The sequence below is a fragment of the Pseudomonas sp. PSB18 genome (genome assembly GCF_014596565.1).
Taxonomy (GTDB): Bacteria; Pseudomonadota; Gammaproteobacteria; order Pseudomonadales; family Pseudomonadaceae; genus Aquipseudomonas.
The window spans coordinates 55,354-113,024 of the sequence record NZ_NOIN01000013.1 but is presented as its reverse complement, the minus strand read 5'-3'; the positions used below and the strand labels follow the sequence as shown (position 1 = coordinate 113,024).

Sequence of the window (57,671 nt, the reverse complement as noted above, 5' to 3'; positions counted from 1 at the left end):
GTCACTTGGAAGCCAAACCGTGGATAAATACGACCGCATGCTGCTCAGCGCCCTGTTGGAAAACGGTCGTGCGTCCTACGCCGAACTGGCCCGCAAAGTGAACCTCTCGGCCCCGGCCGTGGCCGAGCGGGTCAGCAAGCTGGAGGCCAGCGGGATCATTACCGGCTACCAGGCCAAGGTCGACATGGCCAAGATCGGCCTGCCGGTGCAGTGCGTGATCGAATTGCGGATGAACCAGCACGGCAACCAGAAGGTCTACGACGACTTGTGCAGAATCCCCCAATTGACCGAATGCCACCGGGTGACAGGCGATCCCTGCGTGATCATGCAAGCGGCGGTGGGCTCGATGCCGGAACTGGAAGAACTGATCAACCGGATCGCCAAGTTCGGCTTCAGCAAGACCTCGATCGTGCTGTCCAGCGCCATTGAAAAGCGGGTGCCGTTGGGGCAGTTGGAAGGCAACGGGAAGTAGCCGCCCCACACAGGGTTACCGGGTGTACGCAGCTTTTTCATACGCCATCAGACCCTGTGGGAGCGAGCCTGCTCGCGATAGCGTCAGGTCAGTCAATATCTGCACTGACTGACACACCGCCATCGCGAGCAGGCTCGCTCCCACATATGGATGGCTGTGGTCCTAGAATCCGCGATGACGCTTGAGATGCTCATTGATCTTCGCCGCCGGGACCTTCTGCAGACTGCACAACAGATCATGGGACAGCTCCCGAAGCCCATGCTTGTGTCGCAGTTCCGACGCCAGGTGCGCGGTGAGGTTGGCGGCCATTTCGGCGTCGGCCATGGCCCGGTGGGCCTGGCCGGTATGGGGCAGGCCGGCGAAGGCATTGAGCGTGCCGAGCTTGTGGTTCGGCGCGGCCGGCATCAGGCGTCGGGCGAGCAGCAGTGAACAGGCAAAATTCTGCAGGCGGGTGCGCTTGATCCGCCCCAGTTCGAAGTCCCAGAACTTCTGGTCGAACGCGGCGTTATGCGCCAGCAACGGCGTGATGCCGACGAACTCGTTGACCTCGTTCATCACCCGCTCGGCCGACGGCGCGCTGCGCAGCATGGCATTGCTGATGCCGGTCAGTTGCTCGATGAACGCCGGCACCCGCACGCCGGCATTCATCAGGCTCTGGTAGCGGTCGACGATCCGGCCTTGCTCGAGAATCACTACGGCGATTTCCGTGGCTCGACAACTGCTGCTCGGGGTGATCCCGGTGGTTTCAAAGTCGATGACTGCGATGCGTTCCAAACCTGTCTGAACTCCGTAACGATCAATTCTTGAGCAGCAGCGCGCCTTCGATAGGCACATAGCGACTGGCGGCGCGGATCAGCGAGTTGGCCGTCAACCCCGGTACGCCATACGCCACCGCCTGCACACCGTGCTTGCTGATGATGCGTTCGAGCAGCATGTCGAAGTCGCCGTCACCCGAGGCCAGCACCACCTCGTCGACATGGTCGGCGGCGTCCATGATGTCGAGCGTGATGCCCACGTCCCAATCGCCCTTGGCCGAGCCGTCGCTGCGCTGGATGTAGGGCTTGAGCTTCACGATGAAACCCAGGTTGCGCAGGATCTGCTGGAATTGCTGCTGCTTGCTGTCACCGCGATCGATCGCATAGGCGTAGGCCTCGACGATCTGCCCTTGTTTGCTGACATCGGCCCACAGGGCGGCGTAGTTGAAGTGACAACCATAGGCCTGGCGCACGGTGTAATAGAGGTTCTGAACATCGGCGAACACTGCGATTTTCTTCACCGCGGTTCCTCTTGAATGCACAAGCGCGCAGGCTCTGGGTCAGGCATTGGTGGCCGATGTGGCCACCAGGCCCGAAAAGGCGCCCAGTATGCCAGCCCGGAGGAGGATTCCGCGAATAATCGGTCCGAGGCGCGCGGGCACCCCGGACGAATGGCAGGTCAGACGAAGGAATCGTCGTCGCCAAAGAAGGAAGCGTCGTCGCTGTAGTCCGCGTCGCTGAAGCCGCCCTGGTCGTTGCCGTAGCTATCGTTGTCGGCCATGCGCTGGTCGTCGCCCCAACCGTTGTCGCCGCTGTTACCGACGTCGTTGACCGGTTGGGCCGGCTCTTCCTTGATGATCTCGACGATCTCCTGGGGCTGCTGGCCGCTGTGGAACAGACTGCTGATACCTTGCGCCAGCATCACGCCACCGGCCACGCCGGCTGCGGTTTTCAGGGCACCACCCAGGAAGCTGCTCGCCGCCGGGGCTTGTTGTTGCGGGGCGCCGTAGCCCGCTGGCGGCGCACCGAAGCCCTGCTGAGGCGGGGCATTGTTGAAGGAAGGCCGTGCCGGTTCGCGCCAGCCGCCTCCGCCGGTTGCCGGAGCGCTTGGGGCTGGGGCCGGTCGCGAATCGCGACTGCTGCCACCAAAAATACTCGAGAGGAAACCACCGCCGCCGCTGGGTGCCGAAGCCTGGCTGCGGGCGTCCTGCAGGTCCGCCTGCAGTTGCTGGACTTGCTCGGCCAGTTGCCTGTTCTGCTCGTCGAGGCGCTTGATTGCCGCCTCTTGCACCAGAATCGCCTGGGCCATGAAATAGCCAGCCGCGGGCTGGCTCGCCAGGTGCTCCTTGATCCGCGCCTCGGCTTGGGCGTCGCGCGGGGCTGAATCCTTTTCGGCCTGTTGCAGCCGTGAAAACAGTCCATCGATCAGGGTTTGTTCTTCGCTGTTCATGGCGACCTCATCAGATTGCCGGGTAGAAAACCAAGCCGATTCAATAGAACCGGCGTCCACCAGTAATGGGGCTTGCCACGAAGGTTTCAATGGTCTTTACCTGATGTTTACGTTTGCTTGTGCGGGTGCCTGATCGGTTAAAGTGTCGGACCGCTTCTGGACCTGCGATCCCGACTCATGAATCCGTTTGACGTGTTGCGCGACTCTTTGTATTTCTTCAAGCGCCATCTGGGCCGGATCGCCCAGCTGTGCCTACCGCTGGTGATACTCGAGGCCGTGCTGCAACAAGCCGTCGACAGCGCCGTCGGCCCGGATGGCTTTCCCGGCTATAGCGTGATCGTCGGGCTGCTGGTGTATCCGGTGTACACCGCTGCGCTGATCCTGTTTCTCGACGCCCGCAGCCGAGGCGAATCGCCGCATATTCGTGACCTCCTTGCCGCGGCCCTGACCCTCTGGCCGCGCTTCGCGTTGCTGACCGCCCTCAACACGCTGCTGATCCTGCTGGGTATATCGTTGTACATCCTGCCGGGTCTGTGGCTGATGGTGACCCTGGCGTTCAGCGAATACCTGCTGGTGCTCCGAGGCCTGGCGCCGTTGGCGGCGATGAAGGAAAGCCTGCGCATGAGTCGCGGCCAGTTCTGGCGGATCCTGTTGTGCATCATGGGCGTGATGGCCCCGCTGTGGCTGCTCAAGGGCGCCAGCGTCTCGGTGTATCCGCCGCCCCAGAACCCCTGGCTCGGCCTGTTGATCGACAGCGTCCACAGCTTCCTGCAACTGTTCACCAGCGTGGTGCTGTTTCGGATATTCATGCTGATGGGGGAAAAAACCGAGCCATGACCCGTCTACTGCGCTACACCCTGCTGGGTCTGTTGTCGGTCCTTTGCCTGACCGCCTTGGCGATCTATAGCCTGACCTGGCGCCCACATGCCCGGGAAACACTGCCGGTCAGTTGTAGCGCCAGCGCCGCACCGCTGATGCCCGGCCAGGCGGTCAAGGTGATGACCTGGAACGTCCAGTTCCTGGCCGGCAAGCGCTACGTGTTCTGGCACGACCTGGCCCAGGGCGACGATGAAAGCCCGACCCTGGAAGACATGGCCTTCAGCCTCGACGAAGTGGCACGGGTCATCCGAGACGAACAACCCGGCATCGTCCTGCTGCAGGAACTGGACAACGGCGCCAAGGCCAGCGACTACCAGGACCAGCTCAAGTTGTTGCAGGAGCGGCTCGCCGACCTTTACCCCTGCAGCACCAGCGCCTTCGACTGGAAGGCCGATTTCATACCCAGCCCCCATATCTTCGGCAGCGTCGGCCGACAATTGGCAACGCTGAGCCGCTACCGCATCGATCACGCCGAACGGGTGCAACTGCCGGTGGCCGAGGCCAACGTCATCAGCCGCCAGTTCCAACCGAAGAATGCCTTGCTGGTGAGCTACATTCCGCTGAGCGATGGCAACCAACTGGCCGTGCTCAACACGCACCTGGAGCGGGCCACGCAGCCGGACGAAACCCTGCCCAGGCAGGTCACTGCCGTGGCCAAGGCCCTGGACAAGTTCGAATCCCGAGGCATGCCCTGGCTGATCGGCGGCGACTTCAACCTGCTGCCCCTGGGACAGTACCTGCGCCTGCCGCCCGAACAGCGCACCCCCTACTCCGCCGACAGCCCGCTGCACCTGCTGTGGGACAAGTACCCGATGATTCCCACCAACAACGAGGCCAGCGGCATCGACCGTGCGCACTGGCTGACCCACTACCCTAACGACCCCGGCCTCAACGGCCCGGACCGCACCGTCGATTACCTGTTCTACAGCCCGCGCATCAAACGGGTCGAGGCCCAGGTGCGGCAGGACGACACGTTGCGCATCTCCGATCACTTGCCGGTGATTGCGCGGTTCCTGCTGCCGGTAACGCCTTGATCTGAAGCTCACCACAAACAAATGTGGGAGCGAGCCTGCTCGCGATGACGGGGTGTCAGTCAATCGTACGATTGCTGACAGATCGCTATCGCGAGCAGGCTCGCTCCCACAGGTGTGTTGTTGATTCGGAATCTGTCGCTCAGAACCCTATCGCTGCCTGCGCCCACAGCCTGGCCCCGTGCTGATCGGCACTGTCCTTGCCTTCGGTGGCCCAGGCCGAGGTGAGCGAGAACGCCAGTTTTTCCGTGCCCCAGCCCAGACCCAGGCCTGCGCCGCCCAGATGCGTGCGGTTGTCGTCGGAAGTCCAACGGCGATGGTTGATCGCCACCGTGCCCGCGTCATAGAACGTCTGCAATTGCCAGCCCGGCACCGGCTGCCAGCGCAGCGCCAGGTTGGCCAGCCAGCCTTCGTCACCAATGGCCTCGCCCTGGGCGAACGCCCGAACACCATCGCTGCCGCCGAGGCTGAATTTTTCCGCCGAGCTGAGGTTTTCGTCGGCCTTCTGCCCCCTGAAGTTGAAGGCCAGCGACCAGTTCGGCAGCAGCGCCTGGACCCGTTGCATCTGGTAGGCAAGCTTGTTGAAGTGCCCGGCGCTCCTGGCGCTGGCGGCGTCTTGTGCCTGGCTGTCGTCATCCAGTTGCAAATGCCCCGTCGTCAGGTTCACGCCCAGGCTGTTGCTGCCCAGCAACCGGTCCTGCCAGTCGCCGTTGATGCCCAGCACGGCATTGCGCAGGCGTTGCTCAGTGACGGTAGAGGTGATGCCCACGGTGTCACGCAGGTTCTTGGCATCCAGCTGGAGCTGGCCATACCAGTTGCTCGTCGGACTGCGCAGCAAGGGCTGGCGCAGATACAGGCTCGCGGTGTTGGTAGTGCCATCGGCGTCCAGCGATTCGAAGTTTTTGCCCAACCGATAGTCGATGTGGGAGACCGCTACACCGACGCGGGTGCCATAGTTGCCCATGGGCAACTGGTAGCCCAGGCGCTCGTAGTGCATGTCGGCGTCGCTGGTTTGCAGCCGCAAGCTGAGCTGGTCGCCGCGATCCAGTGGGTTGTTCCAGTAGAGGCTGGTGCCTGCACGGTATTCGCCGGTGTAGGTGCTGCCGAAGTTGTCGACGTCGGCGCTGCCTTGAACGCTGCGGGTCTTCTGGACCTCGACCAGAAGGTCCGAAGCCCCCAGCGTGCTACCGGGACGCAAGGTCGACTGAACGCGGGTGCCGGGCAGGTCCGACAGGGTGAGCAGCGCCCGATCCAGGCTGCTTTCCTGCACCGGGGCATTGAGCGGCAACGCTTGCACGGGTGCCAGTGCCGAGTCCTTCAAACCTGCGGTATTGGTGACCGTTACCTGACCCAGGTTGCCCTCCAGCAGGGCAATTTCCAGCTCGCCGTTCTTGACCTCCTGGGCCGGCAGATAGGCACGGGCCACCAGGTAACCCGCATCCCGGTAATACCGGCTGACGCGATCGGTCAAACGGCTCAGGTCAGCAAAGGTCAGCTCCTTGCCCACGGCATCGGTCACCACGCCTTGCAGCACTTCAGCGCTGAACGCTGTGTTGCCGCTGAAGCGAACGGCCGTCAGCCGCAGCCGGGCGCCGCCTTCGGGCACACTGCCGAAACGGGGCTTGTCGATGGTCAGCGCGGGGGCTTCGCTGGTGGGCGCTACCATGGGTTCACGCGGCTCTTGCAGGATCTGCCCGGCATCTGGGGTAGCGGCGACGGCCTGGGCGGTCGCCAGGGTCAGGGCCACGGATAACGAGCTCAGTAGAAAGCGGAATGTCCAACACATCGAGACGTATGCTCTGGGAAAGTAGGAAATCAGTTGCAGGTCTGGCCAGCGTCCAGGCGCAGGCCACAGTCGCGGATGCGCACGATCCCGTCGCCATCGTCGAGCGGGGCCAGGCCTCTCGAAGCGACGACGGGGACTTTGGCGATTGACGCGGAAGGCTCCAGTTGCGACCCCGGCGGACTGGCTTGCAGGCCTTGCTGGACCTGGACCAGCGCCGGATTGACGGTCGGTACCGCGTTGATCAGCAACGTGCCGTCCACATACGTCAGGTTGTAGTTGCCCGAACTCAGGCCGCTCGCGCTGATGTTGTAGCGACCCGCCTGGCTGGCGCCCTGGGCGCTGCCGCCGTAGACCAGGCTGCCGCCCAGCACGCTGCTGCTCTCGCCGTTCACCAAACCGTTGTAACGCACGCCGTTGCCACCGCTGTAGGCACCACCGCCAACGCGACGGCTATCATTGTTGGCCGTCACGGTCAGCGCGGCGGGGGTGATATCGGCCGTGCTGGTGCCGCTGTTCGAAGCCAACAAGTAGTTGCCGGCGTCGCCGCCACTGAGGCCGTTGGTGTAGGTGACGGTCTTGCCGGTACCGGCATTCTTGTCGCTGAAGCGGCCACTTTGGCTGAGGGCGACACGGTCGCCAGCAATCACACCGCCCAGCACGCCGCCACCGAGGGCGGCGACGCTGGTACCGTCGTAGGTCTTGTTGACTGCCGTGGTCCCGCTGACGCTGAGCGTGGCGGCGGTGATGTCGGCGGTGGTGCTGCCGGCGGCCACGACGTAGTTGCCGGCATCGCTGCCGCTCAGGTTGTTGGCGACGATCACGGTCTTGCCGAGGGCGGCATTCTTGTCGCTGAAGCGACCGCTCTGGCCGAGCGCCACGCTGTCACCGCTGATGACGCCGCTCAGTGCCCCGCCGCTGACGAGGGCGGTCGTCGTGCCGTCATAGGTCTTGCTGGCAGCGCTCGTACCGCTGACAATCAATGTCGCCGCCGCGATGTCGGCCGTGGTCGTGCCGCTGCCGGTCGCCAGCAGATAGTTGCTGGCACCGCTGCCCGAGAGGCTGTTGGTATAGCTGACCAACTTGCCAGTCCCGGCATTCTTGTTGTTGAAGCTACCGCTCTGGCTCAGCGTCACGCTGTCGCCGCCGACCACCCCGCCCAAGCTGCCACCGCTGAGGATGACTGCGGTGCTGCCGTCATAGGTCTTGTTCGCGGCGCTTGTACCATTGACCGTCAGCGTGGCAGCCGTGATGTCGGCGACGGTGGTGCCACTGCCCGATGCCAGGACGTAATTGTTCGCGTCCAGTCCGGACAAACTGCTCGTGTAGCTCACCGTCTTGCCGGTCGCGGCATTCTTGTCGCTGAACGTACCACTTTGGCTCAACGTGACGGTGTCGCCGCTGACCACCCCGCCCAAGCCAGCACTGCTGACGGTGGCGGTCGTCGTGCCGTCGTACGTCTTATTCGCCGCGCTTGTGCCGCTGACGATCAGAGTGGCCGCGCTGATGTCCGCCGTGGTCGTCCCGCTGCCCGAGGCGAGCAGGTAGTTGCCAGCACCGCTGCCGCTCAGGCTGTTGGTATAAGTAACCGTCTTGCCGGTGGCTACGTTCTTGTCGCTGAAGTTGCCGCTTTGACTGAGGCCGACGGTGTCACCCGCGATCACGCCACTCAACACGCCGCCACTGACGCTGGCGCTGGTCATGCCGTCATAGGTTTTGCTGGCAGCGCTCGTGCCGCTGACGGTCAAGGTCGCGGCGCTGATGTTGGCCGTGGTGCTGCCTGCGGCGACGATGTAGTTGCTGGCGTCGCTGCCGCCCAGGCTGTTGGCGAGGGCCACCGTCTTGCCAGTGCCGACGTTCTTGTCGCTGAACATGCCGCTCTGGCTCAGCGTCACGCTGTCGCCGCCGATCACGCCGATCAGGCTGCCGCTGTTGAGGACGGCAGCAGTGGTGCCGTCGTAGGTCTTGTTAGCGGCGGTGGTGCCGCTGACCGTCAAGGTCGCGGCGTTGATGTCGGCCGTGGTGGAGCCTGCAGCGACGACGTAGTTACTCGCATCGCTGCCACCCAGGGTGTTAGCGATGGACACGGTCTTGCCGGTCGCCACGTTCTTGTCGCTGAACGTACCGCTCTGGCCGAGCGTCACGCTGTCGCCGCTGATGACGCCACTCAGCCCGCCGCCACTGAGGGTAGCGACCGTCGTGCCGTCATAGGTCTTGTTGGCCGCCGTGGTGCCGGCGACCGTCAGCGTCGCCGCCGTGATATCGGCCGTGGTTGTGCCGCTGCCGGACGCCAGCACATAGTTGCTGGCATCACCGCCGGAAAGGCTGTTGATGTAGCTGACAGTCTTGCCGGTTGCCACGTTCTTGTCGCTGAACGTGCCGCTCTGGCCGAGCATGACACTGTCGCCGCTGACGATACCGCTCAGCGCACCGCCGCTGAGGGTAGCGGCCGTCGTGGCGTCATAGGTCTTGTTGGCCGCCGTGGTGCCGGTGACCGTCAGCATCGCCGCCGTGATATCCGCCGTGGTCGTGCCGCTGCCGGACGCCAGCACATAGTTGCTGGCACCGGAGCCGCCGAGGCTGCTGGTGTAGTTGACGGCTTTCCCGCTCGCCGCCTTCTTGTCGCTGAACGTGCCGCTCTGGGCGAGCGTGACCGTGTCGCCGCTGATAATGCCGGTCAACGCACCACCGCTGAGGGTGGCCGCCGTCGTGCCGTCATAGGTTTTGTTGGCCGCCGTGGTGCCATTGACCGTCAGCGTCGCCGCCGTGATATCCGCCGTGGTCGTGCCGCTGCCGGACGCCAGCACATAGTTGCTGGCACCGGAACCGCCGAGGCTGCTGGTGTAGTTGACGGTTTTCCCGCTCGCCGCGTTCTTGTCGCTAAACGTACCGCTCTGAGCGAGCGTGACCGTGTCGCCGCTGATGATCCCGCTCAACGCGCCACCGCTGAGGGTAGCGGCCGTCGTGCCGTCATAAGTCTTGTTGGCCGCCGTGGTGCCGTTGACCGTCAGCGTCGCTGCGGCGATATCGGCCGAGGTCGTACCGCTGCTGGAGGCGAGCACGTAGTTGCCGACATCGCTGCCCGAGATGCTGCTGGTGTAGTTGACTGTCTTGCCGGTCGCCGCGTTCTTGTCGCTGAACGTACCGCTCTGACTCAGGCTGACCGTATCGCCGCCGAACAGACCGCTCAAGCTGCCGCCACTGAGGGAGGCGCCGGTCGTGCCATCATAGGTTTTGCTGGCGGCGCTCGTACCGCTGACGTTCAGCGTGGCGGCAGTGATCCTGGCGGCGGAGGTGTACGTGCCCAAGGTGTAGTTACCGGCGTCGCTGCCGGAGAGGCCCAGGGTCACGGCTTTGTTGCTGCCCACATTCTTGTCGGCAAAGGCGACGCTGCCGCTCAGGCCCACGCTATCGCCGTTGACCACCCCACCCAATGTCCGGTCAATAAGAAAGAAGGTGCCGCCGGTCGTGCTGTCGTAGACCTTGTTTAACACAAAGAGGGTACCGTTGAACGTCAACGTGGCCGCCGTGATGTCGGCGGTGGTGCCACTCGCGGCCACCACGTAGTTGCCGGCGTCGGCACCGGAAAGTCCTGCGATCACACTTTTGCCACTGCCCACATTCTTGTTGTTGAAGACGCCGCTGCCGCTCAGGCCCACGGTATCGCCACTGATCACCCCGCTCAGGGTGCCGCCGGTGACGGTGGTCGCCGTCGTGCCGTCGTAGGTCTTGCTCGCCGCCGTGGCGCCACTGAGGGTCAACGTGGCCGCTGTAATGTTGCCGGTGGTGCTGACAAGGTAGTTGCCGGCGTCGGCGCCGGTGACGCCGACGCTCACCGTCTTGCCGCTGCCCGCGTTCTTGTTGTCGAAGACGCCGCTGCCGCTCAGGCTCACCGTATCCCCGCTGATAACGCCGTTCAGGGCGCCGCCGGTAACCGTAGCCGTTGTCGTGCCATCGTAGGTCTTGGTGGTGGCAGTGGCACCGGTGTTTGTCAGTGCAAGAGGGGTGATCGTGGCGGTACCGTTAACGATGTCCAGGTCATAGCCACGCTGGCTGGAGTACAACCCGCTGATGTCGATGCTGTGGCTACCGACGTTCTTGTTGCTGGTGCTGCCGTAGGCCGCCGTACCGAAGACGAGGCCAAGGTCTGCGCTGTTGTCGCCGATGGTGTAACTGCCGCCGCTGAAGGCGGTGCTACCGTCGTAGGTCTTGCTGACGTCATCGGTGGTAACCGCCAACCCGGTCATGAAGCTGCGCAGCAGCGGCGCGGTATGACCTTCGTAGATGCGCCAGACGGCGGAGCTGCCGCCACTGCTGGCCAGGTCCCAGCCGTTGAAACCGCCGGCCTGCATCATCTGCGTCGTGGTGAACCCGGTGCCGCCGGCGCTGCTGGCCTGGCCGGTGGTTTCGACGTTCCAGAGACTGCTGGTGACGCTGGTGCTGCCGTTTTTAACACCCACCAGACCGCCGACATCGGTGCTGCCGATGACACTGCCGGTAGCGTAGGTCTTGCTGATCGTAGTGCCCACGTTGGTGGCCTGGCCTACCAGGCCGCCGACAGCGTCCGAACCGCTCACGCTGCCGGAAGCATAGGCGTTGCTGATCATGCTCCCGTCGGCGCTACCCACCAGGCCACCAACGTTGTCAGCGTTGTAGGAAGTGCCGAAGGACGGACTGTCAGGATCATTATCGGCGTAGTTGCCAGTCACGCTGCCGGAGGCGTAGGCGTTGCTGATCGTGCTGAAGAGGTCATGGCCCATCAGGCCGCCGAAATTGTTACCGGCGACACTCATATTGGTGACATTGCCGGTGGCGTAGCCCCTGGTCAGTTTGCTGCCTGCGCCAAGCCCCACCAGCCCGCCGACAGAGTTTTCACCACTCACGCTGCCCGTGGCGTGAACATCGCTGATCGTGTCGCCTTGACTCCAGCCCAGTAGCCCACCGACATAGAGGTTGCCGCTCACGCCGCTGGTGGCGTAGGCATTGCTGATGACGCTGTTCTGGCTCTGTCCTGCCAATGCGCCGACATGCGTGTCGCCCGCCACGCTGCCACCTTGCAATCCGACGTCACGTATCACGCTGTTATTGGCCAGACCGAACAGGCCGACGTTACTCGCGCCACTGGCGTCGATCGTCAGGTTGCCGAGGGTATGCCCTAACCCGGCAAACGTACCCGTAAACGCATTGTTGCTGTCGCCCACCAGGGCACTGGTATAGGAGGTGCCGCTGGCATCCAGGTTCTGCGCCAACGCGTACTTGCCGCCCAGCCCGGTGCTGTCGATGGCATCAAGTTCGGCCATGCTGTGCAGCAGCGTGTAACTGGTGCCATTGATCGCCAACGTGGCGTTGCTGCCACTGAGGGTAATGGGGGCTTTGACGTTGTAATCGGTGCCGGCTCTGGCAGTGCCCGTCGCGGCAGAGTCGCCATGATTCAACGCCAGTCCCGCGCTGGCGCCGGTGGCGGTGATGGCCGCATTGATGTTGATGTTGTTGTACGCGTTCAGCGTCAACGTGGTGTTGGCGGCCCAGTTCACCGCAGCGTTCACGTTGATGTCGCCGCTGTCGCTGCCGCTGCTGTTGTCGGTAGTCAGCGTGACGTTGGTGGTTGCCAGGTTGTTCGCCAGCGTGGTCGCGCCGATGCCACTGCTGGTCTGGGCGGTGTTGCCGGCGGCAATCGTGAAGTCGGTCGGGTCGACCAGCCAGGTGCCGGTCTTGCCCTTGGCGGACTGGGTGTTGAGCTTCGCGCCATCGGCCACTTGCACATGGGCACCACTGGTTTCGATGAAGCCGCCCCCCTGATTGCCGCTGGCCGAGGCGTCCAGGGTGCCGGCGACCTTGACCGTGCCGCCGTTGGAGCCACCGAGCAAAACGATGGTGCCGCCCGAGGCGTCGATGCCCTTGGCTTCGATCACGCCTTCGTTGTTGACCACGGTATCGAGCAATGCGTCCTTGGCGCTGGCGGTGAGGATCACAATGCCGTTGTCGGCGCGAACCAGGCCTTTGTTTTCGGCCAGGGCGTTCAAGGTGCCGGCGTCGACCTGGACCGACAACAGCTTGTTGCCGCTGAAATCCAGGGTGACGCTGTCGCCGGCGGCCAGCGCGGCGGTACCGTTGGCCGAAGTGATCGTGCCCTGGTTGCTGACCTGTTTACCCAACAGGGCGACATAGCCACCGGTCAGGCTGCCCTGGTTGACGACGTTGCCTTGCTTGCCATCGCCGGTAAAACGGGCCTTGCCGGCCATGAACTCCGCGTCGCCCAAGGAGAGTGTCGACGCCACCAGCCCGCCGACGTTGACGCTGGCGCCGTTGCCGAACAGCACCCCGTTGGGGTTGAGGATCCACACCTGGCCGTTGGCACTGAGGCTGCCATTGATATAACTGGCGTCAGAACCGAGCACGCGGTTCAGGGCGATGGCACTGGCATTGGGCTGGATGAAGCTCACGCTCTCGCCGGCGGCGATGCCGAAGCTGGCCCAGTTGATGGCCAGGTTCTGGCTGCCCTGGGTGATGGTCGTGTTGCTACCGTTCTGGACAATGTTGCCGACGCCGGCACTGACCGTGCCCCCCACCGGACTGGCCCAGGCACCGCTGCCCAGCAGGGCCGCCGTGAATCCCACGACCAGGGCGCTACGACCGGCGGCCTTGCCGCGGCCCCTGGCCGTTTCGGGAGCAGGGACATAGCGCTGGACGGCGTCATTCCAGACAAGGCGGTAGGTATGGTTCACAGCGAGGCCTTTCTTGGGAAGAAGGTGAGAAAGTGGGAAAACTCATTCCTTTAATCCCTGGCTGCGCCTCTCCTGTGCCGCCGCGCGAAGCATGGTATTAACAGTGGGTAAAACCTGTCTGTAGAACGAATGCGCTACAGCGTCCGGTAAAATTCGCCCGACTTTTCATGCCTGCCCAGCGCATAATGGCCCTATGCTACCCACCCGTACCGACTCTGAACAGCCCCACATCCACGTTGCCATCGTGGAGGACGACCCCTGCTTCAGTACGGCCTTGATCCAGATCGTGCACCTCGCCCCGGACATGCGCCTGGCAGGCGTCGCCGGCACCCGGGCCGAAGGGCTCGCCATGCTTGAAGGCCCGCCGGCTGACGTGCTGCTGGTTGACCTGGGGTTGCCGGACGGTTCCGGGATCGATGTGATCGGAACCGCTTCGCGGCTGTGGCCGAGCTGCAGCATCATGGTCAGTACCAATTTCGGCGACGAAACCCATGTCATGCGCTCGATTGAGGCCGGTGCGGCGGGCTACCTGCTCAAGGACAGCTCGCCGGCCAAAATGCTCGATGAAATCCGCAGCCTTGCGAGCGGTGGCAGCCCTATCAGCCCGATCATCGCGCGGCAGATATTAGCCCGCTTCCGGCAAGTCACTGTGCCCCGCGTCGCGGACCAGGAATCCGGTGCGGAAACTGCGCCTTTGCTGTCGGTGCGAGAGAAAGAGGTGCTGGACTACATCACCAAAGGTTTTACCGCGAATGAAATCGCCCGGCTCATGCAGTTATCCCATTTCACGGTGCGATCTTTTGTGCGACGCATCTACAGCAAATTGAAAGTGACCTCCAAGGCGCAAGCCATTTATGAGGCAAGGACGCTGGGATTATTGGCCGATTAAAGACACGCGGATGAATTTCACCTTTGCGCGCCAACTCCCCATCCGGTGACACCGTGCCCATGACAAACCGCCCTACCCCGCTATTTGCAAATCTGGTGCTCATCTTCTCCGTGGCGTTGCTGGCCTTGGTGGGGGCCTTGTATATGAACGCAGGTGACAAGCAGTCGCCCGCCGTCAGCCAGCACATGATCCAGGCCGAATGGCAGACTACCGATTCCCAGGGTTTCAGCCCGCCGCCCCCCCTGCTGGACAGCCAAACCCTGGCGGATAACTGGCAACCCGTCGAGCTGCCCCTGGCACCCTCCATCGCTTTGCTGCGCCAGGCCGATGCGTATGCAGCGACCGGCACAACCCGCACCACCTGGCTCAAACTGTCCCCCCAAGGTTTAACCAGCCCCTCCGGACCGCTGGCGCTGTATGCCGCTCGCATCAAGACGGATGGCACCATCGCGGTCTATGTCAACGGCCATCTGGTGCATCGGGCGCAGCAACAAGGGCCGCTGTGGAATGGCACGCGTACCCCGCTGTGGGTGGTACTGGAAAAGAATCCCGACACCGCACCGGTGCGCGAAATACTCATCCGCCTGGAGCACACGCAAAAAACCCAGGTGGCGGTATCTTCGTTGTGGCTGGGCTCCGCCGAGTCGCTACGCAGTCGGTATTACATGCGCCAATGGCTGCAGCGGGAGTTGCCGGCGATGCTCAGCTCGGCTTTCCTGGCGGTGGGTATCTTTGCGCTGTTCGTCTGGTTCAAGCGCCGCCAGGAAACCGGCTACCTGCTCTTTTTCAACCTCGCCGCCACGTCGTTTTTACGCGGCCTGCATTTCTATGTGGACTTACCAATCGCCAACGACTGGTTTGCCTGGCTGACGGTCAACTCCCTGTTCTGGCTGGTCATGGTCGTGCATTTTTTCCTCTGCCAATTGCATGGCCGTCCGCTCAAATGGCTGTCTCGCAGCCTGGTGGGCGTCACGGTCCTGCTTGGCGTGCTGACGCTACCGGTGCTGGCAGTGCTGCCGAACACCCCCAAGGTCACCCCGCTGATTTATGTGATCGCAGCGCTAATGGGCAGCACCGTTGGCCTGGTCGGTGGCATCAGTGCCTGGCGCTGTTCCAGGGATGGTCGGCTGGTGGCCCTGGGCATCGGCGCATGCACCTTGTTCGGCGTAGCGGACTGGCTGCTGCAGAACAACTTCATCAGCCCCGAAGGCTGGTACCTGGGCGCCTACACCAATGCCGTCTGCTTCAGCATCTTCGGGGTCCTGATGTATCGGCGCTATATCAAGGCCATTGACGATGCGGAACAGGCCAGCGCCAGCCTGGCAAAGCGCCTGCAAGCCCGTGAAGCCGAACTCGAACTCAGCCACCGGCAACTGCGTGAAACGCAGATGCGGCAAACCATCAGCGACGAACGCCAGCGGCTGATGCAAGACATGCACGACGGCCTGGGCTCTTCGCTGATCAACGCCATACGCTCGGTGGAGAGCGGCGGCATGAGCGACAGCAAGGTTTCCCAGATCCTCAAGGACTGCCTGGACGACCTGAAGCTGACCATCGACTCGATGGAACCGGTCGAAGCCGATCTGCTGCTGTTACTGGCAACCCTGCGCTTCCGCCTGGACCCTCGCCTGGAAGGCACCGGCGTCAGCTTGCAGTGGGAAGTGCAGGAGCTTCCCACGCTCACCTGGCTCGACCCCTCCAGCGCATTGCACATCCTGCGCATCATTCAGGAAAGCATCGCCAACATCCTGCGCCATACCCACGCCACCGCAATCCGCGTAAGCACCGCGCTGGAGGCGACGGGCGTACAAGTGAGCATCGAGGACAATGGCCACGGCTTCGATGTCAGAAAAGCGCTGGCAAACGCCACGGGACGCGGCCTGCACAACCAGCAACGCCGCGCCCAGGCCATTGGCGGAGCGGTCGCATGGGAGTCCGGGGCAACTGGTACGCGGTTCACGCTGTGGTTGCCACTGGCGTCAGGGGTGAAATCGTCTGTGTAGGTGCAGGGAAGATAATTTGTGCAAACCAGACAGGGAGCGCGGTATCCGTGAATAACCCGCACTGTCGCTACTTGCGAAGCATCCGGACGAAAAAAAACCGGACAATAGCCCGGTTTTTTGAGGAGATGCGGAGTCTTACGACTCCGAACTGCATACAACAACCTTGAGGGTTGGGGATCAGCCGCTGCCTGACCATCCTGCTTTCTGCCCTTTACGAACTGACCACAGGGGGTGCTACGCGGGCCTCATCTGGATTTTGAGAGCGGGGAGGCTCATGCACACTCTTGAAGCGGACCTTACTCAAATTGGAATAACAAGTCAAAGGTCACTAGTGGCCTGTACGGTTAATTTGAGTACGTGAGTTAGCCACACAGGCCACTAGACATTGCTGAAGAGGCAAACAGCCTCCACAGAAGTAACCCCCGGCATCCCCTTAATCAGACCTGCTGCAACGCCCAATGTCTGGCCAGAAGCCAGGAGATCGTCCACAAGGACCACCCTACCGTGAATCTTGCCCTGAAAACGGGAATCAAGGTGCATCGGTGTAAAGAGGTGCCGATAGGGAACAGGGATATCCTTGAGAGAAAATCCATCCGACTTCTTCAAGCGAAAGTCCAGGCTTCGTTTGTCAGATGTTGAGACATCGCCATTTCTCTCGGCGCGGCTCAACATTTCGAAAGCTTCCAATTTGGTCGTTTTCCGGAAGACCGTATCCATCAATGGTGCACCGAAGGCTTTCGCACAACGTTTACCTATAATTTTGCTGAGGCTGTATCCAGATGGCATACAAACGACAATATCTGAATTCACCTGTTCAGATATCAAAGTCAGAATCTGACGGCCACTCACAATCAACAGACGGAGGGACGCCAGATTCGTAACCAGACCGTCCTTCTGTTTCAAGGCATAGAGCATGTGGCAGTTGTCGCCGATTTGGTTACGATCACGACGTCCTTTTGCCGATGCCTTCAAGCGGGTGAATAGGGAGGTGACGCGCAAGCCGTCTCCAGTTGTGGAAATCTTTGGATTGCCTTCAACCGTAGTAACCAAGTGTTCTTTGACGGCGTGGTCGACAATGACCAGATTTTTTTTGACGACCAGTCCCAACATGCTTCTCCATTCATGAGAAAGCCAAAATTTCCAACAATCACACAGGAATTCTAAATTTTCCTGAAGAAAACTTTCGGTTGTTTTCTCGTAGCCCCCTTCGGATCATCTGGTAGGAAACTTTACTTGAATGGCTCATCGCAACGCTGGAGTGGCACAGTCGCATCGATAGGCATGACGCAAACTCAACCCCTCACTTACGCGGCTTGACCCGCGCCGTCGCCTCCGCCACCAACGGATCATCCGGCCAGTAATGCTTGGGATATCTCCCCTTCAGATCCTTCTTCACCTCGGCGTAGGTGCTGCGCCAGAAGTTCGCCAGGTCCTGGGTCACCTGCACCGGCCGGCGTGCCGGTGACAGCAGGTGCAGCTTGACCACCTGGCGTCCGCCGGCGACGCGCGGGGTGTCGGCCAGGCCGAACAGTTCCTGCAAGCGCACCGCCAGGATCGGCGGATGTTCGCTGTAGTCCAGGCGGATCGACGAGCCCGAGGGCACGCTCAGGTGATGGGGTGCCAACTCGTCCAGCCGCTGCGGCAACGGCCAGGGCAGCAGGTTGTGAACGATGCTCGACAAGTCCAGGCTGGCAAAATGGCTGAGGCGCGAGACTCGGCCCAGGTACGGCATCAGCCAGTGTTCAAGACTGTCGAGCAGCGCTTTGTCGCTGACGTCGGGCCATTCGCTTTCGCCCTTGGTGTCCAGGTCCAGTCGACGCAGCAGTGCCACCCGCGCCTGCCATTGCCGCAATTCCGGGGTCCAGGGCAATAATTCCAGGCCCTTGCGCCGCACCAGGTTCACCAGGGCCTGGCTACGGGCGGACTCGTCCAGGCCGGTCAGCGGTTCGCGGCTGAGCACCAGCTCGCCAACCTTGCGCTGGCGCTCGGCCCGCAACACGCCTTCGCGTTCGTCCCAATCCAACTGATCCACTGTGCGCACCTGCTCGGCCAACACCGAATCGAACAGCACCGGGTCGAAATCCGTTGCCAGGTAGATTCGCTCTTCCCGCTGGCCCTGGCGGCTGCCGAGATCGGCGATCACCAACCATGGCTGCTTCATCAGGCTGTCGGCCTCGGCAAACAGCGCCGCACGGCCGTTGGCCAGGCGATATTCCGCGCCGCCGGGCCGACGCTGTTGGGCGACCCGATCCGGGTAAGCCAACGCCAGCAGCGCCCCGAGCCAACGCGGGTGATCCGGATCGGCCACCGCCTCTTCGGCCTTGCCCCGCAAGTAGCCGCGATATTGCCGGGCCAGTTGCCGTGCCCGTGTCACGCCGCCTTGCGCGCCCCGCGCCGCCCGCTCTTCGCCAGACAGCAGGGCCAGGCGACTGTGCAAGTCCGCGCCAGCGCCGCGCAGAATGTCGCGCTCGCCCAACAACGCAGCGACGTTGCAGGCCATGTCTGCCAATCCCAGCGCCTGGCCGCGCAACAGCAAATGGGCGATACGCGGGTGAGCCGGCAGCTCGGCCATGGCCTGGCCGTGACGGGTCAGTTGTTCGCCGTCCAGCGCTCCCAGGCGTTGCAGCAAATCCTGGGCCTGGGCGTAGGCGGCGCTGGGCGGCACGTCGAGCCAGATCAATTGCTGCGGCGTCACGCCCCAGCGTCCCAGTTGCAAGGCCAACCCGGCCAGGTCCGCCGAAAGGATCTCCGCGCTGCCGTAGGCGGCCAGTTGCTCGTGCTGGTCTTCGGACCACAACCGATAACACACCCCCGGCTCCAATCGCCCGGCTCGACCGGCCCGCTGAGTAGCGCTGGCTCGGGAAATACGCTGGGTGTCGAGACGGGTCATGCCGCTGCCCGGGTCGAAACGTGGAACGCGAGCCAGCCCGGCATCGACCACCACCCGCACGCCATTGATGGTCAGGCTGGTTTCGGCGATGTTGGTCGCCAGCACCACTTTGCGCAGGCCAGCAGGCGCCGGGTCAATGGCGGCACGTTGGGCCGCGAGGTCCAGTTCGCCATGCAAGGGACACAGCAACACGTTGCCGCCCTCGCCCAGGGCATCGGCCAGTTGCTGGTGGACTCGACGGATCTCCGCCTGCCCGGGCAGAAACACCAGGACGCTGCCGGTTTCATCATGCAGCGCCTCCAATACAGTCTGCACCAGTCGCGGCTCGATGAACTCGCCAGGCTGGAACGGACGCCCCCAACGCACGACCACCGGGAACATCCGCCCTTCACTGCGCAGGATCGGTGCGTCGTCCAGCAACCCGGCCAGGCGCTCTCCTTCCAGGGTTGCGGACATCAACAGGATCTTCAGCGGCTGGTCTTCGCGAAACAGCTCCCGGCCGTTGAGGCTCAGGGCCAGGGCCAGGTCGGCGTCGAGACTGCGTTCGTGGAATTCATCGAAAATCAGCAATCCCACGCCTTCCAATGCCGGATCGTCCTGCAAGCGGCGGGTGAGAATCCCTTCGGTGACCACTTCAATGCGGGTCCTCGGGCCAACCTTGCTGTCCAGACGAATCCGGTAGCCGACGGTTTCACCGACCTTTTCACCCAACTCACTGGCCAATCGCTCTGCCGCCGCCCGTGCCGCCAGGCGCCGGGGTTCGAGCATCAGGATGGTCTGTCCGGCCAGCCACGGCTCGTTCAACAGGGCCAGGGGAACACGGGTGGTTTTACCGGCACCGGGCGGTGCTTCGAGCACAGCTTCATGGCGAGATGCCAAGGCTTGACGCAGGGCGGGTAAAACTTCATCAATCGGCAAAGAAATCATGCTGGCTCCAAAACAGAGGGCCGAGTATAACGGCGAACTGTTTGGCGTGGTCTGGACTCAAACCAACAACGCCCTTACCTGCTCAGGAGATTGTTATGCGTATTCCCTTTCGCGTGATCGGTGGTGTCCTGGTCGCCACCCTGCTGACCCAGGTCAGCGCCTGCGGCTCGATCTTCTACCCTGACCGTCGCGGCCAGATCGACGGCAAGATCGACCCGGCCATTGCCGCGCTCGACGCCGTCGGCCTGCTGTTCTACATCATCCCCGGCCTGATCGCGTTCGCGGTGGACTTCGCCACCGGCGCCATTTACTTCGAACCGGGCAAGACCGCCCAGATCGCGCCGGAAAAACTCAAGCAGGCCGTCAACCCTGACGGCAGCGTCGACAACCATAAACTGCAGGCCATCCTGGAAAGCGAACTGGGTCGCAGCTTCCCCCTCGACGATCCACGGCTGATCCAACACAAGGGCAGCGCGCAGCAACTGGCCGCTCTCGGACTCAAACCGGCCGCATAACGGGCGCCACTGAAGGAACGACCGCGCCATGACCACCAGCACCGAACACGCTCGCCTTCTACGCCTGGCCACCCGCGCCTCGGTGGTCGTGGCGTTGATCCTGATTATCGCCAAGGCACTGGCCTGGTGGCTGAGCGGTTCGGTGAGCATGCTCGCCGGCCTGACCGACTCGGCCTTGGACGGCGTCACATCGCTGCTCAACCTGCTGGCAGTGCATTACGCCTTGCGCCCCGCCGACGCCGATCATCGCTACGGGCATGGCAAGGCCGAGTCCTTGGCCGGCATGGCCCAAGCGCTGTTCATCGGCGGCAGCGCCGTGTTGATTGCCCTGCAGGCATTCGAGCGCCTGAAAACCCCGGTCCCGGTGGAGGCGCCCTGGCTCAGTGTCGGCGTGATCGTGTTTTCCCTGGCCCTGACCCTGGCGCTGCTGGCCTTGCAGCATCGGGTCATCCGCGCCACCGGCTCCAATGCCGTGCGTGCCGACTCGCTGCATTACCGTTCCGACCTGCTGCTCAACGGCAGCATCCTGGTGGCACTGGTGCTGGCCGGGTTCGGCTGGTATCAACTCGACGCCTGGTTCGGCCTGGGCATCGCCGTCTACATTCTCTGGAGCGCCATCCAGATCGCCCGGGAAAGTTTCTCCGTGCTGATGGACGAAGAACTGCCACCCGACGTCAGCCAGCACATGCTGGAACTGGCCTGCGCCGTGCCCGGCGTGCTGGGTGCCCATGATCTGCGCACGCGGATTTCCGGCAATCACTGGTTCGTGCAGCTGCATCTTGAATTGCCCGGGGAGCTGACCCTGTCAGTGGCCCACGGTCTCAGCGACCAGGCCGCCGATGCCATCCACCGGGCCTATCCGAAGGCCGAAGTGCTGGTTCACGCGGATCCGTCGGAAGTGGTGAAAGCCGCCAGCGCCTAATCCTTGCAGGAGTCATTGTGGCGAGGGGATTTATCCCCGCTGGACTGCGAAGCAGTCCCAAAAACTTGCAATTCAACTCGTCAGCCAAACCGAGGTCTCAGGTTTCAGGGCTGCTTCGCAGCCCAGCGGGGATAAATCCCCTCGCCACAGGGGGACTGCATTCCAGGCTGCATGCTCAGTAACTCACCTGATACCCACGACTGCTCAAGCAACTCCCCTGGGCCTGTCGATAGGTCTGCACCACTTCCGGCGCGGGCGGATAGGTGTAGTTGCGCGGATCGAAACCGCTCTGCTGCACCGCCCAGCGATAGCACTCATAGCCGTCCTGATTGACCTGCTCAGGTGACTGGCCGTTGGCTGGGTACGCCACCACGTCATAGCTGTTGCCTTGGGGTTGTGGCTGCGGGTTGGCGACGGGCGCGTCGACCACGACGTAGTCCTGGGTGTTGGCTTCGTAAATGTAATAGGCACCGGCGGCTAGGAAGAACAACGAGCTGCCGATCCAGACTTCCCGGGCATAATCGGGCAGGTAACGGGTGCGGATGCCCCGAGGCGGCTGCACCACGACATAGCGCGGTCCTTGCGGGCGATACCAATAGCCACCCGAGAAGAAATAGTCCTGGCCGCGATAGGGCACGCGGTAGTTACGATCCGGAAAGCGGTCGATCACATAGCCGGGACGATACTGCGGCCCCGGTCCCCAACCATTGCCATGCCCGTCTGGACGACCGGCCCAGTGCTGGTCAGGACGATTGTCATGATCGGGGCGTGGCCGATTGCTCGGATAACCGTCGCTGCGGCGCGGGATATCGCGGTAGTAACCCGGTTGCGGCTCCCGGGTCTGGGTCACGCTGTCGGGCCGGCCCTGGATCGGCAGGTTGTTGCCCGGCTGCTGTTGCTGCTGCGGCGGACGACCATGACCGTTGGGGTCCTGGGGCGACCGATCATAGGATTGACCACCCTGGCGCTGGGCGCCGGGTTCGAACTGGCGACTGTTGTCGCCGCGGATGATTTCGTTGCTCTGGGGGCGCGGCTGGCCAGAGTACCCCTGACCGTTGCCGCCGCGTCCATCGTGTCCCCGATCACCGTCGGGACCACCATGATTCTGCTGATCATCGGCCATCCCTTGCGCACTGACACTTGCCCACAACAGACCAACACCTGCCAGACGCCAGATGCGCGACTTCATGTTATTCCTCACAACGGTTCAGGGCCTGATGATAAGACTGGGAAAAGCCCAGGCCGGTTCTGCACCAGATTATCAGGCCACCAGGTTTATTTCGCAGGCATTAAAAAAGGGAGACCCGTCGGCCTCCCCTTGAGAACTTCGTCCGTGCTCGACGCTTTTGACGTCGGCTCACCTCACGCCGTCTTCTGGACAGTGTGCAGCTCGGGGGTCTGCCAGCACCGGTGGGTGCCGCGACCGCAGCCGGCCTGCTTGGGCGGGCTGCATTGGACTGTTTGTCCGAGCAGTGATCTTGGTGATAAGAATAGGCCTGGGCCGCCGACAGATGATTGCGAAGATTGCTTGAATAAACATCACTTGCGCAATTTTTACCCACGGATAGATAATCTCACGCAATTATCAAGATAAAGGCCCGACCGATGAGCAAACTCGACCGTTACGACCTGAGCATTCTGGCGGAGCTGCAGCGTGACGCGCGCATCTCCAATCAGGAACTGGCCGAGCGCATCGGCCTGTCACCCTCGCCCTGTTCGCGGCGGGTCAAGCAGTTGGAAGACGACGGCTACATTACCCGCCAGGTCGCGTTGCTCGATCGCAAAATGCTCGGCCTGAGCCTGACCGCCTACGTGCTGATCGGCATGGACCGTCACACCCCCGAACGCTTCGAAAACTTCGAAGCCGCGATTCGCAACCTGCCACAGGTGCTGGAATGCAGCCTGGTAACCGGTATGGACGCGGACTACCAGCTCAAGGTGGTGGTGCCGGACATGGACCACTACCAGAAACTGCTGCTGGGCCACCTGACCCGGATCGACGGCGTCACCAGCGTGCGCTCGAGTTTCGTGCTGAACCAGGTGCTCAGCAGTACCGAATTGCCGTTGACTCATCTGCGCAGTTGAAACCGCCATCGCGAGCAGGCTCGCTCCCACATTGATCGCGATCCCCTGTGGGAGCGAGCCTGCTCGCGATAGCGTCAGCCCAGGCGATGAATAGCTGCGACACACCGCCGCAGGTCAATCCCTCGCCCTGCCCCCATGCCGTATACTCGCCCCGCCTTTTCAACCCCGCCCACGCCGGAGTGTTTCGATGGATCCTGCCGTTTTCGAAGAGTGGATGATGACCGGTCTGGTCAGCATCCTGATCATTTTCATGGGCTTCATCGTCTGGGATCTGGCGAAGAAATCCAAGGCCGGGCGTTTCGGTTCGTTCATCCTGTTTTTCGTGCTGGGGCTCGGCGTGGCGGCGTTCGTCATCAAGAGCGTGGTGATCGGCCTGATCGAGTCGGGAGCGCTATAAGCGCGCCGGGACCTCTTTCCACTGGCCCTGGTCGAGGCCTTCGATCGTCCAGTCGCCGATCCTGACCCGCACCAGCCGCAGTGTCGGCAGGCCCACCGCGGCGGTCATGCGTCGCACCTGACGGTTGCGCCCCTCACGGATGACCAGTTCCAGCCAACTCGTGGGCACGCTTTTACGAAAACGCACCGGCGGGTTGCGCGGCCATAGCTGCGGTTCCTCCAGCAGCCGCGCCTCGGCGGGCAGCGTCATGCCGTCGTTCAACTCCACGCCATCACGCAGGCGCTGCAACTGTTCAGCGCTTGGCTCGCCTTCCACTTGCACCCAATAAGTCTTGGCCAGTTTGTGTTTGGGGTCGGCGATACGCGCCTGCAATTGGCCGTCGTTGGTGAGCAACAACAGCCCTTCGCTGTCGCGATCCAACCGCCCGGCCGGGTAAATGCCCGGGATGTCGATAAAATCCTTGAGCGTCGCCCGCCCCTCGCCATCACTGAATTGGGTCAGCACATCGAAAGGCTTGTTGAACAGGATCAGCCTGGGCTCGGCCGGAGGCGCCTTCGCCACCCGGCGCGCGGCGGATGCAGGAGGTTTCACGCCAGGACGGCGGGAAACGGGACGTGGAGGTCGGGACATGGCGGCACTATCTAACGGTCAAGGCCGACATGCTAGTGGCCCGACCGTTAAATGACCACCGCCCGAGCAGTATCAGCGGAACGGCGGTTCGTCGAAGCTGCGCAGTTTGCGCGAATGCAATGAATTGAGCTGGTTGCGCAACAGATCCAATGCCTCGATACCGATTTTCAAGTGCTGGTTGACCGCACGCTCATAGAACGCGTTGGCCGAGCCCGGCAGCTTGATTTCGCTGTGCAGCGGTTTGTCCGAGACGCAAAGCAAGGTGCCGTAGGGCACCCGCAGGCGATAACCCTGGGCGGCGATGGTGCCGCTCTCCATGTCCACCGCCACCGCGCGGGACAGGTTGATCAGCGGACGCTCCTGGGCCCAGCGCAGCTCCCAGTTGCGGTCGTCGTAGGTCAGCACGGTGCCAGTACGCAGGCGTTTCTTCAGCTCATCGCCTTTTTCGCCGGTGATGTTCGCCGCAGCCTGCTGAAGCGCCAGTTGTACTTCCGCCAAGGCGGGAATCGGGATATTCGGTGGCACCACCCGGTCGAGGATGCCATCACGGCGCATGTAGGCGTGGGCCAGCACGTAGTCGCCGATGGTCTGGGACTGCCGCAGCCCGCCGCAGTGGCCGATCATCAGCCAGCAATGCGGTCGCAGCACGGCCAGGTGGTCGGTGATGTTCTTGGCATTGGAAGGACCGACACCGATGTTCACCAGGGTCACGCCATGGCCGTCGTTGGCCTGCAGGTGATAGGCCGGCATCTGGTAACGGTGCCAGACCACGCCGGCGGCGATGGCCGACGCTTCGCTGTGGTCCATGTTCTTGTCGATGATCACGTTGCCCGGCAGGACCATGCGTACGAAACGCGGGTCGCTACGCAATTGCTCCAGGCCATGGACGATGAACTGGTCGACATAGCGGTGATAGTTGGTCAGCAGGATCCACGGCTGCACATGGCGCCAATCGCTGCCGGTGTAGTGCACGAGACGGCGCAGGGAGAAATCCACGCGAGCGGCGTCGAACAACGACAGGGGCAGCGGGTCGGTGTTTTCCCAGTCATAGAGGCCGTCGGCAATGCCATCGGTGGCAGCCGACAGGTCGGTGCTGGGGAATACCCGCGCCAGCACCGCCGCCGTCACACCGGAACCGGCCAGTTCATCGCCCTGCTCCACGACATAGGGGTAAGGAATGTTCTGCTCGCTGACGCCCACTTCCACGGTGACGGTAAAGTCATGCATCAGCGGGACGAGTTGTTCGAGAAGGTACTTACGAAATGCGGCAGGATGGGTGACGGTGACGCTGTAGGTGCCCGGCAACTGGACCTTGGCATAGGCGCGGGTGGTTTGCGGGACCTCGCCATGGCAGTGGTAGGTCAGGCGCAGCGCCGGATAACGGAACAGCGCTCGTTGCTCGGCATCCGGCTCGATGCGGTCCTTGAGGTAGCGCATGAGCGCCTGGTTCAACGCGGTGGTCGCACGCTCGTGCAGGGCCGCCAGGCGATCCACGGCTTGTTCGGCGGTTTGAACAACAATAAACGCTTCGGTCACGATCAGCTTCCTGTGTTCTGACTTGCAGACCTTCATCTTGCCTGCATCGTCGTCTTACGGGAACAGCGGCGTGTTGGACACTCTCGATCATCCACCGAAGCCCCACTGTGGGAGCGAAGGCCCCCCCTTGAACGCTATTCCCCTGTGGGAGCGAGCCCGCTCGCGATTGCGGTGGGTCAGCTTGCATTGATGCTGGATGTGCCGACGCCATCGCGAGCAGGCTCGCTCCCACGAGGGACAGGCGCCTGTCGCCGGCTTCTCAAAACCCCTGCGGGGTGGAACGCGTCACGATGGCCTCCACATTCAACCCTCGCGGCAAGGCGCCGTAGACCCGGCCAGTCGAACCCAGGCGGCTGGCGATGAAGGCATCGCTGACGTCGCTGTTGCCCGCTTCGAGCAACAACCTGGCTTGCAGGCCCACCGCGATGTCTTCGGTCAATTGCCGGGCACGGTACTGGATGTCGTCGGTGTCCTTGAACGCTGCATGCAATTGGTGGATGTGCCCGGCCAAGCGTTTATCGCCATGGCCGTCACCCAGTTCGCTGAACAAAACCTCCAGCACACCCGGCTCCTTGGACAGGGCGCGCAGCACATCCAGGCATTGCACATTGCCGGAGCCTTCCCAGGTCGAGTTGACCGGCGCTTCCCGGTACAGGCGCGGCAGAATGCTGTCTTCGACGTAACCGGCTCCCCCCATGCACTCCGCGGCTTCGTTGATCATCGCCGGCGCGCGCTTACAGATCCAGTACTTGCCTACTGCCGTCACCAGCCGGGCGAACTTGGCCTCGTGCTCATCATCCAGGTGATCCAGCGCCCTTCCCATGCGCAGGCTCAGGGCCAATGCCGACTCGCTTTCCAACGCCAGATCAGCCAATACGTTTTGCATCAGCGGCTGCTCGCTCAACAGCCTGCCGCCGACGGTGCGATGGGCACAGTGATGGCTGGCCTGGGTCAACGCCTGGCGCATCAGGGCGCTGGAGCCGACCATGCAATCGAAGCGGGTCATGGCCACCATCTCGATAATGGTCGGCACGCCGCGCCCTTCTTCACCGACCATCCAGGCCAGGGCACCGCGGAACTCGACTTCGCTGGACGCATTGGAACAGTTGCCCAGCTTGTTTTTCAGGCGCTGGATGTAGAACTGGTTGCGGGTGTCGTCCGGGCGATGGCGCGGCAACAGGAAACAGGTCAGGCCCTTGTCGGTCTGGGCCAGGGTCAGGAAGGCATCGCACATCGGCGCCGAGCAGAACCACTTGTGGCCCACCAATTCATAGGCCTGGCCCGGCCCCCGGGCGCCCACCGGGAAGGCCTTGGTGGTATTGGCCCGCACATCGGTACCGCCCTGTTTTTCGGTCATGGCCATGCCAAGGGTGACGCCGGCCTTGTGAGCCATGCCGACATTGCGCGGGTCGTACTCGGTGGCGAGCACTTTCGGTACCCAGCGCTCAGCCAGGTCCGGCTGCAAACGCAGCGCCGGGACGCTGGCAAAGGTCATGGTCAGCGGACAGCCTGTGCCGGCTTCGGCCTGGCTGTGCAGATACGTCATCGAGGCACGGGCCACATGGGCACCGGGTTGCGGATGAGCCCAGGGCAGGCTGGGCAAGCCATGCTCGATGGCGGTACGCATCAGCTGGTGATAAGCCGGATGGAACTCCACCAGATCAATGCGATGACCATAGCGGTCATGGCTGGAGAACACCGGCTTGTTCTGGTTGGCCAGGAACCCCGCCTCCATCAGCGGCCCACCGGCCAATCCACCGTATTCATCGATCCGTGCCTGAGCCCAGCCGGCACCGAAACGCTGCGACCATTGCTGCAGCGGCAAGTCGATGCGATACAGGTTGGCGCCGTCCAGGGAGGGCGGCTGGTTGGTGACATCATGGGTTTCGGCGAACTGGTGCAGGTTCATGACGGGGCTCCTCGGTCGGCCAGCAGGAACCAGTTAAGCACTGCCTCCAGGCTGAACAAAGTGTCATACCCGCCTAAATGTCGGCGCTTTCGCCCTGCCCCGGACACAGCACACGACGTTGCAGAATCGCCTGCAGAACCTCGAATTTCACCGGCTTGCCCAGGTAATCGACCAAGGCGCCCGCCGGGCAACCATTCGGGTCCAGGTTCGGGCCGACCACCAGCACCGGCAAATCTTCACAACCGGCCAGGGTACGGATCTGGCAGCAGACCGACACGCCGTCCAAAGGTGGCGACTGGCAATCGAGCACCACGGCATCGAAACTGTCGTCCCGCAACAGCTCCAGCGCCCCACGGCCACTGTCGGCGGTGCGCACCCGGTAGCCCAGCTTGAGCAGCATGCCGCGCATGACCAGTTGATCGATGCTGTCGTCATCGGCCAGCAGCACCGTGCAGTCCTGGGGCTGACGGGTACCGTGTCTTCTGCTGAACGGAAACGGCGTGGGGCCCGCCAACGGCAAGGCCATTTCAAATTCGATGTCCAGCTGGAAACGGCTGCCGCGCCCAGGCTCGGAGGTATGGGTCAAGCGTCCGCCCATCAACCCCACCAGTTGCCGACAAATTGCCAGGCCCACGCCCAGGCCTCCGTACTCCCGGGTCATGGAACCGTCGAGCTGGAAGAAGCGCTGGTACAAGGTCGCCTCACCCAGGTCGGTGAAGCCGATCCCCGTGTCGATCACGGCAAAGGACAGCCCCCAGCGATCATGTTCCATCGGTTTGCCGCTGACGCGCAGGGCCAGACCGCCGATCCGGGTGAACTTGATGGCGTTGTCCAGCAGGCATTCCAGGCACTGGGTCAACTTGCAGCTGTCACCCAGCAGCCGGTCCACCAGCCCCGGCGCTACATCGACTTTGAAATCCAGGCCCTTGGCCTGCGCACTGGCCGCGAACTGCACCTGCAAGACATCGAGCATCCCGCGCAGGCTGAACGGCGCCGGATTGACCTTGAGCTTGCCGGCCTGCAATTCCGTGAGGGTCAGCATGCCGTTGACCATGCGCATCATGTCCCGCGCCGAGCCGGCGGCAGTCTGTTGGTATTGGGTCAGTTCCTCGTCCATCTCGACGGTTTCCATCAACTCCAGCGAGCCGATGACGCCATTCATGGGCGTGCGCAGTTCATGGGTCAGAGTCGCGAGGAATTCGTCCTTGAGCTTGTTACCGTGGGCCAGTTGCTGGTTGAGCACTTCCAGCTTCTGCCCGGCATCCAGCAGGGTCTGGGCCTGTTGCTCGCGCATGGCATTGATGCGGTCGGCCAGGGCCAGGGACAGCAACGCCACTTCGATGGCCGAGCCGATCTGGCTGGCGTACATGGTCAGGAACACGTTCGGCAGATAACCAAGCACCATCAGGGTGTTGACGATGCCTCCCAGCAAAAAGGCCGACCAGGCAATGATGAAGTAACGCGCCACCCTCAGCCCACGCCACCAGGCGAACAGGCCGGCAGCAAAAATCGCCACCGTGAACACCAGTGCCAACGCTGTCGCCAGACGCAGTGCCAAGGCGTAACTGGCCATCAGCGACAGGCCCACCACCGCCGCGCTGAAGATCATCAGCGCCAACAGCAGGCGATCGAGCCAGCGGCTGTGCTGGGCGGTTTGCAGGAAGCTGCGGGCAAACTGACTGCCGAACAGGCCCGCGCAGCCGATGAAGAACGGTGTCGCGGCGTTGGTCCACCAGGGGTTGTCCGGCCAGAAATACTCGGCGGCGGCACCGTTGACCGACAACTGGTACAGGCCGAACGAGGCGATATAGACGATGTAATAAAGGTAACTGGTGTCCCGCACACTCAGGTAGATGAACAGGTTGTACACCAGCATGCCCAGCAGCACGCCATAGATAACTCCCAGCACATACAAGCGCACCGGCTGCTGTTCGAGGTAAGCGGTGCTGGACCACAGAGTCAAGGGCGCCTGGATCGAACCCTGGCTCTGCAGGCGCAGATAAACGGTCTGGTGCTGATCGGGGACGAAATCCAGGCTGAACAGGTAGTTGTTCTGGCGAATTTCCCGGGCACTGAATGGCAGCGCATCACCGGTCTGGCGAACCAGGCGATAGACTCCGCTGGCATCAGGCAGATACAGATCGAGGTGGTCCAATGGCGGATAGGCCAGCTCCAACAACCAGGTGCGCTGGGCATTCATATTGTGGGGACGGTAGTGGAGGTCGATTTTCAGCCAGAACGCCGACCGCGAGTAACCGGCATTCAGCGTTTCCTTGTCATGGGGCTTGAAGCGGCCGGCAGCGGCTTCGGCCAACACATCGTCGAGGGTGGCGGTGCCGTTTGCGTCTTCGAACACTTGCAGCGCTTGGCCCAGGGGCAGGCTTTGGGTGAATTCGTCGAATTCGAGGGCGCTTGCCAAGGGGGACAAGCACAGCAGCAACATCAGCAAATAGCGCATTTAAGCCCCAGCGTGGCCTGTCCGGTTGAGTCAGGAAGCCCCCCATTCCCTGAGTAGACGTAAAACCGGCATTACCTGTTATTGAGTTGGATCCATCCTTAGCATAGCCGTTGATGGCCAACTTGCACCATCGAAATTTCTCTCTCAGAAGGCTCTAGAACGGGCGTTTCAGAACAAAGCATTGAGATAGAGCTGTTGCTTTGGTCAAGTAGCATGCCGCTGCGGAGCATCGTTCACCCAACGGCACGGGAATTTTATCGGTGGCGCCGACCGAAGGGGTTTGGTGGTAAGCTCGCGCACCATGAATATCTACAGCTCTCGCCCCGTTGTCCTCTGTCTCTCCGGCCACGACCCCAGTGGTGGCGCCGGCTTGCAGGCAGATATCGAAGCCCTGCTCGCCCAGGGCTGCCATGCCGCCCCGGCCGTTACCGCGCTGACCGTGCAAGACACGGTGAACGTGAGCGACTTCCGCGTACTCGATCGCGAGTGGGTCCTGGCGCAAGCCAATGCCGTGCTCAACGATTCGCCAGTAGCAGCGGTCAAGCTGGGCATGCTCGGCTCCCTGGAGATGGTCGACACCGTGGTCGAACTGCTCCAGGCGCACCCGCACCTGCCCATGGTCTGCGACCCGGTGCTGCGCGCCGGCGGTGGCGGACGCCTGGGCAAGGATGAAGTCGGCTACGCCATGCGCGAACGCTTGCTGCCCCTGGCGATCATCGCCACCCCGAACCTGCCGGAAGCCCGCATCCTTGCCGAACTGCCCGAGGGCAGCGCCGATGAATGCGCCGAAAAACTGCTGCCCTTCGTCCAGCACCTGTTGATCACCGGCGGGCATGGCGATGAACATGAAGTCCATAACCGCCTGTACAGCCGGGATGGTCGCCGCGAGACGTTTACCTGCCAGCGCTTGCCCGGCAGCTACCATGGTTCCGGCTGCACCCTGGCCAGCGCCCTGGCCGGTCGACTGGCCCAGGGCGAACAGCTCGCCAGCGCCGTGCGCACCGCCCTGGATTACACCTGGCGCACCCTGCGTGACGCCGAACAACTGGGCAAAGGCCAGTTCGTGCCACGTCGCCTGCCGCTGGACTTCTGTTCGTAACATTTTTGCCAGTCACATTTTTTGCCAGAAACAGAGGGCTGTGGAATGAAATTACGTGGCCTCTATGCCATCACTGACAGCCAGTTGCTGACCGGTAAATTCCTCGCCTATGTAGAAGCGGCGCTGGAAGGCGGCGTCACCCTGCTGCAGTACCGCGATAAAAGCAGCGACGAGGCCCGGCGCCTGCGGGAAGCCGAAGCCCTGCGCGACCTGTGCGAGCGCTACAAGACCCAACTGATCATCAACGATGACGCCGAACTGGCCGCGCGCCTGGGCGTCGGCGTGCACCTGGGACAAACCGATGGGCCGCTGGCGCCAGTACGGGCATTGCTCGGGCACAAGGCAATCATTGGTTCCACCTGCCACGCCAGCCTGGAACTGGCCGCACAGGCCGCCGCTGAAGGCGCGAGCTACGTCGCCTTCGGCCGCTTCTTCAATTCCAACACCAAGCCCGGTGCGCCCAGCGCCAACCTTGAACTGCTCGAACAGGCCCGCCTCAAACTGCATGTACCGGTGTGCGCCATCGGCGGCATCACCCTGGACAACGCCGCCCCGCTGGTGGCCCATGGTGTCGACCTGCTGGCCGTGGTGCATGGCCTGTTCGGCGCCGACAGCACTCATGAAGTGACGCGCCGCGCCCGCGCATTCAACGATCTGTTGAAGATCAAATAATTTCCGCTTTCGAGAGACCGACCATGTCCCGTTCCGAAACCCTGTTTGCCAACGCCCAGAAACATATCCCCGGCGGCGTGAACTCCCCCGTGCGTGCGTTCAAGAGCGTCGGCGGCACCCCGTTGTTCTTCAAACACGCCGAAGGCGCCTATGTAACGGATGAAGACGACAAGCGCTATGTGGATTACGTCGGGTCGTGGGGTCCGATGATCCTGGGCCACAGCCACCCGGACGTACTGGACGCCGTGCGCAAGCAGCTGGAACACGGCCTGTCCTACGGCGCCCCGACCGCCATGGAAACCGAAATGGCCGACTTGGTCTGTGCCATCGTGCCGTCGATGGAGATGGTGCGCATGGTCAGTTCCGGCACCGAGGCGACCATGAGCGCGATCCGCCTGGCACGGGGCTACACCGGCCGCGACAGCATCATCAAGTTCGAAGGTTGCTACCACGGTCACTCCGACAGCCTGCTGGTCAAGGCCGGTTCCGGCGCGCTGACCCAGGGCGTGCCGAGTTCCGCCGGTGTACCGGCGGCGTTCGCCAAACACACCCTGACCCTGCCGTTCAACGACCTCGAAGAAGTCGAGAAAATGCTCGCCGAGGTTGGCCAGGAGGTGGCCTGCATCATCGTCGAGCCAGTGGCCGGCAACATGAACTGCGTACCGCCGGCGCCAGGCTTCCTCGAAGGCTTGCGCAGCCTGTGCGACAAACACGGCGTGGTCTTGATCTTCGACGAAGTGATGACCGGTTTCCGTGTCGCCCTCGGCGGTGCCCAGGCCCATTACGGCGTGACGCCGGACCTGAGCACCTTCGGCAAGATCATCGGTGGCGGCATGCCGGTAGGCTGCTTCGGCGGCAAGCGCGCCATCATGGAATGCATCGCGCCATTGGGCCCGGTCTACCAGGCTGGCACACTGTCGGGCAACCCGCTGGCCATGGCCGCCGGCCTGACCACGCTGCGCCTGATCAGCCGGCCGGGCTTCCATGCCGAGCTGACCGACTTCACCACCCGCCTGCTCGACGGCCTGCAGATTCGCGCCGATGCGGCCGGCATCCCGTTCGTGACCACCCAGGCCGGCGGCATGTTCGGCCTGTATTTCAGTGGCGCCGACGACATCGTGACGTTCGAAGACGTGATGGCCAGCGACGCGGATCGCTTCAAGCGCTTCTTCCACCTGATGCTCGAAGGCGGCGTTTACCTGGCGCCGAGCGCGTTCGAAGCCGGCTTCACCTCCATCGCCCACGGCGAGGCCGAGCTGAAGATCACCCTCGACGCGGCCGAGCGGGCCTTTGCCGCCATGAAATAGGCCTGTGGATAACTGACGCTGGCTGATGCCGGCGTCAGTGATTACCGACAAGCATTGTCTCTTTTCCTACGTATTGATCTATAAAGCAGCCGCCGACACGCTCTGGCAGCAGAAAAACGAGTAAAGACTTTGTAAGGATGGCCCTGCTTATTTCATAATGCGCGCTTATTGGATCCCCCGGAGGGTCCGCGCGCCCCTCAGAGGTAAGTCGATTCCCATGAACCGCACCGGCCGCACCCTTGCCCTGGGCTGCCTGTTGCTCTTTCAGCCGCTGCTCGCGAATGCACAAGCAGGCGGCAACTCGTTGTTGATCCCGGCGGTGGGCCGTTGCACGCTCAATACCCAGCCACAAGATCTCGCACCGGCACTCGACGCCTGTCAAAAAGCAGCGGACGCAGGCGATGCACAAGCGCAATACGAGTTGGGCGAGTTCTACTACGAAGGCAAGGCCGCGCCACGCGACCTCAAGCAAGCCCTCAACTATTTCGAAAAAGCCTCGCTGCAGGGCCATGCCCAGGCCCAATTCAAGCTGGGCGGCATGTTCTTCCATGGCGAAGGCGTACCCGCCAATAACGTCCAGGCTTACATAGTGCTGAAGATGGCGGCGGTCAACGGCGCCGAAGATGCCTTGGACACCGCCGACGAAGTCGCCGAGCAGATGCCCCGTGACGAACTGGAAGTGGCGACCCAGGTGCTGGGACAGATCTTCCGCAAATACCTGATGGAACTGCAGAACGCCGATGGGCGCACGCCCTTCTCGCCCTTACCCTGATTTTGCTGTGGCCTTGATGGCCTCATCGCGAGCAGGCTCGCTCCCACATTGTCACCCTGTGAACACAAGATTTGTGGACACCTGTTATCCAGTGTGGGAGCGAGCCTGCTCGCGATTGGCAACGACTCGGACTTGAACCTTACTTCTCAGGCATCGGCATCGGAAACGGCATCACATTGCCGACCGCGCCCCGGGCTTCGCTGATTTTCGGGGTGCCCAGGCGTTCCACTTCGTCGATGCGCACGATCGAATGCATCGGCACGAAGCTGCGCACCACGCCTTCGAACTGCGCTTTGAGCTTTTCTTCGCTCGGGTCGACGACCACTTGCGTGCGCTCGCCAAAGACGAACTCTTCCACCTCCAGAAAGCCCCACAGATCACTTTGATAGATCTGCTTGGCGTACATTTCGAACACCTGGCCCTGGTTGAGGAAAATCACCTTGTAGATTGGAGCTTCACGTTTGGTCATGGCGGGCGAAACACATCGGCAGGTAAAAATGAGGGCGCGAACTATAGCATAGCCACTGCTCGCACAGCGGTAGGAACCGCGGGACTTGTTCCCTATAATGCGCGGTTCTTTGAATCACGTGATGACTCCCTCCATGGCCAAGAAGCTTTACATCGAAACCCACGGTTGCCAGATGAACGAGTACGACAGCTCGCGCATGGTCGATCTGCTGGGTGAGCACCAGGCCCTGGAAGTCACCGCACGCGCCGAAGACGCGGACGTGATCCTGCTCAACACCTGCTCGATCCGCGAACGCGCCCAGGACCGGGTCTATTCCCAACTCGGCCGCTGGCGCGAGCTGAAGCTGGCCAATCCGGAAATGGTCATCGCCGTGGGCGGTTGCGTGGCCAGCCAGGAAGGCGCCGCCATTCGTGACCGTGCACCGTACGTGGACGTGGTTTTCGGCCCGCAGACCCTGCACCGCCTGCCGGAGATGATCGACGCAGCCCGTGTCACCAAGCTGCCGCAGGTGGACGTTTCGTTCCCTGAAATCGAAAAATTCGACCACCTGCCCGAGCCGCGTATCGACGGCCCGAGTGCTTATGTCTCGGTCATGGAAGGCTGCAGCAAGTACTGCACGTTCTGCGTGGTGCCTTATACCCGGGGCGAAGAAGTCAGCCGTCCCTTCGATGACGTGATCGCCGAGATCATCCACCTGGCGGAAAACGGCGTGCGGGAAGTGACGCTGCTGGGGCAGAACGTCAATGGTTATCGCGGCCTGACCCACGACGGACGGCTGGCGGACCTCGCCGAGCTGATCCGCGTGGTGGCGGCTGTGGACGGCATCGACCGCATTCGCTACACCACCTCCCATCCGCTGGAGTTCTCCGACAGCCTGATCCGTGCCCATGCCGAGGTCCCCGAGCTGGTCAAGCACCTGCACCTCCCGGTGCAGTCGGGTTCCGACCGGATCCTCGCGGCCATGAAGCGCAACCACACGGCACTGGAATACAAATCCAAGCTGCGCAAACTGCGGGCGGCGGTGCCGGGAATCTGCATCAGTTCGGACTTCATCGTGGGCTTTCCCGGTGAAACCGAGAAAGACTTCCAACAGACCATGAAGCTGATCGAAGAAGTGGGTTTCGACTTCTCCTACTCGTTCGTCTACAGCCAGCGCCCCGGCACCCCGGCCGCCGACCTGGCGGACGACACCCCAGAAGAACTGAAAAAAGAGCGGCTCAACGCCTTGCAACACCGCCTGAACCAGCAAGGTTTCGAGATCAGCCGACAAATGGTCGGTTCCGTCCAACGGATTCTGGTCACCGATTATTCAAAAAAAGACCCGGGCGAACTGCAAGGTCGGACCGAAAACAATCGCATCGTCAATTTCCGCTGCGACACCCCGGCCCTGATCGGCCAGTTCGCCGACGTGCACATCGACTCCGCGCAACCGCACTCCCTGCGGGGTTCGCTGGTTCAGTAACCTTTTCAAAAACACTATTGCCTGTGCAAGCAAGACCTGTGGGAGCAAGGCTTGCCCGCGATCAAGGCAGCGCGATCTTCAGCAAGGTTGCGGCGCTTTCATCGCGGGCAAGCCTTGCTCCCACTATGGGTTGTGCCAACTCTGTGATCGGATTCACCTGTTTAAGAGCTTTCGCACCCAGCCTACTGGCGTTATCCTTGATTTCATCTCAATTGCCCCTGGGCGGCTAAAAACGACCTTGAACGCACCCATCGAACCCCATCGTTTCATCCTCGAGCCCTTTGAGGCTCGCCGCTTCGCCAATCTGTGCGGGCAATTCGACGAGCATCTGCGCTTGATCGAACAGCGCCTGGCCATCGAGATCCGCAACCGCGGAAACCAGTTCGAGCTGATCGGCGAACCCAAGCACACCACCTCCGCGGAAAACCTGCTGCGCCGCCTCTACCGGGAAACCAAGGGGAGCGAGCTGTCGCCGGACACTGTCCATCTGTTCCTGCAGGAGTCGGCCGTCGAAGAGCTCGACAACCACGCACCGGCGGAACCTGCCGTGGCCCTGCGCACGAAGAAAGGCATGATTCGCCCTCGCGGCTTGAATCAGCAGCGCTATGTGAAGGAAATCCTGGGCAACGACATCAACTTCGGTATCGGCCCGGCTGGTACGGGCAAGACCTACCTGGCCGTGGCCTGCGCGGTCGATGCCCTGGAACGCGAACAGGTGCGGCGCATCCTGCTGGTGCGTCCGGCGGTCGAAGCCGGGGAAAAACTCGGTTTCCTGCCCGGCGACCTGACCCAGAAAATCGACCCGTACCTGCGCCCTCTCTATGACGCGCTGTATGAAATGCTCGGCTTCGAATACGTTGCCAAGCTGATCGAACGCCAGGTCATCGAAGTGGCTCCGCTGGCCTACATGCGTGGCCGCACCCTGAACAACAGCTTCATCATCCTCGACGAAAGCCAGAACACCACGGTCGAGCAAATGAAGATGTTCCTGACCCGGATCGGCTTCGGCTCCACTGCCGTCATCACCGGGGACATCACCCAGGTCGACCTGCCCCGCGGCACCAAGTCCGGGCTGAACCACGTGATCCAGGTGCTCAAGGACGTGCCGGGCATCAGCTTCACGCATTTCCTGCCCAAGGACGTCGTGCGCCATCCATTGGTGCAGCGCATCGTCGAAGCCTACGAGCGCTTCGAGCAACGCGCCGAGGATATGCACGAAAGCAAAGGCAACCGCCAAGATGCTTGAACTTGACCTGCAACTGGCCAGCGCACACGCCGTCCCCAGCGAAGTCCAGTTCCGCCAGTGGTGCGAACTGGCCCTGCGCCAGCGCAGTGCCGACTCGGAACTGACGATCCGCCTGGTGGACGAACCCGAAGGCCGCGAACTGAACCGCACCTGGCGCCAGAAAGACTACGCGACCAATGTGCTGTCCTTCCCCGCCGACGTCCCCGACGAACTGCTCGACATCCCGCTGCTGGGGGACCTGGTGATCTGCGTCCCGGTGGTGGAGCGCGAAGCCACGGAACAAGGCAAACCTTCCGAGGCCCACTGGGCCCATCTGGTCATTCACGGCTGCTTGCATCTGCTTGGTTACGACCATATTGAAGATGACGAAGCCGAAGAAATGGAAGCACTGGAACGAACGTTGCTTGCAGAGCTGGGTCATGCCGACCCCTACGCCGGCGACGAACACTGATACATCAACCTGTAACGACAAAGGATTCAGAGTAATCGCTATGAGCGAAGATCGATCGAGCAACGGGCAGAAGTCATGGCTGGGCAAGCTCACCCAGGCTTTTGCCCATGAGCCGAAAAACCGCCAGGAGCTGCTGGAGCTGCTGCGCGACGCCCACCAGAACAAACTGCTGGACAGCGAAGCGCTGGCCATCGTCGAAGGCGCCATCCAGGTCGCTGACCTGCAGGTACGGGACATCATGGTTCCGCGCTCGCAGATGGTCAGCATCAAGGCGACCCAGACACCCCGCGAGTTCCTGCCGGCCGTGGTCGACTCCGCCCACTCGCGCTACCCGGTGGTCGGTGAGAGCCATGACGACGTCATGGGCGTGCTGCTGGCCAAGGATCTGCTGCCACTGATCCTCCAGGAAAACGGCGACAGCTTCAATATCAAGGACTTGCTGCGCCCGGCCACCTTCGTGCCCGAGTCCAAGCGCCTGAACGTGCTGTTGCGTGAGTTCCGCGCCAACCACAACCACATGGCCATCGTCATCGACGAGTACGGCGGCGTGGCCGGACTGGTCACCATCGAAGACGTGCTCGAGCAGATCGTCGGCGACATCGAGGACGAGCACGATGTCGAGGAAGACAGCTACATCAAGCCACTGCCCAGCGGCGACTTCCTGATCAAGGCCCTGACGCCGATCGAGAACTTCAACGAATTCTTCGACAGCCAATTTTCCGACGACGAGTTCGACACCGTCGGTGGCCTGGTGATGAGCGCTTTCGGACACCTGCCCAAGCGCAACGAAACCACGGAGATCGGCTCCTGGCGCTTCCGCATCCTGAACGCCGACAGCCGCCGGATCCACCTGCTGCGCCTGTCACCCATTGGCCGATAACCCCTGCGAGACCCGCTAAGGACATACATGCGCTGGATAACCCGCCCCGGCTGGCCCGGTAACCTGCTGGCCGTGGCGGCCGGTGCGATCACCACCCTGGCCCTGGCACCGTTCGACATCTGGCCACTGGCATTGCTGGCGGTCGGACTTTTCTATGCCGGGTTGCGCGAACTTTCGCCGCGACAGGCCCTGGGCCGGGGCTGGTGCTTCGGTTTTGGCCTGTTTGGCGCCGGCACCAGTTGGATCTACGTCAGTATCCATAACTTCGGTGGCGCCTCGGTGCTGCTCGCCGGGCTGTTGATGCTGCTGTTCGTGGCCGCCATCGCCTGGTTCTTCGCCCTGCCCGCCTGGCTTTGGGCACGCTGGCTGCGACGCAACGAAGCCCCGCTGGCCGACGCCCTGGCATTCGCCGCGCTGTGGTTGGGCCAGGAAGCCTTTCGCGGCTGGTTCCTCACCGGTTTCCCGTGGCTCTACTCCGGTTACAGCCAGCTCGACGGCCCCTTGGCCGGTCTCGCACCGGTGGGTGGGATGTGGCTGATTTCCTTCACCCTGGCCCTGACCGCTGCGCTGCTGTACAACGCCCCCCGCTTGATCCGCGCCGGACGCAAGGGCTTTATCGCGACGGGCGTGGTCCTGCTGATCGGCCCATGGGTGGCCGGCATGGCGCTCAAGGGCCATGCCTGGACCAGCCCCTCGGGTGACCCGCTCAGCGTTGCCGCCATCCAGGGCAACATCGAACAGAGCATGAAGTGGGATCCGGAACAGCTCAACGCCCAACTGGCGCTGTACCGCGACATGAGCTTTACCTCCAAGCGCGTCGACTTGCTGATCTGGCCGGAAACCGCGGTCCCGGTGCTCAAGGAATCTGCCCAGGGCTACCTGGACATGATGGGCAGTTTCGCTGCCGAGCGGCATTCGGCGTTGATCACCGGCGTACCGATTCGCCAGTTGGTACGTCATGAGAAACGCTATTTCAACGGCATCACCGTGACCGGCGAAGGTGACGGCACTTACCTGAAGCAGAAACTGGTGCCGTTCGGCGAGTACGTGCCCTTGCAGGACCTGCTGCGCGGCCTGATCGCCTTCTTCGACCTGCCCATGTCGGACTTCGCCCGGGGTCCGGCCGATCAGCCGTTGCTGCAAGCCAAGGGTTATCAGATCGCACCGTTCATCTGTTATGAAGTGGTGTATCCGGAGTTCGCCGCCGGCCTCTCGGCCCGCAGCGACCTGCTCCTGACCATCAGCAACGACACCTGGTTCGGCACCTCGATCGGCCCGCTGCAGCACCTGCAAATGGCCCAGATGCGCGCCCTGGAAGCCGGCCGCTGGATGATTCGCGCCACCAACAACGGCGTGACCGGGCTGATCAACCCCTTCGGCCAGATCACTGCACGGATCCCGCAATTCGAACGCGGCATCCTGTACGGCGAAGTGGTGCCGATGCACGAGTTGACGCCGTACCTGCAATGGCGCTCGTGGCCGTTGATCATCCTGTGCGTGTTGCTGTTGGGCTGGGCGTTGGTGACGGGACGGATCGCCAAGACCGTTTAACCGATTTGCAAGTTTGATCGTTCCCACGCTCCGCGTGGGAATGCAGCCCGTGACGCTCCGCGTCACATTGGCGGCCGACGCCAGCCCGATTTGGAACGCAGAGCGTCCCTTGAGGCATTCCCACGCAGGAGCGTGGGAATGATCCGGTAACACCTCAGCGATAGAACAACCAATACCCCACCAACCCCGCCGCCTCATTCATCAACTGCCCCGACTGCCAGATCGACTTGAACTCCGGCATCCAGCCGCCCAGTGGCCGGGCATTGTCCTGCCCCAGGAAGCCCACCGGTGCGGCGACCACTTCGAACCCGGCTCGCTGGAAACTCCAGACAGCGCGCGGCATGTGCCACGCCTGGGTCACCACCACGACGCGACGGATCCCTTCCGGGTGCAGGATCGCGGCGGTCATCTGCGCGTTTTCCCAGGTGGTGCGGCTGAGTCCCTCTTGCCAGCGCACGGTGACGCCAAAATCATCCAACAGCGAATCGGCCATCAGCTTCGCCTCGCTGGGCGGCGTGCCGTAGTGCAAGCCCCCGGAAGTCAGCACGGGCAATCCAGACGCCTTGACCAGCCGCGCCGCATAACGCTGGCGCTCCAGCCCGACGCCAGAGGGCTGGTCGGCGCCCCAGGCCAGGTCACCGCGCTCGCGGCCCGAGCCCAATACCACGATGGCGTCGGCACGCTCGGCCAGGGTCGCCCACTCACTGCGAGACAGCGGCGGCTCACGCTCCAGCGCCTTCGCCCCCCATTGCACCGCCACAGGCAGGCTCATCAGCCAGAAACCACCCAACCCCGCGATAAAGCACACCCGGGCCAGACGCGGCCGGGAGTTGCGCCACCACCAGGCAAGCGCCAGCAGCAGCAAAAGAATGCCGGGCGGCAGCAGCAATTGTTTGATGAAATAGCGAAACGGCATCGGGCATCTCCACAGATGCCCGAAGCCTAGGTGGGTTGACGCAAAGCGACAACTGATTCGAAAGAAACCTGAATCAAAAGCTTGGACCAAAAAAGCGCAACGCGTGAATCCGGCTTTACTTGAACTGCAGCGACCGGACTTTTACAGCATCCTTGTCAGGCGTCCGATCCTTGAGCCAGACAACCTTGGCCGAACGGGGCGCATCAAGACGCTGGAGTACCTGGGCCCCGCTTGTGCGGGCCTGATGTCCGACCTGTTCGAGGTAAGCCTTGACCAGTTCGAACTCCGCGGGGCTCAAGCCTCGCAGTTCCAGCTCTGCCGGACGTTCATTACGCAAGCGTCCGGCGGTTCTTGCAGCGTCCAGGGCCACCCCGAGACGATCGATCAGCTTTTCATACAACTCCGGTGTAGCGACTTCTCGTTGTGATTCAACCATCCCTCACCTCATTGAAGATAAGACTCACTCCCCATTGAGAAGCTTAGCTTCGCTGGGCAAACCGACAGGACGCCGCGACCAACGGCCCTGAACGCCCGGCAACGCCGGCTGTCGACACCGCCCGAGCGCAATCAGGGTTTCCCTCCGTAGAGTGCGGTCATGTATGCTACGGCGCTTCCTGTAACTCCACTTCCAGCTCCGCTGGGCATCGAAAGCGCCGCATTCGGCGTCGTCTGCGTCCAGCATGGCAACGAAGAGGATTGGGCCACCCCATTCAGTACAAAAGTAGCCATGCACGAACACTATCAGCCCCGTGAAATCGAAGCCGCCGCCCAGTCGTTCTGGGACGAGCAAAAGTCCTTTGAAGTCAGTGAACAGCCAGGCAAGGAAACCTACTACTGCCTGTCGATGTTCCCTTACCCCAGCGGCAAGCTGCACATGGGGCACGTGCGCAACTACACCATCGGCGACGTGATCTCCCGCTACCAGCGCATGCAAGGCAAGAACGTCCTGCAACCCATGGGTTGGGACGCCTTTGGCATGCCGGCGGAAAACGCCGCGATGAAGAACAATGTCGCACCCGCCAAATGGACCTACGAAAACATCGCCTACATGAAGTCCCAGCTGCGCAGCCTGGGCCTGGCGGTGGACTGGTCCCGGGAAGTCACCACCTGCAAGCCCGACTACTACCGCTGGGAACAGTGGCTGTTCACCCGCCTGTTCGAAAAAGGCGTGATCTACCGCAAGAACGGCACCGTGAACTGGGACCCGGTGGACCAGACCGTACTGGCCAACGAACAGGTGATCGACGGTCGCGGCTGGCGTTCCGGCGCGCTGATCGAAAAGCGCGAAATCCCGATGTACTACTTCAAGATCACCGCCTATGCGGATGAACTGCTGGAGAGCCTCGACGAACTGACCGGCTGGCCCGAGCAGGTCAAGACCATGCAACGCAACTGGATCGGCAAGTCCCGGGGCATGGAAGTGCAGTTCCCCTACGACGTCGCTTCCATTGGCGAAGCCGGCACCCTGAAGGTCTTCACCACCCGTCCGGACACCCTGATGGGCGCCACCTATGTGGCCGTGGCCGCCGAGCACCCGTTGGCGACCCTGGCGGCACAGAACGATCCTGCGCTGCAGGCGTTCATTGCCGAATGCAAGGGCGGCAGCGTCGCCGAAGCCGACGTTGCCACCCAGGAAAAGAAAGGCGTGCCGACCTCGCTGTTCGTCGAGCACCCGCTGACCGGTGAAAAACTCCCGGTATGGGTCGCCAACTATGTGCTGATGCACTACGGCGATGGCGCCGTCATGGCGGTACCGGCCCACGACGAGCGCGATTTCGAGTTCGCCCACAAGTACAACCTGCCGGTCAAGACCGTGGTCCGCACCAGCGCCGGTGACCAGACCCCGGCCCCTTGGCAGGACGCCTACGGCGAACACGGCGAGCTGATCAACTCCGGCGAGTTCGACGGCCTGGATTTCGCCGGCGCGTTCGACGCCATCGAAGTCGCCCTGATCAAGAAGAACCTGGGCGCCTCGCGCACCCAGTTCCGCCTGCGCGACTGGGGCATCAGCCGCCAGCGTTACTGGGGCTGCCCGATCCCGATCGTGCATTGCGCGACCTGCGGTGACGTACCGGTACCGGAAGATCAACTGCCCGTGGTCCTGCCGGAAGACGTCGTACCCGACGGCGCCGGTTCGCCCCTGGCACGCATGCCCGAGTTCTACGAGTGCAACTGCCCGAAATGCGGCGCACCGGCCAAGCGTGAAACCGACACCATGGACACCTTCGTCGAGTCCTCGTGGTACTACGCCCGCTACGCCTCGCCGCACTATACAGGTGGCCTGGTGGAAAAATCCGCCGCTGACCACTGGTTGCCGGTGGATCAGTACATCGGCGGCATCGAACACGCCATTCTCCACCTGCTCTACGCGCGCTTCTTCCACAAGCTGATGCGTGACGAAGGCCTGGTGAGCTCCAACGAGCCGTTCAAGAACCTGCTGACCCAGGGCATGGTGGTCGCCGAGACTTACTATCGTCGCGAAGCCAACGGTGCCTACACCTGGTTCAACCCGGCCGACGTCGAACTCGAACGCGACAGCAAAGCCAAGGTCATCAGCGCCAAGCTGATCGCAGACGGCCTGCCGGTGGAAATCGGCGGCACCGAGAAGATGGCCAAGTCGAAGAACAACGGCGTCGACCCACAGTCGATGATCGACCAGTTCGGCGCAGACACCTGCCGCCTGTTCATGATGTTCGCCTCGCCACCCGACATGAGCGCGGAATGGTCCGACTCCGGCGTCGAGGGGTCGCACCGCTTCCTCAAGCGCGTCTGGCGCCTGGCCCAGGCTCACGTCGTCCAGGGTCTGCCGGGGAAACTGGACATCGCGAGCCTGAACGATGAACAGAAAGCCATTCGCCGCTCGATCCACCTGGCCATCAAGCAGGCCAGCCATGACGTCGGCCAGAACCACAAGTTCAACACCGCCATCGCCCAGGTGATGACGCTGATGAACGTGCTGGAAAAAGCCGCGCAGGCGACCGAGCAGGATCGCGCACTGGTTCACGAGGGCCTGGAAGCCGTGACGCTGTTGCTCGCGCCGATCACGCCGCACATCAGCCACGAGCTGTGGAATCAACTGGGCCACGCTGCCCCGGTGATCGATGCTGGCTGGCCGGTGGTGGACGAAAGCGCGCTGGTGCAGGACAGCCTGACCCTGGTCATCCAGGTCAACGGCAAGCTGCGCGGCCAGATCGACATGCCGGCCACCGCAACGCGCGAAGAAGTCGAAGCCGCCGCACGGACCAATGAAAACGTGCTGCGCTTCGTCGATGGCCTGACGATCCGTAAAGTGATCGTCGTGCCCGGCAAACTGGTCAACATCGTCGCAAGCTAATTGGATCGGGCGCCGGGTCAGGGACCCGGCGCCGAATATGACCTGCCGGGGCCGCACTGCCGGCCCATAGGTTTCAAGGGGAGCAACAAGATGATGAAACGTAATCTGCTGGTGATGTGCCTGACGGTCCTGCTGAGCGCCTGCGGCTTCCAGCTGCGCGGCACCGGCACCACCGAACTGGCCATCAAGGAACTGGACCTCAGCGCACGCAACGCCTACGGCGACACCGTGAAGTTGCTCCGCCAGACCCTGGAAAACAGCGGCGTGAAGGTGTACGCCGGGGCGCCGTATAAATTGGTGTTGGTCAATGAACAGGAAAGCCAGCGCAGCTTGAGTTATGCCGGCGCCGGTCGTTCGGCCGAGTACCAACTGACCAACGAGCTGAGCTATGAAATCCGCGGCCAGAACAATCTGTCGCTGCTGGACGACAAACTCCAGGTGCAGAAGGTTTACCTGCACGATGGCAACAACATCACCGGGTCTGACCAGGAGTCGATCGAAGCACGGGGTGAAATGCGTCGTGACCTTGTCCAGCGCATGATGCTGCGCCTGCAACAGCTCAACCCGACCCAGCTGGCGCAGTTGCAACAAACTGCCGATGCCCGTGCCAAGGCCGAAGCCGACGCGCTGGAAGCGGCACGCAAGGCTGAAGCGGAAACCCCGCAGCAGTCGCCGATGCAAATCCCGGCTGAATAAGCTTCGTGGGGCGCTCCGGCGCCCCGCATGCCTTCTCTTATGAAACTCGCCCCCGCCCAACTCGGCAAACACCTGCAAGGCGCCCTCGCGCCGGTCTATGTCATCAGCGGCGATGATCCGCTGTTGTGTCAGGAAGCCGCCGACGCCATTCGCTCCGCCGCCCGCCAACAAGGCTTTGACGAACGCCAGGTGTTTGCCGCCGACGCCAGTTTCGATTGGGGCACGTTGCTGCAGGCCGGGGCGAGCATGTCGCTGTTCGCCGAAAAGCGTCTGCTGGAACTGCGCTTGCCCTCGGGCAAACCCGGTGACAAGGGCGCTGCCGCGCTGATCGAGTACTGCTCGAGGCCGGCCGAGGACACGGTATTGCTCATCAGCCTGCCGAAACTCGACGGCAGCGCGCAAAAGACCAAATGGGGTAAGGCCCTGGTTGAAGGTCCGCAGACCCAGTTCGTGCAGATCTGGCCGGTGGACGTCAGCCAACTGCCGAGCTGGATCCGCCAACGCCTGTCCCAGGCCGGCCTGTCGGCCAGCCAGGACGCGGTGGAGCTGATCGCCGCCCGGGTCGAAGGCAACCTGCTGGCTGCCGCCCAGGAAATCGAAAAGCTCAAGCTGATGGCCGAGGGCGGTCAGATCACCGTGGAAACGGTACAGGCCGCCGTGGCCGACAGCGCGCGCTTCGACGTCTTCGGGTTGACCGATGCGATCCTCAACGGCGAAGCCGCCCACGCCCTGCGCATGCTTGAAGGCCTGCGCGGCGAAGGCGTCGAGCCGCCGGTGATTCTCTGGGCCCTGGCCCGGGAGCTGCGCCTGCTGGCGAACCTGTCATTGCAATACAGCCAGGGCGTACCGCTGGACAAAGCCTTCAGCCAAGCCCGTCCGCCCGTATGGGACAAACGCAAGCCGCTGATGAGCAAGGCCCTGCAACGCTACTCGGCGTCGCGCTGGGCGCAGTTGCTGCTGGAGGCCCAGCGCATCGACGCACAGATCAAGGGCCAGGCCGCCGGATCGCCGTGGATGAGCCTCAGTCGCCTGTCCCTGCTGATGGCCGGTCAGCGACTGGCGCTGCCTGCCGAATAACCTACCTCACCTGTCAGATGCTTCTGTGGCTAGGGAGCTTGCTGTGGGAGCAAAGCTTGCTCGCGACACAGGCGCCTCGGTTCAAGGACAAACCGCGTCAGCTTCGTCGCGGGCAAGCCTTGCTCCCACAGCTCCCTCGCCACAAAGCTCGCTGGCCGCAACTTCCGCACACATTTCCTCCTGCCTGCAAGGACTGGACAACACCCCAGCCCTGCCCCATGATTTGCCCCGCAAAACCCACCGCCACGAGAGATCCGAGCATGAGCAAAAAGCCATCCAAGCATGGCCCCAACAAGGCCAAGTCCATCATCGCCCAGCCCCTGTTCCGCAGCCGTCAGGAACGTCCCGCCAAGGGCAAAGGCAGCTACCGCCGCGAAGCCTTCCAGTCTGACAACTGGGAGGCTTCTTGCTTTATGGCGGCTTGAAACATCCGGACAAGCCCTTTGCACCCTGCCCATGATAAGGTCAGCACCTGATTTGCATTTCTGGACCCCTGCATGCCCTTTTGCCTTACCCGCCGCTGGCCACTGCGCCAACTGATTGCCGCCACAAGCTTCGCACTGCTTGTCGCCTGCGCAGAAAAACCCACCGCCGCCGATGCCCAACCGCTCCAGACCGTTCCTGCCGTGACCGCCCCGGCCATGGTCCCGCCTGTGGTGCCGACCGGTGAAAACCTGGACATCGTCCCGACCCAGACCTTCGCCGAATGGCAGGCCGGCTTTCGCAAGGAAGCACTGGCCGCCGGGATCCGCGCCGACCTGTTCGATCGCGCCTTTATCGGCGTGAGCCCCGACATGAGCGTGATCAAGGCCGATCGCAGCCAGCCGGAATTCACCCGGCCCGTGTGGGAATACCTCGACGGCGCGTTATCGCCACTGCGGGTCAACAAAGGCAAGACGCTGATTCAACAGAACGCCCAGATCCTGCAAAGCATCGAGCAGCGCTACGGTGTTGATCGTGAGGCGTTGGTGGCAGTGTGGGGCATGGAGAGCAACTTCGGCCAATTCCAGGGCACCAAGTCCGTCATCAACTCCCTGGCGACCCTGGCCTATGAAGGCCGACGCCCGGGCTTCGCCCATGCACAACTGATCGCCGCGCTGCAAATCCTGCAACAGGGTGATATCGCCCCGGAAAAAATGCTCGGTTCCTGGGCTGGCGCCATGGGCCAGACCCAGTTCATCCCCACTACGTACAACACCCATGCGGTGGATTTCGACGGCGATGGCCGCCGCGACATCTGGGGCAGTTCCACCGACGCCCTGGCCTCGACCGCGCATTACCTGCAAAGCTCTGGCTGGCAACGCGGTCAGCCGTGGGGTTTCGAGGTAGAACTCGAAGAAGGGTTCGACTACTCCCTGGCCAACGGCACGATCCGTAAGCCGCTCTCCGAATGGATACGGTTGGGCGTATCCACCTACGACGGCATGCCGATTCCTCCAGGTGACCAACAACTGCCCGCAGCGCTGCTGCTACCGGCTGGCTACCGAGGCCCGGCGTTCCTGGTATTCGACAACTTCCGCGCCATCCTCAAGTACAACAACTCGTCATCCTACGCATTGGCGGTCGGACTGTTGTCGGAGCGCTTCAAGGGTGGCGGGCTAGTCTATGGCCAGTGGCCCAAGGACGACCTGCCATTGAGCCGCACCGAGCGCATAGAGCTGCAGACGCTGCTGGCTCAGCATCAATACGATGCCGGCACCCCCGATGGCATCATCGGTGCCAACACCCGAAAAGCGATTCGCAGCGCCCAGCAGTCACTCGGCTGGCCGGCGGATGGGTACCCGACACATCAGTTGCTGGAGAACCTGCGCAAGCGCTGATTGATCCGCTATCGCGAGCAGGCTCGCTCCCACAGGGAATTGCATTTCAATGTGGGAGCGAGCCTGCTCGCGAAGACTGACGTCCAATCAACGCCGCACTACCGCCCCACCACCACATCCTGCTCCAACACCAACCTCTTCTCCCCCGCATCCAGACTCACCAATGCGCCCATGGGCAAGGTCAGATTCGGATCGCAGTGACCGCTGCGCCAGCCGGACAGCACCGGGATCCGTAACGGCTCGAAGGTCTGCTTGAGCAAGCGGTTCAGCGCTTCGCCATCCACCCCGGCTACGTCGCCCACCAGAACCCCACGCAACTTCTGCAACGTGCCCGCCAACCGTAGCTGGGTCAGCAATCGGTCGATCCGATACAGCGGCTCGTTGACGTCTTCGATGAACAGGATCACGCCTTCGGCGTCGATCTGATAAGGCGTGCCCATGGTCGCCGCAATGATCGACAAATTGCCTCCCAGTAGACGCCCATGGGCGGTACCAGGCCAGACAGTGGTCAAGGGGTAAGCCTCTGGATGGCTCAGCACATCGCCCGCCTTCAACTGCCCACGCAGCAGGCTGAAAAACGAGGTGACCGTCGAAGGCTCCTTGCCGCCCAGGAGATCGGCATTGAGCAGCGGCCCGTGAAAGGTGACGAACCCCGCGTAACGGCTGATAGCCAGGTGCAGCGCAGTGATATCGCTATAACCGACAAAAGGCTTGGCGTTGCGCCGCAAGAGCTCGAAGTCGACGCGATCCAGCAGACGTGGCGTGCCATAGCCGCCGCGCAAGCAAATGATGGCGTTGACCTCAGGATCGGCGAAGGCTTCATGCAAGTCGTTGAGCCGCGTGTCATCACTGCCGGCCAGGTAACCGTCCTTCTCGTAGACCCCCGGGAATATCCGCAGCTCATGACCACGGTCACGCATCCACTGCACCGCCTTGTCCGTGTCCAAAGGGGCCGGGCCAGCGGGTGCGATCACGCCGATCAGTCCTTGGGCTGGGAGGGCCGGGACAGGTTGGTGGGGGCACAGGGTCTGGAGGGGGTGAAGGGTCATTCGTGGGGTTCCCTGTGGAGGGTCAGATTGGTCTGCAGATCCATTGCTTCATGCAAACTGAGCCACCGCTATCGCGAGCAGGCTCGCTCCCACAGGGGGAGTGTGTACGCGTCAAAGACAGATCGCTATAAAACCGCTTTGCTTTTGCTTTTGCTTTTGCTTTTGCTTTTGCTTTTGCTTTTGCTTTTGCTTTTGCTTTTGCTTTTGCTTCTGCTTTTGATCTTAGGGCCCCGTTAACCACGACGGCCGAACGCAGGTATTGCGTAGTGGGCAACCCGGCATGGATGCCGGGTTAGCCGCGCTGGGCCATGGATGGCCCTTCGCGGCGGGCCCACGGAGCAATGCCGGAGTGAGGGCATGCCGAGCCTAGGCGAGGCACCGAGTGGTGGGGCCAAGACCTTTTGGTTACTTTTGGGGCGTTTGCCAAAAGTACCCCGCCGTAAGGGCGGAACCGCCAGCCGCCATCACCGCAGCAACGGATATACACCCATACGGTCCAACCCCAATCAGGAACCCAACAACTCCGCCTTGACCAACTTAGCCTGCTCATCAGCATGATACGAAGACCGCACCAACGGCCCCGAAGCCACATTCTTGAAGCCCATCTTGTACCCTTCCTCAGCAAACCAGGCAAAGGTATCCGGATGCACAAAACGTTGCACCGGCAGGTGACTACGCGAAGGCTGCAGATACTGCCCCAGGGTCAGCATATCGATGTCATGTTCACGCATACGCTTCATGACCTCGATGACTTCCTCATCGGTCTCGCCCAGGCCCAGCATCAAGCCAGACTTGGTCGGAATGTGCGGCATCATCTGCTTGAAGCGCTGCAACAAGGTCAACGACCACTGGTAGTCCGACCCCGGGCGCGCAGCCTTGTACAGGCGCGGCACGGTTTCCAGGTTGTGGTTGAACACATCCGGCGGCTCGGCGGCGGTGATTTCCAGGGCGATGTCCATGCGACCGCGATAGTCCGGCACCAGCGTCTCGAGCTGCACGTTCGGCGACAGCTTGCGGATTTCCCGGATGCAATCGGCAAAGTGCTGGGCACCGCCGTCACGCAGGTCGTCACGGTCCACCGAGGTGATGACCACATACTTGAGCTTCAGGTCGGCAATGGCGATAGCCAGGCTTTCCGGCTCATTGACGTCCAGTGGTTTCGGCCGGCCGTGGCCGACGTCGCAGAACGGGCAGCGACGGGTGCAGATGTCACCCATGATCATGAAGGTCGCGGTGCCGCCGGAGAAGCACTCACCCAGGTTCGGGCAGGAGGCTTCTTCGCAGACGCTGTGCAGCTTGTGCTTGCGCAGCAGGGCCTTGATACGGTCGACTTCCGGGGACACCGGAATGCGTACGCGGATCCAGTCCGGCTTCTTCGGCAATTCGGTGGTCGGGATGATCTTGACCGGGATGCGCGCAACCTTCTCGGCGCCGCGCAGCTTGACGCCGGCTTCGACTTTGGCACGTGGGGCCGGACGCTCGGTAACATCCTGCGTCGGGATCATGGTTTGCACTGCATCAGTAGTCATATCAGTCGATTCCGCCCGTGAGGGTCGTCTGCTCAGCATAGTCGAGGTGTTTGACGAGCTGCGCGCGCAGCCGGGCACTTACCTCGGCAAATTCAATCGATCCTGTGTGATCGCGTAGCTGGGTCATCGCCAGCCCCGCGTAACCACAGGGATTAATCCGTCGAAACGGCGAAAGGTCCATGTCCACGTTCAACGCCAGGCCGTGAAACGAACAGCCGTGGCGGATCCGCAGACCCAGGGAGGCGATTTTCGCTCCGTCGACATACACCCCCGGCGCATCTGGCTTGGCCTGCGCCGTGACACCGTAGCTGGCCAGCAGCTCGATCAGGCAGGTCTCCATGCGCGTCACCAGCTCGCGCACGCCGAACCCCAGCTTGCGCACGTCCAGCAGCAGGTAGGCAACCAACTGGCCGGGGCCATGGTAAGTCACCTGCCCGCCCCGGTCGACCTTCACCACCGGGATATCCCCCGGCAGCAACAGGTGTTCGGCCTTGCCGGCCTGGCCCTGAGTGAACACCGGCGGGTGTTCCACCAGCCAGACTTCGTCTTCGGCGGTGTTGCCACGTTCGTTGGTGAAGCGCTGCATGGCATGCCAGACCGGCTCATAAGCCATCTGTCCCAGCTCGCGAAAGCCCAGCGTGCCCGGCATCACAACACCATGTGCACGACGCCGGTCGCCCGCAGCTCGCTATTGATGTCGTACAGCTGCTCCTGGCCGGTGGCAACGATGTGCAACTGAATCGTCGTGTACTTGCCATTGCTGCTCTGGCGCTCGGCCAGGGTCAGGAGATCGACGGTGGCGTGCTTTTCAAGGATGGCAACGACCTTGTCCTTGAAGCCCACTCCGGTGTCGCCAATTACTTTGATCGGATAGTCCTTGCAGGGAAATTCGATCTTTGGCGCCTTTACTTCTGAGTCTGTCATGGCGTAACGGCCTCGTAGACGTGATAACGAACAAGGCCCCGCGCCGGACAGGAACGGGGCCATGCAGTCAACATTCGATTCAGTTGAACAAGCCGTAGAAGAATAGCCGGATGCTATCCCACATGCGGCGGAAGATACCACCTTCCTCGACCGCATCCAGCGCGATCAAGTCGGCGCTGTGCACCACTTTGTCTTCCAGTTTGACTTCAACTTTACCGATCACGTCGCCCTTGGCGATGGGGGCGGTCAGTTGCGGGTTCAGGGTCATGCTGGCGGCGAGCTTCTTGAGCTGGCCTTTTGGCAGGGTCATGGTCAGGTCTTCGGCCAGGCCGGCTTTCACCTGGCTGCTGGTGCCTTTCCAGACCTGGGCCTGGGCCAGTTCGGTGCCTTTCTGGTAGAACGTCTGGGTTTCGAAGAAACGGAAACCGTAAGTCAAGAGCTTCTGGGTTTCAGCGGCACGGGCCACTTCGCTGCTGGTACCGAACACCACGGCGATCAGGCGCATGCCGTCACGTACCGCCGAGGACACCATGCAGTAGCCCGCCTCGTCGGTGTGGCCGGTTTTCAGGCCGTCGACGGTCTTGTCGCGCCACAGCAGCAGGTTGCGGTTAGGCTGCTTGATGCCGTTCCAGAAGAATTCCTTCTGGGAATAGATGGCGTAGTGCGCCGGGTCTTCATGAATGATCGCCCGCGCCAGGACCGCCATGTCGTGTGCCGACGAGTAGTGCTCGGGGTTCGGCAGGCCGGTGGGGTTCATGAAGTGACTGTTGGTCATGCCCAGGTCGGCGACCGTCTTGTTCATCATGTCGGCAAATGCATCTTCGCTGCCGGCAATGTGCTCGGCCAGGGCGACGCTGGCGTCGTTGCCGGACTGGATGATGATGCCGTGCAGCAGGTCGCTGACGGTCACCTGCGAGCCGACCTTGATGAACATCCGCGAACCGCCAGTGCGCCAGGCGTTTTCGCTGACAGTCACCGGATCGTTCTCACCGATCTGGCCACGACGGATTTCCAGGGTCGCGATGTAGGCGGTCATCAGCTTGGTCAGGCTGGCCGGTGGCAGGCGCTGGTCACCGTTGCTCTCGACCAGCACATTGCCGCTGCTGGCGTCCATGAGCACAAAGGCCTTGGCCGCCAGTTGCGGAGGCGACGGCATCATCTCGACCGCGAACGCGGCGGGTGAAAGAAGCAGCGGGACTAACAGGCAAAGGCGTTTGGCAAAGGTGGTAATGTTCATCCGTCTCTCGAAATCGCTAATGGACTGCCCGGAGGCAATACTAAACAGGCAGCCTTCTTGACGGGCCGCCGCGTATTAAGTTGCTCACTCACATCCCTTGCCGGGCTTTTGTTATTCATGGAGCCAACAACCGGACCCGCTCGAACCGCAAGCGGGCCTTCAATCAATCATTCGGCGGTGACCAGGCTCGGCGAACCGAGATTGGCCAGGCGCACGCTGTTCTGCACCTGCTGGACTTCACCCGGAGAACCGATCGGCCCCAGGCGCACCCGATGCAGTGTCTGCTGGTTGCGCACGATCGAGCTGATGAACACCGGAGCGCTCACCATCGAGCTCAGCTTCGAGCGGAGCAGTTCGGCAGCGTCCGGGTTGGCGAACGCGCCCACTTGCAGATACTGGCCAGACGCTGTTGCAGAAGCGTTTTTTTTTGCATCCAGCTGCACAGGCACTACGGCCGCGGCGTGTTGCTGCGGCGGCGGTGTCCATTGTTCGACCGTGCCGGTGGACGCCGTCACGGTCGGCGCGGCATTTTGCGCCACTTTTGGCTCGTTGAGCATCAAAGGCGCCGGACGGCCACGCTGGGCCCACCACTCCTGCGGGTCGATGCCCTCGACCTTGACCCGCGCGGTGCCGATTTCAGCGTAACCGAGTTTTTTCGCCGCCGCATACGACAGGTCGATGATACGGTCGGAATAGAACGGCCCACGGTCATTGACCCGCAGGATCACGCTCTTGTTGTTGTCCAGGTTGGTCACCCGCACGTAACTGGGCAGCGGCAAGGTCTTGTGGGCCGCGCTCATGCCGTACAGGTCATACACCTCGCCATTGGCGGTGTTCTGGCCATGAAACTTGGTGCCATACCAGGACGCCGTGCCCGACGCGACGTAGGTCTTGGAATCGGCCATCGGGAAATAGGTCTTGCCCAGCACCGTATACGGGTTGGCCTTGTAGGGGCCGGTGTGCAGAGTCGGGGTGGCGTCTGGAATGCGCGAGACATCCACGTCCCACCACGGCGCGCCGTCCTTGTGTGCACGGTTGATGTCCAGGCCCGGCATGGCGCGCACGGCGGTGGAGCTTTTCTGGGTCGGTGCGCGACTGGTCGAACAACTGACGACCAACAGCGACAGCGCAGCCAGTGCCACGAACTTCAGGGGCCTGGCTTTCAGGGGTTGATAGGTAGGCAATGCCTGCATTATTTGACGCCCCGTGCTTTGACCAGCTCTTCAGACAGTTGATGCACAGCCATGGCGTACATCACACTGCGGTTATAACGCGTAATTGCGTAGAAATTCTTCAGGCCCATCCAGTATTCAGGGCCCTGCTCGCCTTCCAGGCGGATAGCGGTGACGGGCATGTCGTCACGCAGCGCATCATGACTCGACCAGCCCAGCGCCCGCAACTCCCCGACGGTTTTCGTCGGCTCGATGCCCTCGCTCAGGCCCTCGTCCACCTGGTCGCCACGCACGTCGGCACGGCTGACCACCGGTTGGCCGGCTTCCCAGCCGTGGCGCTTGAAATAGCTGGCAACACTGCCGATGGCATCGGTCGGGTTGGTCCAGATATTGATGTGGCCATCGCCATCGAAATCCACCGCATAGGCGCGGAAACTGCTGGGCATGAACTGCGGCAAGCCCATGGCCCCGGCATAGGACCCCTTGAGGGTCAGCGGATCGACCTGTTCCTCGCGGGCCAGCAACAGGAATTCACGCAGTTCCTTGCGGAAGAACTCGGCGCGCGGCGGATAATCGAAGCCCAGGGTCGACAGGGCGTCGATCACCCGGAAATTCCCGGTATTGCGGCCAAAGAAGGTCTCGACACCGATGATGGACACGATGACCTGGGCCGGCACACCGTATTCCTGCTCGGCGCGGGTCAGGGCGGCCTCGTGCTGGCGCCAGAAGTCCACACCCCGGGCGATGCGCGCCTCGGTGATGAACATCGGCCGGTATTCGCTCCACTGCTTGACCCGCTCGGCGGGCCGGGAGATCGCGTCGAGGATCGACTGCTTGCGTTCGGCCTCGCGGAACACCCCCATCAGTTGCTCACCGGCAAAGCCGTAATCACGGGTCATTTCACCGACGAATTCGGCTACCTGCGGCGAGCCTTCGTATTCACCGGCCAAGGCGTGCGACGCACCGCCCAGGAGGCTGATCAGGCCGACCCACGCATGTCGCGTCGACCAGCCACGCATTGCTTGCATTGAACTCTTCACCTTATTCAAACCTGCGCGATCCACTTGCGGTGGGTATGGATCGACATCAAGACCCCAAACGCTGACAGTAGCGTCACCAGCGAAGTTCCTCCGTAGCTGATGAAGGGCAACGGCACCCCCACGACCGGCAACAAGCCACTGACCATACCGATGTTGACGAAAACGTAAACAAAAAACGTCATGGTCAGGCTGCCCGCCAGCAACTTGCCGAACAGGGTCTGGGCCTGGGCAGTGATGACCAGCCCCCGGCCGATCAGCAACAAGTAGATCAGCAGCAGCAGGCAGATACCCACCAGGCCGAACTCCTCGCCCATCACAGCGATGATGAAGTCGGTGTGGCTTTCCGGCAGGAAGTCCAGGTGCGACTGGGTGCCCATCAACCAGCCCTTGCCGAATACCCCACCGGAGCCGATGGCGGCCTTGGACTGGATGATGTTCCAGCCGGTACCCAGCGGATCGCTTTCCGGGTCGAGGAAGGTCAGGATGCGCTGCTTCTGATAGTCGTGCATCACGAAGTACCACATGGCCACCGACACCGGTATCGCGATGGCAATCACGCTCAGGATCCAGCGCCAGCGCAACCCGCCCATGAACAGCACGAAGGCGCCACCGGCCAGGATCAGCAGTGAAGTGCCGAGGTCCGGCTGGCGCACGATCAGGATGAACGGGATGCCGATCAGCAACAGGCTGATGCACACGTGCTTGAGCTGCGGCGGCAAGGTGCGCTTGGACAAGTACCAGGCGATGGTCGCCGGCATGATGATCTTCAGGAACTCCGAAGGCTGGAAACGGATCACCCCGGGGATGTTGATCCAGCGCGTGGCCCCCATGGCGTTATGGCCCATCACGTCCACCACCACCAACAGGCTCACGCCCACCACATAGGCCAGCGGCACCCAGCGCGCCATGAACCGGGGTTCAAGCTGGGCAATGACGATCATCGACACCAGCCCGATGCCGAACGAAGTGGCCTGCTTGGCCAGCAGGTCCCAGCTCTTGCCGCTGGCCGAATACAACACGAACAGGCTGCCCGCGGCCAGGATCAGCAGCAGGACCAGCAACGGGCCATCGATGTGCATGCGTTGCAACAGCGTGGCGCGACGGCGCATCACGTCTTCGCTGGAGAGGATCCGGTCGAAATTATTCTTCACGGGCCGTAGCCTCCGCGGTGGTGGGGCTTGCGTATTCAGGCTTGAGCTGGCCGTGTTCATCCAGCAGCCAGGCATCCATGACCTGGCGCACCACGGGCGCGGCGACACCGGAACCGGACTCACCGTTCTCGACCATCACCGCCACGACGATCTTCGGGTTGTCGGCCGGGGCGAAGCCGACGAACAGGGCGTGGTCGCGGTGGCGCTCCTGGACCTTGGAGCGGTCGTACTTCTCGCCCTGCTTGATCGCGACCACCTGGGCCGTACCGCTCTTGCCGGCGATGCGATAAGGCGACCCGATTGCCGCCTTGCGCGCCGTACCTCGGGCACCGTGCATCACCTGCTGCATGCCGTTGTTGACCTTCTGCCAGTCCGACGGATTGTGCAGGATGATGTCCGGCATCGGGTCCGGGTCCACGGGCGGCTGGCCTTCGATGGTCTTGGCCAGGTGCGGGCGATGCCACTTGCCCTTGCTCGCCACCAGGGCCGTGGCCTGGGCCAATTGCAAAGGCGTTGCCTGCATGTAGCCCTGGCCGATCCCCAGGATCAGGGTTTCACCCGGGAACCACGCCTGGCGGCGGGTCACCCGTTTCCATTCCCGGGACGGCATCAGGCCGGGCGATTCTTCGAACATGTCCAGGGAGACTTTCTGGCCGATGCCGAACTTGCCCAGGTAGGACGACAGCCGATCGATCCCCAGCTTGTGGGCCAGGTCATAGAAGTAGGTGTCGTTGGACCGCATGATCGCCGTTTCCAGATCCACATAGCCGTCGCCGGTACGGTTCCAGTTACGGTATTTGTGGTCGTAGTTGGGCAGCATGTAATAGCCGGGGTCGAAGACCCGGCTCGAGGCGGTCACCACGCCCGCGTCCAGCCCGGCAATCGCCACGGCCGGCTTGATGGTCGAGCCGGGCGGGTAAAGGCCGCGCAGTACCCGGTTGAACAGCGGCCGGTCGATGGAGTCGCGCAACTCGGCATAGGCCTTGAAGCTGATGCCGGTGACGAACAGGTTCGGGTCGAAACTCGGCTGGCTGACCATCGCCAGGACCTCGCCGGTGGCCGGGTCCAATGCCACCACGGCGCCCCGACGTCCGCCCAGGGCCGCTTCGGCGGCTTCCTGCAGCTTGATGTCCAGGCTCAGGACAATGTCCTTGCCGGGAATCGGGTCGGTGCGCTTGAGAACCCGCAACACGCGACCGCGGGCGTTGGTCTCGACTTCTTCGTAACCCACCTGGCCGTGCAGCTCGGGCTCGTAGAAGCGCTCGATACCGGTCTTGCCGATGTGGTGGGTACCGCTGTAGTTGACCGGATCGAGGCTCTTGAGCTCTTTCTCGTTGATCCGCCCCATGTAGCCGACCGAGTGGGCAAAATGCGCCCCCTGGGGGTAATGACGCACCAACTGCGCCACCACCTCGACGCCCGGCAGGCGGAACTGGTTCACCGCGATCAGGGCAATCTGCTCTTCGGTCAGCTCGAACAGGATCGGCACCGGCTCGAACGGCCGACGCCCCTGGCGCATGCGCTTCTCGAAGATGGCCCGGTCCTCGGGCGTCAGTTGCAG

General features: G+C 62.5%; 47 protein-coding genes (1 of these 47 running past the window's edge). 23 read left to right on the top strand and 24 right to left on the bottom strand.

What is annotated here, in order from left to right:
- The first annotated feature begins 19 nt into the window (after positions 1–19).
- Complete coding sequence (locus CGA22_RS24115) at positions 20–472, top strand: Lrp/AsnC family transcriptional regulator (protein ID WP_041023059.1); 453 nt, start codon at positions 20–22, stop codon at positions 470–472.
- Between the two features lie 162 nt (positions 473–634).
- Here the strand turns inward: CGA22_RS24115 and CGA22_RS24110 are convergent, their stop codons facing one another.
- The 3 genes from CGA22_RS24110 to CGA22_RS24100 all read right to left on the bottom strand — a co-directional run bounded on the left by CGA22_RS24110 (position 635) and on the right by CGA22_RS24100 (position 2,677).
- A complete protein-coding gene (locus CGA22_RS24110) occupies positions 635–1,246 on the bottom strand; it encodes a PolC-type DNA polymerase III (protein WP_024780299.1) in 612 nt (203 codons plus the stop codon).
- Positions 1,247–1,268: 22 nt separating this feature from the next.
- Positions 1,269–1,748 (bottom strand): NYN domain-containing protein, encoded by a 480-nt coding sequence (locus tag CGA22_RS24105; protein ID WP_008012653.1) that lies wholly within the window; start codon positions 1,746–1,748, stop codon positions 1,269–1,271.
- A gap of 158 nt (positions 1,749–1,906) precedes the next feature.
- Positions 1,907–2,677: a DUF2076 domain-containing protein gene (locus tag CGA22_RS24100; RefSeq protein ID WP_041023060.1), complete on the bottom strand. Its 771-nt coding sequence runs from the start codon at positions 2,675–2,677 to the stop codon at positions 1,907–1,909.
- A gap of 177 nt (positions 2,678–2,854) precedes the next feature.
- On the opposite strand from CGA22_RS24100, the gene CGA22_RS24095 reads away from it, so the two are divergent.
- A complete protein-coding gene (locus CGA22_RS24095) occupies positions 2,855–3,514 on the top strand; it encodes a YciC family protein (protein WP_041023061.1) in 660 nt (219 codons plus the stop codon).
- Positions 3,511–4,590: an endonuclease/exonuclease/phosphatase family protein gene (locus CGA22_RS24090; RefSeq protein WP_041023062.1), complete on the top strand. Its 1,080-nt coding sequence runs from the start codon at positions 3,511–3,513 to the stop codon at positions 4,588–4,590. The genes CGA22_RS24095 and CGA22_RS24090 overlap by 4 nt, the downstream gene beginning before the upstream one ends.
- A gap of 139 nt (positions 4,591–4,729) precedes the next feature.
- Here the strand turns inward: CGA22_RS24090 and CGA22_RS24085 are convergent, their stop codons facing one another.
- On the bottom strand, positions 4,730–6,373 hold the full coding sequence (locus CGA22_RS24085; protein WP_041023063.1) for a ShlB/FhaC/HecB family hemolysin secretion/activation protein: 1,644 nt from the start codon (positions 6,371–6,373) through the stop codon (positions 4,730–4,732).
- Between the two features lie 29 nt (positions 6,374–6,402).
- Entirely contained in the window at positions 6,403–13,095 is a 6,693-nt protein-coding gene (locus CGA22_RS27330; protein WP_188258729.1) for a YDG domain-containing protein, read from the bottom strand.
- Between the two features lie 193 nt (positions 13,096–13,288).
- Here CGA22_RS27330 and CGA22_RS24075 point away from each other — a divergent pair, with 193 nt between their 5' ends.
- Complete coding sequence (locus tag CGA22_RS24075) at positions 13,289–13,984, top strand: response regulator (protein ID WP_041023064.1); 696 nt, start codon at positions 13,289–13,291, stop codon at positions 13,982–13,984.
- Between the two features lie 59 nt (positions 13,985–14,043).
- Positions 14,044–15,987, top strand: coding sequence for an ATP-binding protein (locus tag CGA22_RS24070; RefSeq protein WP_041023077.1), 1,944 nt, complete (start codon positions 14,044–14,046; stop codon positions 15,985–15,987).
- A 378-nt stretch (positions 15,988–16,365) separates the two neighbouring features.
- On the opposite strand, the gene CGA22_RS24065 is transcribed toward CGA22_RS24070, so the two are convergent.
- Positions 16,366–17,097, bottom strand: a complete 732-nt coding sequence (locus tag CGA22_RS24065) for a phosphoribosyltransferase (RefSeq protein ID WP_223194913.1) — start codon at positions 17,095–17,097, stop codon at positions 16,366–16,368.
- Positions 17,098–17,287: 190 nt separating this feature from the next.
- Positions 17,288–19,804: an ATP-dependent helicase HrpB gene (hrpB, locus tag CGA22_RS24060; protein ID WP_041023065.1), complete on the bottom strand. Its 2,517-nt coding sequence runs from the start codon at positions 19,802–19,804 to the stop codon at positions 17,288–17,290.
- A 95-nt stretch (positions 19,805–19,899) separates the two neighbouring features.
- Between hrpB and CGA22_RS24055 the strand changes: the two genes are divergently transcribed.
- Both CGA22_RS24055 and CGA22_RS24050 read left to right on the top strand, forming a co-directional pair.
- Positions 19,900–20,319: a hypothetical protein gene (locus CGA22_RS24055; protein ID WP_024780293.1), complete on the top strand. Its 420-nt coding sequence runs from the start codon at positions 19,900–19,902 to the stop codon at positions 20,317–20,319.
- Between the two features lie 28 nt (positions 20,320–20,347).
- Entirely contained in the window at positions 20,348–21,241 is an 894-nt protein-coding gene (locus CGA22_RS24050) for a cation diffusion facilitator family transporter (RefSeq protein ID WP_041023066.1), read from the top strand.
- Positions 21,242–21,416: 175 nt separating this feature from the next.
- Here CGA22_RS24050 and CGA22_RS24045 read toward each other — a convergent pair whose 3' ends face one another.
- On the bottom strand, positions 21,417–22,430 hold the full coding sequence (locus tag CGA22_RS24045; RefSeq protein WP_041023067.1) for a DUF6515 family protein: 1,014 nt from the start codon (positions 22,428–22,430) through the stop codon (positions 21,417–21,419).
- Between the two features lie 416 nt (positions 22,431–22,846).
- Here CGA22_RS24045 and CGA22_RS24040 point away from each other — a divergent pair, with 416 nt between their 5' ends.
- Both CGA22_RS24040 and CGA22_RS24035 read left to right on the top strand, forming a co-directional pair.
- Positions 22,847–23,326 (top strand): Lrp/AsnC family transcriptional regulator, encoded by a 480-nt coding sequence (locus CGA22_RS24040; RefSeq protein ID WP_024780290.1) that lies wholly within the window; start codon positions 22,847–22,849, stop codon positions 23,324–23,326.
- A 187-nt stretch (positions 23,327–23,513) separates the two neighbouring features.
- The gene (locus CGA22_RS24035; protein ID WP_003185724.1) at positions 23,514–23,723 is read left to right on the top strand and encodes a DUF2788 domain-containing protein; all 210 of its coding nucleotides are present in this window, start codon (positions 23,514–23,516) and stop codon (positions 23,721–23,723) included.
- Here the strand turns inward: CGA22_RS24035 and CGA22_RS24030 are convergent.
- The 4 genes from CGA22_RS24030 to CGA22_RS24015 form a co-directional block, all read right to left on the bottom strand.
- Positions 23,718–24,284, bottom strand: coding sequence for a pseudouridine synthase (locus tag CGA22_RS24030; RefSeq protein ID WP_188258732.1), 567 nt, complete (start codon positions 24,282–24,284; stop codon positions 23,718–23,720). The genes CGA22_RS24035 and CGA22_RS24030 overlap by 6 nt on opposite strands.
- A 141-nt stretch (positions 24,285–24,425) precedes the next feature.
- A complete protein-coding gene (gene amn, locus CGA22_RS24025) occupies positions 24,426–25,925 on the bottom strand; it encodes an AMP nucleosidase (RefSeq protein WP_175363881.1) in 1,500 nt (499 codons plus the stop codon).
- A 223-nt stretch (positions 25,926–26,148) separates the two neighbouring features.
- A complete protein-coding gene (locus CGA22_RS24020; protein ID WP_041023069.1) occupies positions 26,149–27,798 on the bottom strand; it encodes an acyl-CoA dehydrogenase family protein in 1,650 nt (549 codons plus the stop codon).
- A 73-nt stretch (positions 27,799–27,871) separates the two neighbouring features.
- Complete coding sequence (locus CGA22_RS24015; RefSeq protein WP_041023070.1) at positions 27,872–30,256, bottom strand: hybrid sensor histidine kinase/response regulator; 2,385 nt, start codon at positions 30,254–30,256, stop codon at positions 27,872–27,874.
- Positions 30,257–30,557: 301 nt separating this feature from the next.
- On the opposite strand from CGA22_RS24015, the gene CGA22_RS24010 reads away from it, so the two are divergent.
- From CGA22_RS24010 to CGA22_RS23995, 4 genes are all read left to right on the top strand, one after another.
- A complete protein-coding gene (locus CGA22_RS24010) occupies positions 30,558–31,355 on the top strand; it encodes a hydroxymethylpyrimidine/phosphomethylpyrimidine kinase (protein ID WP_041023071.1) in 798 nt (265 codons plus the stop codon).
- 45 nt (positions 31,356–31,400) lie between these two features.
- The gene (thiE, locus tag CGA22_RS24005) at positions 31,401–32,027 is read left to right on the top strand and encodes a thiamine phosphate synthase (RefSeq protein WP_041023072.1); all 627 of its coding nucleotides are present in this window, start codon (positions 31,401–31,403) and stop codon (positions 32,025–32,027) included.
- A 23-nt stretch (positions 32,028–32,050) separates the two neighbouring features.
- A complete protein-coding gene (hemL, locus tag CGA22_RS24000; protein WP_041023073.1) occupies positions 32,051–33,334 on the top strand; it encodes a glutamate-1-semialdehyde 2,1-aminomutase in 1,284 nt (427 codons plus the stop codon).
- Between the two features lie 217 nt (positions 33,335–33,551).
- Entirely contained in the window at positions 33,552–34,106 is a 555-nt protein-coding gene (locus tag CGA22_RS23995; protein ID WP_041023074.1) for a tetratricopeptide repeat protein, read from the top strand.
- 139 nt (positions 34,107–34,245) lie between these two features.
- Here the strand turns inward: CGA22_RS23995 and CGA22_RS23990 are convergent, their stop codons facing one another.
- Positions 34,246–34,575, bottom strand: a complete 330-nt coding sequence (locus CGA22_RS23990) for a DUF1820 family protein (RefSeq protein ID WP_003185742.1) — start codon at positions 34,573–34,575, stop codon at positions 34,246–34,248.
- 133 nt (positions 34,576–34,708) lie between these two features.
- On the opposite strand from CGA22_RS23990, the gene miaB reads away from it, so the two are divergent.
- From miaB to lnt, 5 genes are all read left to right on the top strand, one after another.
- On the top strand, positions 34,709–36,037 hold the full coding sequence (gene miaB / locus CGA22_RS23985; RefSeq protein WP_188258728.1) for a tRNA (N6-isopentenyl adenosine(37)-C2)-methylthiotransferase MiaB: 1,329 nt from the start codon (positions 34,709–34,711) through the stop codon (positions 36,035–36,037).
- 238 nt (positions 36,038–36,275) lie between these two features.
- Positions 36,276–37,283 carry a PhoH family protein gene (locus tag CGA22_RS23980; protein WP_041022101.1) on the top strand — a complete coding sequence of 336 codons (1,008 nt, stop codon included), beginning with the start codon at positions 36,276–36,278 and terminating at the stop codon, positions 37,281–37,283.
- Positions 37,276–37,734 carry an rRNA maturation RNase YbeY gene (gene ybeY / locus CGA22_RS23975; RefSeq protein WP_041022102.1) on the top strand — a complete coding sequence of 153 codons (459 nt, stop codon included), beginning with the start codon at positions 37,276–37,278 and terminating at the stop codon, positions 37,732–37,734. Before CGA22_RS23980 ends, ybeY begins: the two co-directional genes overlap by 8 nt.
- 40 nt (positions 37,735–37,774) lie before the next feature.
- Entirely contained in the window at positions 37,775–38,614 is an 840-nt protein-coding gene (locus CGA22_RS23970; RefSeq protein ID WP_003205870.1) for an HlyC/CorC family transporter, read from the top strand.
- Between the two features lie 27 nt (positions 38,615–38,641).
- Complete coding sequence (lnt, locus tag CGA22_RS23965; RefSeq protein ID WP_041022103.1) at positions 38,642–40,165, top strand: apolipoprotein N-acyltransferase; 1,524 nt, start codon at positions 38,642–38,644, stop codon at positions 40,163–40,165.
- Positions 40,166–40,319: 154 nt separating this feature from the next.
- On the opposite strand, the gene CGA22_RS23960 is transcribed toward lnt, so the two are convergent.
- Positions 40,320–41,081 (bottom strand): YdcF family protein, encoded by a 762-nt coding sequence (locus CGA22_RS23960; protein WP_041022104.1) that lies wholly within the window; start codon positions 41,079–41,081, stop codon positions 40,320–40,322.
- Positions 41,082–41,196: 115 nt separating this feature from the next.
- Entirely contained in the window at positions 41,197–41,517 is a 321-nt protein-coding gene (locus tag CGA22_RS23955) for a hypothetical protein (RefSeq protein WP_024780842.1), read from the bottom strand.
- A gap of 291 nt (positions 41,518–41,808) precedes the next feature.
- On the opposite strand from CGA22_RS23955, the gene leuS reads away from it, so the two are divergent.
- The 5 genes from leuS (at position 41,809) to CGA22_RS23930 (ending at position 48,008) form a co-directional block, all read left to right on the top strand.
- Positions 41,809–44,415: a leucine--tRNA ligase gene (gene leuS, locus CGA22_RS23950; RefSeq protein WP_041022105.1), complete on the top strand. Its 2,607-nt coding sequence runs from the start codon at positions 41,809–41,811 to the stop codon at positions 44,413–44,415.
- Positions 44,416–44,505: 90 nt separating this feature from the next.
- Positions 44,506–45,111 (top strand): LPS assembly lipoprotein LptE, encoded by a 606-nt coding sequence (lptE, locus tag CGA22_RS23945; protein ID WP_041022106.1) that lies wholly within the window; start codon positions 44,506–44,508, stop codon positions 45,109–45,111.
- Between the two features lie 39 nt (positions 45,112–45,150).
- Positions 45,151–46,188, top strand: a complete 1,038-nt coding sequence (gene holA, locus CGA22_RS23940; protein WP_041022107.1) for a DNA polymerase III subunit delta — start codon at positions 45,151–45,153, stop codon at positions 46,186–46,188.
- A 260-nt stretch (positions 46,189–46,448) separates the two neighbouring features.
- Positions 46,449–46,613 carry an alternative ribosome rescue factor ArfA gene (gene arfA, locus CGA22_RS23935; RefSeq protein WP_041022108.1) on the top strand — a complete coding sequence of 55 codons (165 nt, stop codon included), beginning with the start codon at positions 46,449–46,451 and terminating at the stop codon, positions 46,611–46,613.
- A gap of 72 nt (positions 46,614–46,685) precedes the next feature.
- Positions 46,686–48,008, top strand: coding sequence for a lytic murein transglycosylase (locus CGA22_RS23930; protein WP_041022109.1), 1,323 nt, complete (start codon positions 46,686–46,688; stop codon positions 48,006–48,008).
- 98 nt (positions 48,009–48,106) lie between these two features.
- Here CGA22_RS23930 and CGA22_RS23925 read toward each other — a convergent pair whose 3' ends face one another.
- The 9 genes from CGA22_RS23925 to mrdA form a co-directional block, all read right to left on the bottom strand.
- A complete protein-coding gene (locus CGA22_RS23925; protein WP_041020101.1) occupies positions 48,107–49,057 on the bottom strand; it encodes an LD-carboxypeptidase in 951 nt (316 codons plus the stop codon).
- A 506-nt stretch (positions 49,058–49,563) separates the two neighbouring features.
- Complete coding sequence (gene lipA, locus CGA22_RS23920; RefSeq protein ID WP_024776648.1) at positions 49,564–50,586, bottom strand: lipoyl synthase; 1,023 nt, start codon at positions 50,584–50,586, stop codon at positions 49,564–49,566.
- A 1-nt stretch (position 50,587) separates the two neighbouring features.
- Positions 50,588–51,235 (bottom strand): lipoyl(octanoyl) transferase LipB, encoded by a 648-nt coding sequence (gene lipB, locus CGA22_RS23915; protein WP_041024390.1) that lies wholly within the window; start codon positions 51,233–51,235, stop codon positions 50,588–50,590.
- Positions 51,235–51,510, bottom strand: a complete 276-nt coding sequence (locus CGA22_RS23910) for a DUF493 domain-containing protein (protein WP_041024391.1) — start codon at positions 51,508–51,510, stop codon at positions 51,235–51,237. The genes lipB and CGA22_RS23910 overlap by 1 nt, the downstream gene beginning before the upstream one ends.
- Before the next feature lie 79 nt (positions 51,511–51,589).
- Positions 51,590–52,747 carry a D-alanyl-D-alanine carboxypeptidase family protein gene (locus CGA22_RS23905; protein WP_041024392.1) on the bottom strand — a complete coding sequence of 386 codons (1,158 nt, stop codon included), beginning with the start codon at positions 52,745–52,747 and terminating at the stop codon, positions 51,590–51,592.
- A gap of 167 nt (positions 52,748–52,914) precedes the next feature.
- Positions 52,915–53,940 (bottom strand): septal ring lytic transglycosylase RlpA family protein, encoded by a 1,026-nt coding sequence (locus CGA22_RS23900; RefSeq protein ID WP_041024393.1) that lies wholly within the window; start codon positions 53,938–53,940, stop codon positions 52,915–52,917.
- Positions 53,940–54,947, bottom strand: coding sequence for a lytic murein transglycosylase B (mltB, locus tag CGA22_RS23895; RefSeq protein WP_041024394.1), 1,008 nt, complete (start codon positions 54,945–54,947; stop codon positions 53,940–53,942). The genes CGA22_RS23900 and mltB overlap by 1 nt, the downstream gene beginning before the upstream one ends.
- Before the next feature lie 17 nt (positions 54,948–54,964).
- Positions 54,965–56,068 carry a rod shape-determining protein RodA gene (gene rodA, locus CGA22_RS23890; RefSeq protein WP_052435196.1) on the bottom strand — a complete coding sequence of 368 codons (1,104 nt, stop codon included), beginning with the start codon at positions 56,066–56,068 and terminating at the stop codon, positions 54,965–54,967.
- A 31-nt stretch (positions 56,069–56,099) separates the two neighbouring features.
- On the bottom strand, positions 56,100–57,671 hold the 3' portion of the coding sequence (mrdA, locus tag CGA22_RS23885) for a penicillin-binding protein 2 (protein ID WP_041024396.1). It continues 324 nt past the right edge of the window; 1,572 of the gene's 1,896 nt are visible here — the last part of the coding sequence; the start codon falls outside the window, past its right edge; its stop codon occupies positions 56,100–56,102.

Excerpts from the sequence above, each read along its gene's own strand:
- CGA22_RS24100 (WP_041023060.1), bottom strand. The coding sequence starts at position 2,677 with ATGAACAGCGAAGAACAAACCCTGATCGATGGACTGTTTTCACGGCTG.
- CGA22_RS24095 (WP_041023061.1), top strand. The coding sequence starts at position 2,855 with ATGAATCCGTTTGACGTGTTGCGCGACTCTTTGTATTTCTTCAAGCGC.
- CGA22_RS24090 (WP_041023062.1), top strand. The coding sequence starts at position 3,511 with ATGACCCGTCTACTGCGCTACACCCTGCTGGGTCTGTTGTCGGTCCTT.
- CGA22_RS24085 (WP_041023063.1), bottom strand. The coding sequence starts at position 6,373 with ATGTGTTGGACATTCCGCTTTCTACTGAGCTCGTTATCCGTGGCCCTG.
- CGA22_RS24075 (WP_041023064.1), top strand. The coding sequence starts at position 13,289 with ATGCTACCCACCCGTACCGACTCTGAACAGCCCCACATCCACGTTGCC.
- CGA22_RS24070 (WP_041023077.1), top strand. The coding sequence starts at position 14,044 with ATGACAAACCGCCCTACCCCGCTATTTGCAAATCTGGTGCTCATCTTC.
- CGA22_RS24065 (WP_223194913.1), bottom strand. The coding sequence starts at position 17,097 with ATGTTGGGACTGGTCGTCAAAAAAAATCTGGTCATTGTCGACCACGCC.
- hrpB (WP_041023065.1), bottom strand. The coding sequence starts at position 19,804 with ATGATTTCTTTGCCGATTGATGAAGTTTTACCCGCCCTGCGTCAAGCC.
- CGA22_RS24055 (WP_024780293.1), top strand. The coding sequence starts at position 19,900 with ATGCGTATTCCCTTTCGCGTGATCGGTGGTGTCCTGGTCGCCACCCTG.
- CGA22_RS24050 (WP_041023066.1), top strand. The coding sequence starts at position 20,348 with ATGACCACCAGCACCGAACACGCTCGCCTTCTACGCCTGGCCACCCGC.
- CGA22_RS24045 (WP_041023067.1), bottom strand. The coding sequence starts at position 22,430 with ATGAAGTCGCGCATCTGGCGTCTGGCAGGTGTTGGTCTGTTGTGGGCA.
- CGA22_RS24040 (WP_024780290.1), top strand. The coding sequence starts at position 22,847 with ATGAGCAAACTCGACCGTTACGACCTGAGCATTCTGGCGGAGCTGCAG.
- CGA22_RS24035 (WP_003185724.1), top strand. The coding sequence starts at position 23,514 with ATGGATCCTGCCGTTTTCGAAGAGTGGATGATGACCGGTCTGGTCAGC.
- amn (WP_175363881.1), bottom strand. The coding sequence starts at position 25,925 with ATGAAGGTCTGCAAGTCAGAACACAGGAAGCTGATCGTGACCGAAGCG.
- CGA22_RS24020 (WP_041023069.1), bottom strand. The coding sequence starts at position 27,798 with ATGAACCTGCACCAGTTCGCCGAAACCCATGATGTCACCAACCAGCCG.
- CGA22_RS24015 (WP_041023070.1), bottom strand. The coding sequence starts at position 30,256 with ATGCGCTATTTGCTGATGTTGCTGCTGTGCTTGTCCCCCTTGGCAAGC.
- CGA22_RS24010 (WP_041023071.1), top strand. The coding sequence starts at position 30,558 with ATGAATATCTACAGCTCTCGCCCCGTTGTCCTCTGTCTCTCCGGCCAC.
- thiE (WP_041023072.1), top strand. The coding sequence starts at position 31,401 with ATGAAATTACGTGGCCTCTATGCCATCACTGACAGCCAGTTGCTGACC.
- hemL (WP_041023073.1), top strand. The coding sequence starts at position 32,051 with ATGTCCCGTTCCGAAACCCTGTTTGCCAACGCCCAGAAACATATCCCC.
- CGA22_RS23995 (WP_041023074.1), top strand. The coding sequence starts at position 33,552 with ATGAACCGCACCGGCCGCACCCTTGCCCTGGGCTGCCTGTTGCTCTTT.
- CGA22_RS23990 (WP_003185742.1), bottom strand. The coding sequence starts at position 34,575 with ATGACCAAACGTGAAGCTCCAATCTACAAGGTGATTTTCCTCAACCAG.
- miaB (WP_188258728.1), top strand. The coding sequence starts at position 34,709 with ATGGCCAAGAAGCTTTACATCGAAACCCACGGTTGCCAGATGAACGAG.
- ybeY (WP_041022102.1), top strand. The coding sequence starts at position 37,276 with ATGCTTGAACTTGACCTGCAACTGGCCAGCGCACACGCCGTCCCCAGC.
- CGA22_RS23970 (WP_003205870.1), top strand. The coding sequence starts at position 37,775 with ATGAGCGAAGATCGATCGAGCAACGGGCAGAAGTCATGGCTGGGCAAG.
- lnt (WP_041022103.1), top strand. The coding sequence starts at position 38,642 with ATGCGCTGGATAACCCGCCCCGGCTGGCCCGGTAACCTGCTGGCCGTG.
- CGA22_RS23960 (WP_041022104.1), bottom strand. The coding sequence starts at position 41,081 with ATGCCGTTTCGCTATTTCATCAAACAATTGCTGCTGCCGCCCGGCATT.
- CGA22_RS23955 (WP_024780842.1), bottom strand. The coding sequence starts at position 41,517 with ATGGTTGAATCACAACGAGAAGTCGCTACACCGGAGTTGTATGAAAAG.
- leuS (WP_041022105.1), top strand. The coding sequence starts at position 41,809 with ATGCACGAACACTATCAGCCCCGTGAAATCGAAGCCGCCGCCCAGTCG.
- lptE (WP_041022106.1), top strand. The coding sequence starts at position 44,506 with ATGATGAAACGTAATCTGCTGGTGATGTGCCTGACGGTCCTGCTGAGC.
- holA (WP_041022107.1), top strand. The coding sequence starts at position 45,151 with ATGAAACTCGCCCCCGCCCAACTCGGCAAACACCTGCAAGGCGCCCTC.
- arfA (WP_041022108.1), top strand. The coding sequence starts at position 46,449 with ATGAGCAAAAAGCCATCCAAGCATGGCCCCAACAAGGCCAAGTCCATC.
- CGA22_RS23930 (WP_041022109.1), top strand. The coding sequence starts at position 46,686 with ATGCCCTTTTGCCTTACCCGCCGCTGGCCACTGCGCCAACTGATTGCC.
- CGA22_RS23925 (WP_041020101.1), bottom strand. The coding sequence starts at position 49,057 with ATGACCCTTCACCCCCTCCAGACCCTGTGCCCCCACCAACCTGTCCCG.
- lipA (WP_024776648.1), bottom strand. The coding sequence starts at position 50,586 with ATGACTACTGATGCAGTGCAAACCATGATCCCGACGCAGGATGTTACC.
- lipB (WP_041024390.1), bottom strand. The coding sequence starts at position 51,235 with ATGCCGGGCACGCTGGGCTTTCGCGAGCTGGGACAGATGGCTTATGAG.
- CGA22_RS23910 (WP_041024391.1), bottom strand. The coding sequence starts at position 51,510 with ATGACAGACTCAGAAGTAAAGGCGCCAAAGATCGAATTTCCCTGCAAG.
- CGA22_RS23905 (WP_041024392.1), bottom strand. The coding sequence starts at position 52,747 with ATGAACATTACCACCTTTGCCAAACGCCTTTGCCTGTTAGTCCCGCTG.
- CGA22_RS23900 (WP_041024393.1), bottom strand. The coding sequence starts at position 53,940 with ATGCAGGCATTGCCTACCTATCAACCCCTGAAAGCCAGGCCCCTGAAG.
- mltB (WP_041024394.1), bottom strand. The coding sequence starts at position 54,947 with ATGCAAGCAATGCGTGGCTGGTCGACGCGACATGCGTGGGTCGGCCTG.
- rodA (WP_052435196.1), bottom strand. The coding sequence starts at position 56,068 with ATGCGCCGTCGCGCCACGCTGTTGCAACGCATGCACATCGATGGCCCG.